The 57671-nt window shown below is 66.3% G+C and carries 52 protein-coding genes, 1 tRNA gene and 1 riboswitch (2 of these 54 cut by a window edge); of the genes, 37 read left to right on the top strand and 16 right to left on the bottom strand.

Translation table 11 applies throughout. The features are described 5' to 3' along the window. Window positions 1–1766, bottom strand: the 5' portion of a protein-coding gene (locus BLP88_RS13915) for an FkbM family methyltransferase (RefSeq protein WP_175453568.1). The gene continues 1348 nt to the left of window position 1, outside the view; the window shows 1766 of its 3114 coding nt (coding positions 1–1766); it begins with the start codon at window positions 1764–1766; its stop codon lies beyond the left edge, outside the window. A 319-nt stretch (window positions 1767–2085) separates the two neighbouring features. Between BLP88_RS13915 and BLP88_RS18795 the strand changes: the two genes are divergently transcribed. The 3 genes from BLP88_RS18795 to ftsY all read left to right on the top strand — a co-directional run bounded on the left by BLP88_RS18795 (window position 2086) and on the right by ftsY (window position 9246). Then, on the top strand, window positions 2086–3351 hold the full coding sequence (locus tag BLP88_RS18795; RefSeq protein ID WP_139163402.1) for a hypothetical protein: 1266 nt from the start codon (window positions 2086–2088) through the stop codon (window positions 3349–3351). Window positions 3352–4378: 1027 nt separating this feature from the next. Next, the gene (gene smc / locus BLP88_RS13925) at window positions 4379–7990 is read left to right on the top strand and encodes a chromosome segregation protein SMC (RefSeq protein WP_175453569.1); all 3612 of its coding nucleotides are present in this window, start codon (window positions 4379–4381) and stop codon (window positions 7988–7990) included. A gap of 44 nt (window positions 7991–8034) precedes the next feature. After that, complete coding sequence (ftsY, locus tag BLP88_RS13930) at window positions 8035–9246, top strand: signal recognition particle-docking protein FtsY (RefSeq protein ID WP_074590116.1); 1212 nt, start codon at window positions 8035–8037, stop codon at window positions 9244–9246. 86 nt (window positions 9247–9332) lie between these two features. Here the strand turns inward: ftsY and BLP88_RS13935 are convergent, their stop codons facing one another. After that, window positions 9333–10922 carry a glycoside hydrolase family 5 protein gene (locus tag BLP88_RS13935; RefSeq protein WP_245679874.1) on the bottom strand — a complete coding sequence of 530 codons (1590 nt, stop codon included), beginning with the start codon at window positions 10920–10922 and terminating at the stop codon, window positions 9333–9335. Window positions 10923–11119: 197 nt separating this feature from the next. Then, on the bottom strand, window positions 11120–12352 hold the full coding sequence (locus BLP88_RS13940) for an MFS transporter (RefSeq protein ID WP_074590118.1): 1233 nt from the start codon (window positions 12350–12352) through the stop codon (window positions 11120–11122). Window positions 12353–12625: 273 nt separating this feature from the next. Here BLP88_RS13940 and BLP88_RS13945 point away from each other — a divergent pair, with 273 nt between their 5' ends. Continuing rightward, window positions 12626–13972 carry an ammonium transporter gene (locus BLP88_RS13945; RefSeq protein ID WP_074590120.1) on the top strand — a complete coding sequence of 449 codons (1347 nt, stop codon included), beginning with the start codon at window positions 12626–12628 and terminating at the stop codon, window positions 13970–13972. Then, window positions 13969–14307: a P-II family nitrogen regulator gene (locus BLP88_RS13950; protein WP_070347556.1), complete on the top strand. Its 339-nt coding sequence runs from the start codon at window positions 13969–13971 to the stop codon at window positions 14305–14307. The genes BLP88_RS13945 and BLP88_RS13950 overlap by 4 nt, the downstream gene beginning before the upstream one ends. 122 nt (window positions 14308–14429) lie before the next feature. Here BLP88_RS13950 and BLP88_RS13955 read toward each other — a convergent pair whose 3' ends face one another. Continuing rightward, entirely contained in the window at window positions 14430–15830 is a 1401-nt protein-coding gene (locus tag BLP88_RS13955) for a glucose-6-phosphate dehydrogenase (RefSeq protein WP_074590122.1), read from the bottom strand. Between the two features lie 157 nt (window positions 15831–15987). Here BLP88_RS13955 and ffh point away from each other — a divergent pair, with 157 nt between their 5' ends. Together ffh and BLP88_RS13965 are read left to right on the top strand one after the other, a co-directional pair. Further along, complete coding sequence (gene ffh, locus BLP88_RS13960; RefSeq protein ID WP_074590124.1) at window positions 15988–17559, top strand: signal recognition particle protein; 1572 nt, start codon at window positions 15988–15990, stop codon at window positions 17557–17559. A 57-nt stretch (window positions 17560–17616) separates the two neighbouring features. Further along, window positions 17617–18360, top strand: a complete 744-nt coding sequence (locus BLP88_RS13965) for an alpha/beta fold hydrolase (RefSeq protein ID WP_074590220.1) — start codon at window positions 17617–17619, stop codon at window positions 18358–18360. Here the strand turns inward: BLP88_RS13965 and thiC are convergent. After that, a complete protein-coding gene (gene thiC / locus BLP88_RS13970) occupies window positions 18343–20151 on the bottom strand; it encodes a phosphomethylpyrimidine synthase ThiC (RefSeq protein ID WP_074590126.1) in 1809 nt (602 codons plus the stop codon). The genes BLP88_RS13965 and thiC overlap by 18 nt on opposite strands. Then, a riboswitch (TPP riboswitch) is annotated at window positions 20147–20254 on the bottom strand. Its footprint overlaps the gene before it by 5 nt. Before the next feature lie 68 nt (window positions 20255–20322). Here thiC and BLP88_RS13975 point away from each other — a divergent pair. From BLP88_RS13975 to BLP88_RS14055, 17 genes are all read left to right on the top strand, one after another. Beyond that, window positions 20323–21405, top strand: coding sequence for an amidohydrolase family protein (locus tag BLP88_RS13975; RefSeq protein WP_074590128.1), 1083 nt, complete (start codon window positions 20323–20325; stop codon window positions 21403–21405). 85 nt (window positions 21406–21490) lie between these two features. Beyond that, window positions 21491–22363, top strand: a complete 873-nt coding sequence (locus BLP88_RS13980; protein WP_074590130.1) for a VOC family protein — start codon at window positions 21491–21493, stop codon at window positions 22361–22363. Between the two features lie 98 nt (window positions 22364–22461). Further along, on the top strand, window positions 22462–22899 hold the full coding sequence (locus BLP88_RS13985) for a hypothetical protein (protein ID WP_175453570.1): 438 nt from the start codon (window positions 22462–22464) through the stop codon (window positions 22897–22899). Between the two features lie 231 nt (window positions 22900–23130). Next, the gene (gene rpsP, locus BLP88_RS13990) at window positions 23131–23553 is read left to right on the top strand and encodes a 30S ribosomal protein S16 (RefSeq protein WP_074590134.1); all 423 of its coding nucleotides are present in this window, start codon (window positions 23131–23133) and stop codon (window positions 23551–23553) included. 1 nt (window position 23554) lies between these two features. Then, entirely contained in the window at window positions 23555–23797 is a 243-nt protein-coding gene (locus tag BLP88_RS13995) for an RNA-binding protein (RefSeq protein WP_070347547.1), read from the top strand. Between the two features lie 139 nt (window positions 23798–23936). Then, window positions 23937–24518, top strand: a complete 582-nt coding sequence (gene rimM / locus BLP88_RS14000; protein ID WP_074590136.1) for a ribosome maturation factor RimM — start codon at window positions 23937–23939, stop codon at window positions 24516–24518. Then, the gene (trmD, locus tag BLP88_RS14005; protein WP_074590138.1) at window positions 24515–25330 is read left to right on the top strand and encodes a tRNA (guanosine(37)-N1)-methyltransferase TrmD; all 816 of its coding nucleotides are present in this window, start codon (window positions 24515–24517) and stop codon (window positions 25328–25330) included. The genes rimM and trmD overlap by 4 nt, the downstream gene beginning before the upstream one ends. A 251-nt stretch (window positions 25331–25581) precedes the next feature. After that, window positions 25582–25941, top strand: coding sequence for a 50S ribosomal protein L19 (gene rplS / locus BLP88_RS14010; RefSeq protein ID WP_074590139.1), 360 nt, complete (start codon window positions 25582–25584; stop codon window positions 25939–25941). A gap of 74 nt (window positions 25942–26015) precedes the next feature. Next, window positions 26016–26690, top strand: coding sequence for a signal peptidase I (gene lepB, locus BLP88_RS14015; protein WP_074590141.1), 675 nt, complete (start codon window positions 26016–26018; stop codon window positions 26688–26690). A 3-nt stretch (window positions 26691–26693) separates the two neighbouring features. Beyond that, window positions 26694–27455, top strand: coding sequence for a signal peptidase I (lepB, locus tag BLP88_RS14020; RefSeq protein WP_084111233.1), 762 nt, complete (start codon window positions 26694–26696; stop codon window positions 27453–27455). Then, window positions 27452–28243 carry a ribonuclease HII gene (locus BLP88_RS14025; protein ID WP_084111235.1) on the top strand — a complete coding sequence of 264 codons (792 nt, stop codon included), beginning with the start codon at window positions 27452–27454 and terminating at the stop codon, window positions 28241–28243. Before lepB (BLP88_RS14020) ends, BLP88_RS14025 begins: the two co-directional genes overlap by 4 nt. Window positions 28244–28313: 70 nt before the next feature. After that, on the top strand, window positions 28314–28646 hold the full coding sequence (locus tag BLP88_RS14030; protein WP_074590143.1) for a DUF2469 domain-containing protein: 333 nt from the start codon (window positions 28314–28316) through the stop codon (window positions 28644–28646). 166 nt (window positions 28647–28812) lie between these two features. Then, window positions 28813–29169, top strand: coding sequence for a YraN family protein (locus tag BLP88_RS14035; protein WP_074590224.1), 357 nt, complete (start codon window positions 28813–28815; stop codon window positions 29167–29169). Between the two features lies 1 nt (window position 29170). Continuing rightward, entirely contained in the window at window positions 29171–30712 is a 1542-nt protein-coding gene (locus BLP88_RS14040; RefSeq protein WP_074590145.1) for a YifB family Mg chelatase-like AAA ATPase, read from the top strand. An 11-nt stretch (window positions 30713–30723) separates the two neighbouring features. Next, window positions 30724–31953 carry a DNA-processing protein DprA gene (gene dprA / locus BLP88_RS14045; RefSeq protein WP_074590147.1) on the top strand — a complete coding sequence of 410 codons (1230 nt, stop codon included), beginning with the start codon at window positions 30724–30726 and terminating at the stop codon, window positions 31951–31953. Between the two features lie 166 nt (window positions 31954–32119). Continuing rightward, window positions 32120–33007 (top strand): tyrosine recombinase XerC, encoded by an 888-nt coding sequence (locus BLP88_RS14050; protein ID WP_139163404.1) that lies wholly within the window; start codon window positions 32120–32122, stop codon window positions 33005–33007. A 230-nt stretch (window positions 33008–33237) separates the two neighbouring features. Continuing rightward, window positions 33238–33741: a DUF3145 domain-containing protein gene (locus BLP88_RS14055; RefSeq protein WP_074590148.1), complete on the top strand. Its 504-nt coding sequence runs from the start codon at window positions 33238–33240 to the stop codon at window positions 33739–33741. A gap of 98 nt (window positions 33742–33839) precedes the next feature. On the opposite strand, the gene BLP88_RS14060 is transcribed toward BLP88_RS14055, so the two are convergent. From BLP88_RS14060 to aceE, 6 genes are all read right to left on the bottom strand, one after another. Further along, window positions 33840–35075 carry a beta-ketoacyl-[acyl-carrier-protein] synthase family protein gene (locus tag BLP88_RS14060; protein ID WP_074590150.1) on the bottom strand — a complete coding sequence of 412 codons (1236 nt, stop codon included), beginning with the start codon at window positions 35073–35075 and terminating at the stop codon, window positions 33840–33842. A 126-nt stretch (window positions 35076–35201) separates the two neighbouring features. Then, window positions 35202–35447: an acyl carrier protein gene (locus BLP88_RS14065; RefSeq protein ID WP_074590152.1), complete on the bottom strand. Its 246-nt coding sequence runs from the start codon at window positions 35445–35447 to the stop codon at window positions 35202–35204. A 106-nt stretch (window positions 35448–35553) separates the two neighbouring features. Continuing rightward, window positions 35554–36615 carry a beta-ketoacyl-ACP synthase III gene (locus BLP88_RS14070; protein WP_074590153.1) on the bottom strand — a complete coding sequence of 354 codons (1062 nt, stop codon included), beginning with the start codon at window positions 36613–36615 and terminating at the stop codon, window positions 35554–35556. Next, window positions 36612–37541: an ACP S-malonyltransferase gene (locus BLP88_RS14075; protein ID WP_175453571.1), complete on the bottom strand. Its 930-nt coding sequence runs from the start codon at window positions 37539–37541 to the stop codon at window positions 36612–36614. Before BLP88_RS14075 ends, BLP88_RS14070 begins: the two co-directional genes overlap by 4 nt. Before the next feature lie 88 nt (window positions 37542–37629). Next, window positions 37630–38874 carry a PucR family transcriptional regulator gene (locus BLP88_RS14080; RefSeq protein ID WP_074590156.1) on the bottom strand — a complete coding sequence of 415 codons (1245 nt, stop codon included), beginning with the start codon at window positions 38872–38874 and terminating at the stop codon, window positions 37630–37632. A 164-nt stretch (window positions 38875–39038) separates the two neighbouring features. Beyond that, on the bottom strand, window positions 39039–41789 hold the full coding sequence (gene aceE / locus BLP88_RS14085; RefSeq protein WP_074590228.1) for a pyruvate dehydrogenase (acetyl-transferring), homodimeric type: 2751 nt from the start codon (window positions 41787–41789) through the stop codon (window positions 39039–39041). A gap of 374 nt (window positions 41790–42163) precedes the next feature. On the opposite strand from aceE, the gene BLP88_RS14090 reads away from it, so the two are divergent. The 6 genes from BLP88_RS14090 (at window position 42164) to BLP88_RS14115 (ending at window position 46797) form a co-directional block, all read left to right on the top strand. Further along, window positions 42164–42586, top strand: a complete 423-nt coding sequence (locus BLP88_RS14090; protein WP_074590232.1) for a DUF3052 domain-containing protein — start codon at window positions 42164–42166, stop codon at window positions 42584–42586. A gap of 2 nt (window positions 42587–42588) precedes the next feature. After that, window positions 42589–43086, top strand: a complete 498-nt coding sequence (locus tag BLP88_RS14095; RefSeq protein ID WP_175453574.1) for a peroxiredoxin — start codon at window positions 42589–42591, stop codon at window positions 43084–43086. A 19-nt stretch (window positions 43087–43105) separates the two neighbouring features. Then, window positions 43106–44068, top strand: a complete 963-nt coding sequence (locus BLP88_RS14100) for an NAD-dependent protein deacetylase (protein ID WP_074590158.1) — start codon at window positions 43106–43108, stop codon at window positions 44066–44068. 49 nt (window positions 44069–44117) lie between these two features. Then, a tRNA-Val gene (locus tag BLP88_RS14105) sits at window positions 44118–44193 on the top strand. 322 nt (window positions 44194–44515) lie between these two features. Continuing rightward, the gene (locus BLP88_RS14110) at window positions 44516–45313 is read left to right on the top strand and encodes an IclR family transcriptional regulator (protein ID WP_074590160.1); all 798 of its coding nucleotides are present in this window, start codon (window positions 44516–44518) and stop codon (window positions 45311–45313) included. Window positions 45314–45441: 128 nt separating this feature from the next. After that, a complete protein-coding gene (locus tag BLP88_RS14115; protein ID WP_074590162.1) occupies window positions 45442–46797 on the top strand; it encodes an MFS transporter in 1356 nt (451 codons plus the stop codon). Window positions 46798–46964: 167 nt separating this feature from the next. Here BLP88_RS14115 and BLP88_RS14120 read toward each other — a convergent pair whose 3' ends face one another. Next, entirely contained in the window at window positions 46965–48032 is a 1068-nt protein-coding gene (locus BLP88_RS14120) for a D-2-hydroxyacid dehydrogenase (protein WP_074590164.1), read from the bottom strand. Between the two features lie 81 nt (window positions 48033–48113). On the opposite strand from BLP88_RS14120, the gene BLP88_RS14125 reads away from it, so the two are divergent. The 3 genes from BLP88_RS14125 to BLP88_RS14135 are packed head-to-tail and all read left to right on the top strand — an operon-like array spanning window position 48114 to window position 50895. Next, complete coding sequence (locus BLP88_RS14125; protein ID WP_074590166.1) at window positions 48114–49055, top strand: NAD(P)-dependent oxidoreductase; 942 nt, start codon at window positions 48114–48116, stop codon at window positions 49053–49055. Continuing rightward, on the top strand, window positions 49052–49822 hold the full coding sequence (locus tag BLP88_RS14130; RefSeq protein ID WP_074590167.1) for an SDR family oxidoreductase: 771 nt from the start codon (window positions 49052–49054) through the stop codon (window positions 49820–49822). Before BLP88_RS14125 ends, BLP88_RS14130 begins: the two co-directional genes overlap by 4 nt. Next, window positions 49822–50895, top strand: a complete 1074-nt coding sequence (locus BLP88_RS14135) for an L-idonate 5-dehydrogenase (RefSeq protein ID WP_074590169.1) — start codon at window positions 49822–49824, stop codon at window positions 50893–50895. Before BLP88_RS14130 ends, BLP88_RS14135 begins: the two co-directional genes overlap by 1 nt. A gap of 26 nt (window positions 50896–50921) precedes the next feature. On the opposite strand, the gene BLP88_RS14140 is transcribed toward BLP88_RS14135, so the two are convergent. Then, a complete protein-coding gene (locus BLP88_RS14140) occupies window positions 50922–51650 on the bottom strand; it encodes a FadR/GntR family transcriptional regulator (protein WP_074590170.1) in 729 nt (242 codons plus the stop codon). A 225-nt stretch (window positions 51651–51875) separates the two neighbouring features. Here BLP88_RS14140 and gndA point away from each other — a divergent pair, with 225 nt between their 5' ends. Together gndA and BLP88_RS14150 are read left to right on the top strand one after the other, a co-directional pair. Further along, complete coding sequence (gndA, locus tag BLP88_RS14145; protein ID WP_074590172.1) at window positions 51876–53312, top strand: NADP-dependent phosphogluconate dehydrogenase; 1437 nt, start codon at window positions 51876–51878, stop codon at window positions 53310–53312. A 123-nt stretch (window positions 53313–53435) separates the two neighbouring features. Continuing rightward, on the top strand, window positions 53436–54269 hold the full coding sequence (locus BLP88_RS14150) for an oxidoreductase (RefSeq protein WP_074590174.1): 834 nt from the start codon (window positions 53436–53438) through the stop codon (window positions 54267–54269). On the opposite strand, the gene epsC is transcribed toward BLP88_RS14150, so the two are convergent. From epsC to msrA, 3 genes are all read right to left on the bottom strand, one after another. Further along, window positions 54266–54850, bottom strand: coding sequence for a serine O-acetyltransferase EpsC (gene epsC / locus BLP88_RS14155; protein ID WP_074590176.1), 585 nt, complete (start codon window positions 54848–54850; stop codon window positions 54266–54268). The genes BLP88_RS14150 and epsC overlap by 4 nt on opposite strands. 29 nt (window positions 54851–54879) lie before the next feature. Then, window positions 54880–55815 carry a cysteine synthase A gene (gene cysK / locus BLP88_RS14160; protein WP_074590178.1) on the bottom strand — a complete coding sequence of 312 codons (936 nt, stop codon included), beginning with the start codon at window positions 55813–55815 and terminating at the stop codon, window positions 54880–54882. Between the two features lie 67 nt (window positions 55816–55882). Continuing rightward, window positions 55883–56407, bottom strand: coding sequence for a peptide-methionine (S)-S-oxide reductase MsrA (msrA, locus tag BLP88_RS14165; protein ID WP_074590180.1), 525 nt, complete (start codon window positions 56405–56407; stop codon window positions 55883–55885). 87 nt (window positions 56408–56494) lie between these two features. Here msrA and BLP88_RS14170 point away from each other — a divergent pair, with 87 nt between their 5' ends. Then, the gene (locus BLP88_RS14170; protein WP_074590182.1) at window positions 56495–57397 is read left to right on the top strand and encodes a Nif3-like dinuclear metal center hexameric protein; all 903 of its coding nucleotides are present in this window, start codon (window positions 56495–56497) and stop codon (window positions 57395–57397) included. Window positions 57398–57522: 125 nt separating this feature from the next. Further along, window positions 57523–57671, top strand: partial view of a zinc ribbon domain-containing protein gene (locus BLP88_RS14175; protein ID WP_074590233.1) — the 5' end (the start) only. 589 nt of this gene lie beyond the right edge of the window; only the first 149 of its 738 coding nucleotides appear in the window; the start codon lies at window positions 57523–57525; the stop codon falls past the right edge of the window.

Below are 57671 nucleotides of genomic sequence, written 5' to 3' on the forward strand. Positions count from 1 at the left end.
AAGGACAGGACTTGCCGATACTTGCTGTTGTAATAGTCTTCGAAGTCTTCGGTGAATATCGAGCCATGCCAGCCCACCACCGCCTTTCGGCCGTAGCGCTCGATGCCTTGGATTAGATAATCGACGTAAAAATCTGGGTACTCGATGTCATCGTCGCACGTCAGATAATAGCCCTCAAAATCTCGCAAGAATAGAAACTTGGCTCGATCACCGTAGTCGGGTCCTGTGAAATACTTAATATTCTTGAACTGCGGGAGAGCACCTGGAATTGCTTCCATCCCATTGAGGTAAACAAATATCTCGTCCGCTTGCGGGGAGAGGATACGGAGCACCGTACTGAGGCCGTCTTCACGTCCCCGCATGCTGGCGATCCCAATACGGACGCTGTCTTGACGCGACCCCGCTGGCTTCCTCAGCTCATGAACGGGCGTGCTGAGGCGGGTGTGGTTGAGTGGGTCCGCGCTTGTCTTGTGAGCCAACTGGCGAACCGTCTTGATAGCGGCGTCGGCAGAGATCCTCCCAGGTGCGCTCTCTTCCCACCGATTGGCGAGTTCGCTGTATGCGCTCTCCCAAACCGCTGAGCGGCGCTCAAAGTCAAATCGATCGTCGAGTGCTTTGTCGAGTTGCTCACCAACCGACTTAAGCTGAGACCTCAGGTCGGCTTCGACGAGCAATAACTCCTTTTCTGCGATTTCAACACTTCGGGTCTGGATCGACGCGGATAGGCTGTCCAAATTCCGCGAAAGGTCATCAAGTTTGTCCGAAACTTGACTACCTATTTTGCTCACATCGACGTTTATGCGCTCAGCGGAGGTGATAAGTTGCTCATTTCCTGCTTCCGCCTTAGCGCGAGCGGACTCAAAGGCTAGTGAGAGCCGTTCGACTGCATTTTCAAAAGCTGTGGGCAACTCAGGCAGCGTGTTCGCCGGATCTTCCCCTGGGGCTAAGACCTTTCCATTTTCGTTCTGCTGAACCTGGGCCGTCTGAATTCGGCGAGACAACGCGTCCAATTGCGTCGTGACCTGGCGGAATTGCCTGCGATTTTCGTTGATGAGGAGGCGATGGCTGCAGGCAGCGAGACTCTCACCAACAAGTGATTCTTCGTGCGCCCAAATGTAGTTAACGCTTCGGCCGCCTTCAGCGAGCACCTCGTACCCGATCGGAGACAGTAGCTCATTGAGAGCACGGAATGCTTCAGGCGTGTGAGACTCCGCAACGATCAGGGGCTTGTACTTAGTGATTAGGGGGAGTGCGCCTCTGATAACGGAATCCTCGGAGCCTTCGACATCGACTTTCATAAGGGCGATGTTCTGGTCACCGATGAGATTCTCGAGAGTGTCTCCCGGTACTGTTGCCTGCTCGTTTGTACTTTCCGTCGCCTTGAATGTGCCGAAATTAGACGGAATAGATTGAGACATGCTGAAGTTTGAGGAACTATCCCATGCCACAGCAAGAATGGGAGTAACTCGATCGCTTAGGCCGTTGTCAGCAATATTGGCCTCAAGTATCTGAAAATTGGCTTGTACCGGTTCGATTGAAAACACTTGGTTGCTGAAGAACTTGCCGAAGTATACGGTGTGGTTCCCGATGTTCGCGCCAACATCAATGATCGCACCGTCATCGCGCATCGGGATGGATGAAATCTTTTCCAAGAGGTCATGTTCATAGAATGCGTTCAGGCGTGAAATGAGGTTGAAGACGTACTCGCCTTCCATGCCACTGATCTGCACGTCTACGTCGTGGGCCTTAAAGCTGATGCTCTTCATGTGCATGTTCTGACAATCTCCAGTAACCGTTTCGTGGCTCGGTATCCAAGGTCAAGCCTGGGAAGCTTGGGCTGATCGGACCCGTGTAGATAGTAGCGGATGGGGCGACGAGTGGTCGTAACCGGTCGTGGCGGCTTCTTATTTACGGAGCTTGGGGCGCTGTCACGTCGGAACTTCCGCTCATACCCCACGCTGGAAAAGACGCTCTTGGGTGAGCCTGCAGGTGCTCGCCTGTTAGGTGATATTGTTATGCATCGCGTCCGCACGGTGCCTCAACAGGCGACGGTGTTTGCGGGCGCCTTCTCTTTTGGGGGCATGCTTGACGAGCATTACTGATATCGAGTTTGACTACTTGGCCGTGCTCGATCCTTACGGGTCCGTTCTGGATCGCTATATCGAGTCATTTCAGGTCGGGCATGTTGATATATCGGGTGAATTCTCTCGTTCGCCGGATAGGTTGAGCAATGCGCGTAGGTTGGCAGAAATCGTTCGGCTTCGCTACCCAGGGAAGAGAATCTTGTGCCTGACGACTGAGGAGTCCGTCAAGCTTCCCCTTGAAGAATTGGCCGATTCGGCCCTGACGTGTCTTCAGTATGTTGTATTTACCAGAAACTTTCGAAAACTGCCCGCATCGAACGTTTTTGTGCAGGGTATCCCAAGTGATCCGAGCGTCGACTTCGGCTCTAAGGTTGGTGGTCATCTTTCCAGGATCCTTCGGAGCCAGCCAATCGGATCGGCAGTTAATCCGATGTCGCTGCCGTTTCCCGATACGAATCGGGAATTTCTCGATATGGACGCCTATGAACCTTTGCTGGATAGCCGGCACCTGATGCGGATTCATGTTGACGGCGTTGCGTACGAATTTTTCTCGGATTTGCGCCGAGGATCCAAGAAACTCGTCGTTTTTGGTCAAAGTGCCCTGAGTCGCCGAACGGTTCGGCTGCCTTTTTTTCATCGCTGGAAATGGATGCAGGACCTCGAGGGGTCGGCGCTAGGTCTTAACGATCCAACTTTGTATCTTGATGAGGGACTTGACGCTGGCTGGTGGATTGGGACGAAAGAACGCGACTACGTGGAGGAAGCCGTGGGTATCATCGGTCGCGTGGCGACGTCATTAGGCCTGAAGTCGTCCGACGTGGTTTTCTATGGTGGCTCTGCTGGCGGATTCTCGTCTTTTCAGATGGCTGCATGTTTGCCTGGTTCCAGAGTAGTTGCTGATATACCCCAGATTGACCTCCGCAGATACCACCTTCCTGTCGCCGTCGACAGTGCGGTACAAGCAGGACTCGGATTCGATTCGGTAAGGGCTGTTCCACCTGAGTATCTGCACCGAATAGACGTTGTGGAGAGATTCGTCCGTAACCGGCACGTGCCCGACTTTCTGTACCTGCAGAATCTCAGAGATGCAGCCCATGTGGATGACCATTTTGGCGATTTTCGACGACGGCTGCACAGACTTTCCGAGGAACATGACTGGGCTCGATCTGATGGCAGATACGAGACCTATTCGGCGTGGAGTGTCGTGCGTGGGGGTCACTTCCCGCTGGGGCGCTTCGAAACTATGAGGTACTTGAACGGATACTGACCCTCTGTCGTCCCCATCTCGCAGCACAGTCGGCCGGCAGCCGGCACTGCCCGACCCCATGCTGCGTTTTACGTTACTGAAGGTTGATAGAGTTCGTGTCATCCGGCGCACGTCGTTACCATCGGCTGTGTCCTAGGTGAACTGTGGTCGCTTGTTTGGTTAGGGAAGAACTTGAAGAATAAATCGGTGCTCTTGGTAGTGCTCCTGTGCTTGCTAAGCGCCTCTAGCGTGGGTTTATTGGCGGTAGGCTCCGGGACCGTGTTCGTCCCTGCCCTTTACTTGGCATTGACCGCGCTGCTCCTGGTATGTTCTTATCTCCTGGCTCGGCGGATTAGAGGCCTGGCTCAACTGTTGCGGAGAAACTCCGAAGCCCAGGGGTCGCGATTTGTACTGCTGCGTTCAATGCTTGACGGAAGGTTTTCCGACGTGATGCGGGCTTTGCGTGACAGCGAGGCCGCTAGGGGGCGAGCCGCATCGACCGCTAATGCGAAGTTGAATGCTCTTGTCTTGCAGGATCGTAGGCTTCATGAAGGGCTTCAGGGCCTGGCGAGAAGCGTCTCGAGCAGTGAGGCAGCTCGCGCTAGGGCGGCATCAAGCGCTAATGCGAAGTTGAATGCTCTTGTCTTGCAGGATCGTAGGCTTCATGAAGGGCTTCAGAGCCTAGCGAAAGATGTCTCCAACAGCGAGGCAGCGCGCGCCAGGGCGGCGCTCTCGGATAATGCCAAGCTGAATTCCATTCTTGAAGGCTCCAGAACTGGAGAGGAATCATCCCGAGAAATTTCGCGGCATCTGGCGGACCTATTGGAAGGCATGAAGAGCCAACAGGTAGTTCTCGAGCGAGTGGTAGAGGCATTGACCGCATTGGAGATTAGGGTCGATGTTCAACATGGCGCGACCTTACCTTCGGAGGATAAGCACAAAGCTCGTGTCCTGAAGGAACTAGGCTTAGCTAGGACATAAGCCGAGGCCAAGGGAAGGCGATGCCGGAGTCTAAATTTGCGCGCCACTGGAGGAGTTCCGAACCACCTTGCATTTGAAAAGTCTGACTGTCCGGGGATTCAAGTCGTTCGCGTCGGCCACGACGTTCGACTTCGAACCCGGCGTCACCGCGGTGGTTGGCCCCAACGGGTCCGGGAAGTCCAATGTCGTCGACGCCCTTGCCTGGGTGATGGGTGAACAGGGCGCCAAGACCCTGCGCGGCGGCAAAATGGAAGACGTCATCTTCGCCGGAACGGCAGGGCGCCCGCCGCTCGGCCGGGCACACGTCTCGCTCACCATCGACAACGCCGACGGCGCGCTGCCCATCGAGTACAGCGAAGTCACCATTTCCCGCACGCTGTTCCGGGCCGGCGGCTCCGAATATGCCATCAACGGCGCGCCCTGCCGGCTCCTGGACATCCAGGAACTGCTCTCCGATTCCGGGCTGGGCCGCGAAATGCACGTGATCGTCGGCCAGGGCCAACTGGACCGCGTCCTGCACGCCACCCCGGAAGACCGCCGCGGCTTCATCGAAGAGGCCGCCGGGATCCTCAAGCACCGGCGACGCAAGGAAAAGACCGTCCGCAAACTCGAGGCCATGCAGTCCAACCTGCAGCGGCTGGGCGACCTCACCGCCGAAATCCGCCGGCAATTGACGCCCCTCGGCAAGCAGGCAGAGGTGGCCCGCCGGGCACAGACCGTGCAGTTCGAGGTCCGCGACGCCAAGGCCCGCCTCCTGGCCGACGAACTCGTCCGGCTGAGCGAGGCCCTGGAAGAGGACGTCGCCACCGAAGCCGCCCTCAAGGAACGCCGTGAAGTGGTGGAACAGGAAGTCGCCGCCGGCCGGCACCGGCAGGCCGAAGTCGAGCGGCTCGCCGCCGAAGCCACCCCCCGGCTCAACGCCGCCCGGGACTCCTGGTACCAGCTTTCCGCCTCCCGCGAGCGACTCCGTGCCCTCGGTGCCCTCGCCGCGGAGCGCCGCCGCCTCCTCGGCAGCTCCGACCCGCTGCCCGACTCCGGGCGCGACCCCGAGCAGCTGGAACGCCAGGCGGCCCGGGTCCGGCAGGAACAGGCCGCACTGGAGCAGGACATCGTGGCCCGCAGGGACGCGCTCGAACGCGCCGGCCAGGCACGGCAGGAAGCCGAAGAACTGGCCGCCGCAGAGGACAAGCGCCTCACCGCGGTGCTGCGTGCCGCGGCCGACCGCCGGGAAGGCATCGCCCGGCTCGTCGGGCAGCTCGCCGCGGCACGGTCCAAGGCCGAGGCCGCCGACGCCGAACGCGGACGCCTGCGCGAATCCATGGCCGCGGGCGAGGAGCGCCGCCGCCGCGCCCAGCAGGAATTCACGGCCCTCGAATCCCAGGTGGCCGGCGCCGAGGACGGCGAGGAAAGCCTCGACGCCGAGTACGAGGAAGCCACGGCACTCCTGGACGGCATCGTGGCCGAGATCGAGGCCCTGAAGACCGCCGAACGGGAGCAGCTCCGCGAACGGGATGCGCTCACCGCCCGCAGGGATGCCCTGCAACTCGGCCTGAACCGCAAGAACGGCTCGGGCCGGGTGCTCTCCTCCGGTGCCCCGGGCGTGCTCGGTGCCCTGTCCGAACTGCTCGCGGTCGAGCCCGGTTACGAGACGGCGGTGGCCGCCGCGCTGGGCAGCCACTCCGACGCCGTCGTCGTGCAGGGCACGGACGCCGCCAAGGCCGCGGTGCAGCTGTTGAAGGACGACGACGGCGGCCGGGTGTCCCTATTGCTCGCCGGCTGCGGAGCACCGGACGCCGCTGCGGGGGAGGTGCCTGAGTTGCCGGAGGGGGCCCGCTGGGCCGCCGGGCTGGTCCGCCGGAACGGCAGCAGCCCGGGCGGTGGCGGGGACGCGGGCGGTGAGGAGGCGGCGGCGCAGCTGCTGGCGCGCACCGCCGTCGTGGATGGCCTTGACGAGGCGGCGGAGCTGATCGCCCGCCATCCGGGGCTGACCGCGGTGACCCGCGCCGGCGACGTCTTCACCGCGCTCACCGTCAGCGGGGGATCGGCGGACGCGCCGTCGCTGCTTGAGGTGCAGGCCGCCGTCGACGACGCCGAAAGCCGCCTCGCCGTCCTGGTCTCCGGACTCGAACGCGGCCGCTTCTCCCTGGCCGCCGCCGAGGCCCGCCGGGAGGAGGCGCAGGAGCGCGCCGATGCCGCCTTGGAGAAACTGCACGATTCCGACGCCCGGCTCGCCGCCGTCGCCGAACGGCTGGGGCACCTGAACTCCCTGCTGCGCAGCGCCGTCGCCGAAAGCGAACGCCTCGCCGACTCGCTGGCGAAGGCCGATCTGAACATCGCCGTCGCCGAAGAAGCCCTCGAAGCCGCTGCCGAGCGGCTCGCCGCAGCCCAGGAAGCGCCGGAGGAAGACGAACCGTCCACCGAGCAGCGGGACGCACTCGCCGCCGCGGCCAGCCACGCCCGGGCACAGGAGATGGAAGTTCGCCTCGGGCTGCGCAGCGCCGAGGAACAACTCAACGCCACCTCCAACCGGGCAGCGTCCCTGGAACGCGCCGCCGCCACCGAGCGCCGCGCCCGCGAGGAAGCGGCACGCCGCGCCGAACGCCGCAAGGCCCAGGCTGCCCGCGCCGCCGCGGTGGCCCGCGCCGTGGAACAGGCCGTGCGGTTCATCGACGTCTCCGTGGAACTGGCCGCCACCGCACGTGACCACGCCGAAGCCGTCAAGGAACAGCGGGACAAGGAACTCGCCGGACTGCGGAGCAGCAACGACGAGCTCGCCCGCGAACTGGCAGGACTGACCGATTCAGTCCACCGCGACGAACTCGCCAGGGCCCAGCAGCGGCTGCGGATCGAGGCCCTCGAAGCCCGCTCCGTCGAAGAGCTCGGGTTGTCCCCCGAACAGCTCGTGGCGGACTACGGACCGGACCAGCCGGTGCCGCTGCCCGCGGACAGCCAGGACAAATGGGCTGAACTGCGCGCCGAGGTGGACGAGGACGGGAACCCGGTCCCGGCCGGGAAACCGTTCGTCCGGGAAGAGCAGGAAAAGCGGCTCCGCAAGGCCGAACGCGACCTCGCCGCCCTCGGCAAGGTGAATCCGCTGGCCCTGGAGGAATTCGCCGCCCTCGAGGAACGACACCAGTTCCTCAGCACCCAGCTCGAAGACCTCAAGGCCAGCCGCAAGGACCTGCTGGACATCATCAAGGAAGTCGATGCCCGGGTCCAGCAGGTTTTCACCGAAGCCTTCGCGGACACGTCCAAACAGTTCGACCATGTGTTTGCCCGGCTGTTTCCCGATGGCGAAGGGCGGCTGGTGCTGACCGACCCGGACGACATGCTCACCACCGGCATCGAGGTCGAGGCCCGGCCCGCCGGTAAGAAGATCAAGCGGCTCTCGCTGCTCTCGGGCGGAGAACGCTCCCTGACCGCCGTCGCGCTGCTGGTGGCGATCTTCAAGGCCAGGCCTTCGCCGTTCTACGTGATGGACGAAGTGGAGGCGGCCCTGGACGACACCAACCTGGGCCGGCTCATCACGATCTTCGAGGAACTGCGTGAATCCAGCCAACTGATCGTGATCACCCACCAGAAACGCACCATGGAAGTCGCGGACGCCTTGTACGGGGTGACCATGCGCGGCGACGGCGTCTCCACCGTCATCAGCCAGCGGCTCGACGCCGGGGTGTGACGGTCCCGCGACGGGAGGCCATCCGGCTGTGAGAAGCTAGGGGTGTGAACGAACTCCTCCCCATTATTGTGTCCATAGCCGCTGCCCTCGTGGTCATCGGCGGGCTGATTCCGGTGTTCCTGAAGGCGCGGAAGTCCGCCGGCAAGTACCCCGGAACGCGTGACGCCAACGATCCGGCAACCCCGGCCGCCGGCGGGACCCTGGTGGATGAGCGGGACGCTGTTGCCGACGAACGCAAGGCACCGGCCGGCGTCGTCGAATCCGCCGAGGCACCCGAAGTGGACCTCACGGAAGAGCCCGCAGGCCTCGAAACCGTGCAGGTGGAAACCCCCGCCCCGGTGGAGGGCCGGCTCCAGCGGCTCCGCGCCCGCCTCGTCAAATCCAACACCATCTTCGGCAAGGGCCTGCTCGCCCTGCTCGCCAGCGACAAGATCGACGAGAACGTCTGGGACGAGGTGGAGGAAACCCTGCTGCTGGCCGACCTCGGCACCGAACCCACGACGGAACTGGTGGACGCCCTCCGTGAACGCGTGAAGGTGCTGGGCAGCCGCAGCCCCGAGGACGTGAAGGCGCTGCTGCGGGAGGAACTCATCAAGCTCGTGGATCCCTCCATGGACCGCAGCCTGAAGGTGGAGCGCAAGAACGGCCACCCCGCCGTCGTGATCGTGGTGGGCGTCAACGGTGTCGGCAAGACCACCACGGTGGGCAAGCTGGCCCGCGTGCTGGTCGCCGAGGACAAGGACGTCATCCTGGGTGCGGCCGACACCTTCCGTGCCGCAGCCGCCGAGCAGCTGGCCACGTGGGGCCAGCGCGTGGGCGTGCCCACCGTGAAGTCCGACATCGATGGCGCTGACCCCGCCTCCGTCGCCTTCGAGTCCGTGAAGGCCGGGATCGAACAGGAAGTCGACGTGGTCATGGTCGACACCGCGGGCCGCCTGCAGAACAAGGTGGGCCTCATGGACGAACTCGGCAAGGTCAAGCGCGTCATCGAAAAGCTCGCCGAGGTGGACGAGGTCCTGCTGGTCCTGGACGCCACCACGGGCCAGAACGGCCTGAACCAGGCGAAGGTCTTCTCCGAGGTGGTCAACATCACCGGCATCGTCCTCACCAAGCTGGACGGCACCGCCAAGGGCGGCATCGTCGTCGCGATCCAGAAGGCGCTCGGTGTGCCGGTGAAGCTCGTGGGCCTGGGCGAAGGCCCCGACGACCTCGCACCCTTCGAAGCCGACACGTTTGTGGACGCGCTTCTCAACTAGGCGCATCAAACAGGACGCAGAAGCCCGGCGGCCAGCAGGATCATCCTGCGGGCCGCCGGGCTTCTGTATGCCGGGAGCCGGCTGTGTCAGTACGTAAAGTGCAGGACTGTGACGGTCCCGGAGGTCAGCGGGAATTTCTGCACATTGGACCCGGGGACGAAGTTCATGACCATGGGCCGCTGGCTGTTGGCCACCGGAAGGGCCTTCTTCCCGTCGATCACCGTGGCGCCCGTGGCGGTGTAGCCGGGACCGGCCATCTGCGTCATGGTTCCGGCCGTGGGCTTGCCGGGCAGGCTGAGCGTGACCGTGGCCTGGCCGTCCTTCTGCGGGTCGTTCTTGTTGGCGATGTAGACGCTGGTGCTGCCGTCCGCGTGCTTCACCGCATAGGCGTAGCTCAGCCCGCCGCCGGACTGCTCAAGCTTCAGGAACTTTCCGGTGCCCAGGTCCGAGACCATGGCCAGGCCGAAGTAGCTCGGGTTTTCCTGGATGGCACCGTCGGGCTGCAGGTACTTGCCGCCGGAGCAGATGGGGGACAGGGGCGGTCCGCCGACGCAGGTGATCAGGGAGCTGTGGAAGCCCAGCCGCTTGATGCCCTGCTGGAGCCCGTTGAGGGCGAATTCGCTGTACCACAGGGCCGAGGCGTGGTTCTTGGTGGTCGGGTTGGTCCCCGGGCAGGCCGACGGACCGGTCTCCGTGAGCCAGGTCGGCAGGCCGGCGGCGGTCGCGGGCTGCATCGCCCTGCGGTCGTAGTCCCGCACCCGCGGATGCATGTAGTCGCTCATCAGGTTCGCCATCGTGGGCTCGTCTCCGGGCTCGCTGCCGGAGCAGCTGGACAGCGGGTAGTAGTGGAATGACACGATGCGCTGCTGCGGCAGGGTCGTCCTGGCGAAGGCCTTCCACCAGGCTTCCGAGTACGTCCCGGGCCCGATGATGGGCACGCCGGGCGCGGCCTTGTTGATCGCCTCCGCGTAGGTCTTGAGCTCGTTGAGGTAGTCCTCGATGCCCCAGCTTCCGGGGCGAAGCCCGTTGTTCGGGTAGCCGTTCGGTTCGTTGCCGACCGTGAGGCCCACCAAGCGCTTGCCGAAGATCCGGGCCGCGTGCTTGCTCATGTCCGCCGCCCGGGCCGGATCGTAGTGGCCAAGGTCGACGGTGAGGTTGACGGTGCCGTCGACCGCGTCGGCGAGGGTTTTGACGCGTTCGAGGTCCGCCGGCGTCACGGTGCGGGCGGGGTGCGCCTTGTCGCCCTGGCGGTCGCCCGGCATGGGTTCCCCGGAGGAGGTCCAGAAGAAGCGCCGGTCCACGGCGTTGCCGCCGAAACGCAGGAGCGGCTTGCCGAGCCCCTTGAGGGTGGCCACGAGATCGGCGTTGGCCGAACTGAGGGCCGGATCGGCGAGGTCCGTGGCTTCGAGGGACAGGCCGACGGCACCCGGGTCGATGGAGGTTCCCTGCTCGGCGGACGAGACGTTGACCGCCATCGGGGCGACTGCCCGCGTGGCCGAGGCCTGCGGGCCGGGCTGGTTGTAGTACTTGGTTCCGGGCTGTTTGGTGAACGCGGGCGCAGGGCTCGGTACTGCGGCGGGTTCGCCCGGGGGAGAGGGCTGCTGGGCGTTCAATGCGAAGGGCACGGCCACCGCTGCGCCGGCAACCAGGACGCCCACGGCCGCCAGGGAAACCACCTTGCGCCTGCCTGCCCGTTTGCGTCGCGGTCGTCGGTCGGGACCGGCGGGATGTCCGCCGCCTGGCAGGTGGTCATGGGTGGCCACGGTGAAGTACCTCCGGGAACGGGTGGGATTGGTTCTTCAGCCAGCCTAAACGATGCGGTGTGGAAGCTTCGTCCGCGCGAAGACGCCTGCCGTTGCGCGCCCCCCGGGGGTTACGCGCTGCGGCGGCCGGGCAGGGTCTCCGGTGCTGTCAGCCACCAGGCGGCGGCGAGCAGCACCAGGCCCCCGGTGGCAGCGAACGCCCAACCATAACCGAAGGCATCGGCGAGCACGCCTGCCAGGACCGGGCCAACGATCGCGCCGGCGTCGGCTGCCATCTGGAAGGTGGCCAGCACCTTCCCGCCGGAGCGCCCCTGTCCGAGGATGTCGCCGACGGCGGCCTGCTGGGCCGGGCCGAGCACCCCGGACCCGAATCCGGCAACGGCCGAGACCAGCAGGAAAGCGGGCAGGTTATCCGTCAGCCCGATGGCCGCCGTCGCGAGGCCCGTCACGGCCAGGCCCGTAGTGATCAGCGGCTTGCGCCCGATGCGGTCCGCGAGGCGGCCGGAGAAACTGAGGGCCACGGCGTTGCCGCCGGCGAAGACCGCAAGGGCCCAGCCGGCGGATGCCGTGCCGGCGGCGAGGACGGCGACGGCGAACAACGGCACCGTGGCCATGCGCACCCCGAACACCGCCCAGCCGTTGCTGAAACCGGAGAAGAGGGACGCGCGGTACGCGGGGTCGGCCAAGGCCTCCCGCAACGGCATGGCCGGGGCAGCGGAACCGCCCGCAGCGCCAACGGAGGGCCCGGCTGCGAGCTGGAACCTCACCAGCAGGGCGGCCAGGACCAGCGCCGCGGCATACGCCAGGAAGGGCACCCGCAGCCCGAAACCGGCCAGGAGGCCACCCACCACCGGGCCGAGCACGCTGCCGAGCAGGAATGCCGAAGAATAGGCACCGGACACCCGGCCGCGGCTCTCGGGCGGTGCGAGCCTGATCAGCAGACCCATGGCAGCGACGGTGAACATCACCGAGCCGGCGCCGCCGAGCCCGCGGAACACAAGCAGCTGCCAGTAGTCCTGCGCGAAGGCACAGGCCGCCGTCGAGACCGCCACGATCAGGAGCCCGGACACGTAGACCGTGCGCTCGCCGAGCCGGCCGATCAGGGCGCCGCCGGCCGGGGCGAAGGCCAGGCGCATGAAAGCGAAGATGCTCACGATTACCGCCGCCGCGGTGGCGCCGACGTCGAAGGTGGTGGCGAACTGCGGCAGGACGGGAGCCACCAGGCCGAAGCCGAGGGCGATCAGGAATGCAGCGAGCAGCATCACCTTGATGTCGCGCGGCAGGGCCGGGCGCCGGAGCGGGCGGGAGGAGCCTGTGACGGGCTCCCGGGTTGTTTCACGCATGCGGCGGCTGACCTCAAAGTTGGCGGGTGGTTCGGTGCGGTGCTTCCAAAGGTAACAAAGCGCCGCGGATGTTGATTCCTTCCGCCGAGTGTGATCCACGAAACATCGCTGTAACGCGGGGGATATCCACCATTTACGTTTGGCAGGTTCTTGTAACAGGCGCGCAATCTAAAACCCGCGCGGGCGAAACACTGCGATCCGAGACTCTTATGTAGAACGCAAATGGCGTTGGTACAGGCGGCTCTGGCCGCATAAGCAGAGAGGACGCAGACCATGGAATTTACCGCCGGTCTCGTTTGGCTCCTGGTCGCAGCGGCACTCGTGCTGTTCATGACCCCGGGCCTGGCATTCTTCTACGGCGGCATGACCCGTGCCAAAGCCGCCCTGAACATGATGATGATGAGCTTCATCGCCATCGGCACCGTGGCTATTACCTGGGTCCTGTGGGGCGCCTCCATGGCCACCGCGAACGAAGAAAACTTCTTCCAGATCTTCGCCAACCCCTTCAGCCACTTCGGCCTGCACAACTTCACCGAACCGGCCGACCTGCTGAAGACCGGTTACGCCGCGACCTTCGCCATCATCACCGTGGCACTGATCTCCGGCGCCATTGCCGACCGTGCCAAGTTCTCCGCATGGACCCTCTTTACCCCCATCTGGGCCACCCTGGTCTACGCGCCCATGGCCTTCATGGTCTGGGGCGGCGGCCTGTTCTCCGCTGACGGCTGGTTCGGCCAGACCTTCGCCCCGGTGATCGACTTCGCCGGCGGCACCGTGGTCCACATCAACGCCGGTGTGGCCGGCCTGATCCTCGTGCTGATCATCGGCAACCGCAAGGGCTTCGGCAAGGACCCGAACCACCGCCCGCACAACGTGCCGCTGATCATGCTCGGCGCCGCCATCCTGTGGTTCGGCTGGTTCGGCTTCAACGCCGGTGCCGCCGCAACCGTTGAACAGGGCGGCCTGATCTGGATCAACACCCTTGTCGCACCCGCCGCCGCCATGCTCGGCTGGCTCGTGGTGGAGCGCATCCGCGACGGCCACCCGACCTCGCTCGGTGCAGCCTCCGGTGTGGTTGCCGGCCTCGTCGCCATCACCCCGGCCTGTGCGAACGTCTCCCCGCTGGGCGCCATCGCCCTCGGCGTGGTAGCCGGTGTGGCCTCCGCGCTCGCCGTCGGCCTGAAGTTCAAGCTCGGCTACGATGACTCGCTCGACGTCGTGGGCGTCCACCTGGTCTCCGGCCTCGTCGGTACCGTGGCCATCGGCTTCCTCGCCACCCCCACCCAGGGCGCGGCCGGCCTCTTCTACGGAGGCGGTGCCACGCAGCTTGTGGCACAGTCGCTCGCGGCCCTGATGTCGATCGCCTTCACCGCGGTCATGACCTTCGTCATCGCCTACCCGATCCACAAGATCATGGGCTTCCGCATCTCCGAGCACCAGGAAATCGCCGGCGCAGACGTCAGCCTGCACGCCGAAACCGCCTACGAGTTCGGCGTCACCGGACACGGCGGCAGCTTCCAGCCCCTGCACGATCTGATCACCGGCAAGAAGACGGCCCCTGCCGAGGCCATCGAAGCCACCGAAGCCACCACTGCAAGCAAGGAGAGTGTCCAGGCATGAAGCTCATCACCGCGATTGTCCGTCCGGAAAAGCTTGAGGCTGTCCGTGAAGGCCTTGAGGCCTACGGCGTCCAGGGACTGACGGTCAGCGCGGCCAGCGGATACGGCCGCCAGCGCGGCTACACCGAGGTGTACCGGGGTGCCGAGTACAACGTGGACCTTCTTCCGAAGATCCGCATCGAAGTACTGGCCACGGACGAGCAGGCGGACGACATCCTCGATGTCCTGATCGCCTCGTCCAACACCGGGCGCGCCGGTGACGGCAAGGTCTGGACCGTGGACGTCCACGAGGCAGTCCGAGTCCGCACCGGAGAACGCGGCGCAGCCGCCATCTAGTTAGGCCAGCGCAGCCGCCAGCTGAGCGATCAGCGGGCCATCCGCCGGAGGCATAGGACGGGCCGGGTACCAGAAGGTACCCGGCCCGTCCGTTTGCGTCCTCAGCTGCCGTATCCGCTGTGTCAGCCTCCGACGGCGGTGGGCCAGTCCGCGGGGCCGGTGCTGCCGGCGTCGTACTTCTCAAGCGGAACGGAATCCCGGGCCCACGCGGCGAGTACGGGTTCGACGATCCGCCAGCACTGTTCCGCGGTGTCACCGCGCACCGAGAGCAGTGGATCGCCGCTGATCACCCCTTCGAGGACTTCGCCGTAGGGGAGCAGTTCGGAGGCGTTGAGTTCGGCCAGGAGCGTGGCGCGGTCCAGGCTGAAGATGTCGCCTGGACCGTTGACGTCGACGTCCAGTTTCAGCGTGTCGGGGCCGAAGCCGATGCGCAGTTGGTTGGGGGCGTCCACCCCCTGGAAGCCGTCCGGCAGGTGCGGCACGGGGCGGAAGGTGACCACGGCTTCCTTGCGCTTCACGCCCAGGGCCTTGCCCGAGCGCAGGATGAACGGAACGCCCTTCCAACGCCAGGTGTCGATGCCCACCTGCACCTCGGCGAGGGTTTCGGTGTTGCGGGAGGGATCCACGCCCTCTTCGGCGGTGTAGTCGGGGACCTCGCGTCCGCCGATGCTGCCGGCGCCGTAGCGGGCCCGCCGGGTCGACTTTTTGTACGGCGCGGTGATGCTGCTGGCCCGCAGCACCGTGGAGATCGCGTCCCGCAGGTCGCGCTCGCCGATGGTGGCGGGGGCGTCAATGGCCAGCAACGCCATGATGTGCAGCAGGTGGCTCTGGATCATGTCGCGCAGGGCTCCGGCGCCGTCGTAGTAGCGGGCCCGGCCTTCCAGCGCGAGGTCTTCGTCGAAGATGATCTCCACTTTTTCGATGTGCTCGCGGTTCCACACCGGCTCCAGGAAACGGTTAGCGAAGCGCAGGCCCAGGATGTTCAGCACCGTGGCCTTGCCCAGGAAGTGGTCCACCCTGTGGATGTGGTCTTCCGGCACCAGGCCCGCCAGCGTCCGGTTCAGCTCCCGCGCTGACACGGTGCCTGAGCCGAAGGGCTTTTCCAGGACGAGGCGGGTGCCCGGCGGAAGCTGCGCCGGATCCAGGATTTCGCAGGCCTTCTGGCTGACGTGAGGGGGAAGCGCGAAGTACACGGCCACGGGCGCTTCCAGCCCGCCGATCAGTCCGGCCAAGGCCCCCTCCGCCGTAACGTCGAGGCCGTGGTAGCTGGTGTCCTTTTCCATCGCGGCGAGGGCGGCCTTGCCCCGGGCGTCGGCGGACGTCGCTGCGGCACTGAAGGAGTCATGGACGCGCTTGGCCCACTGCGCGGCAGTCCAGTCGTCGGAGCCGGCACCCACGAGTTTCAGGTCCCCGGCCCGTGTGGCTGCGACCAGCCGCGCCAGGCCCGGCAGCAGCAGCCGTCCCGTGAGGTCTCCCGAAGCGCCAAGGATGAGCAGTGTTTTCACGGTGTTTTCGCTGGTCACTGTGCCAGCATGCCATCCTGGAGGTGCAACTTGGTACCCTAGATAGTCGAGTCCCGCAGCCGGGTTGAATCAGTGTTGTCCGGGACAATGATCGGCAATGATGCAGGCGTGCCGCTTCGGCCGCCATCCGTAGACCATTGAAAGAAGTGCACGGCGCGTGTTCAATTCACTCTCTGACCGGTTGACAGCAACCTTCAAGAATCTCCGTGGCAAGGGCCGCCTCTCCGAGGCCGACGTCGATGCCACAGTCCGGGAGATCCGCCGCGCCCTCCTGGATGCGGATGTTGCCGTTCCCGTGGTCCGTGAATTCGCCGGACGCATCCGCGAACGTGCCCTGGGCGCCGAGGTTTCGGCCGCACTGAATCCGAGCCAGCAGATCGTCAAGATCGTCAATGAGGAACTCGTGGAGATCCTCGGCGGCGAGACCCGCCGCATCCGGCTGGCGAAGACCGGGCCCACCATCATCATGCTCGCCGGCCTCCAGGGCGCCGGCAAGACCACCCTCGCCGGCAAGCTTGCCAAGTGGATGAAGGCCCAGGGCCACAGCCCCATCCTCGTCGCCGCCGACCTCCAGCGCCCCAACGCCGTGACCCAGTTGCAGGTGGTGGGCGGCCGCGCCGGTGTTCCGGTGTTCGCTCCCCACCCCGGCACCACCTCCGACCTCGAGACCCCCACCGGTGACCCGGTCGCCGTCGCGAAGTCCGGCGTCGAGGAAGCCCGCCAGAAACTGCACGACGTCGTGATCGTGGACACCGCCGGCCGCCTTGGCGTCGACGCCGAGATGATGGACCAGGCGCGCCGCATCCGGCAGGCGATTATCCCCAACGAAGTGCTGTTCGTCATCGACTCGATGATCGGCCAGGACGCCGTCAACACCGCGCTCGCCTTTGACGAGGGCGTCAACTTCACCGGCATCGTGCTGTCCAAGCTCGACGGCGACGCCCGGGGCGGTGCCGCGCTTTCGGTCTCGTCCGTGACCGGCAAGCCCGTCATGTTCGCCTCCACCGGTGAAAACCTGGACGACTTCGAACTGTTCCACCCGGACCGCATGGCCTCGCGCATCCTGGACATGGGCGACGTCCTGTCGCTCATCGAGCAGGCGGAGAAGAACTGGGACAAGGACGAAGCCGCCCGGATGGCGAAGAAGTTCGCCGACCAGGAAGACTTCACCCTGGACGACTTCCTGGCCCAGATGCAGCAGATCCGCAAGATGGGCTCCATGAAGAAGATGCTCATGATGATGCCGGGTGCGCAGAACATCCGCCAGCAGCTTGAGCAGTTCGACGAGCGCGAGATCGACCGCGTCGAGGCCATCGTGCGTTCCATGACCCCGCACGAGCGCGTGGCCCCGAAGATTATCAACGGCTCCCGCCGTGCACGCATCGCCCGCGGTTCCGGCGTGCACGTCTCCGAGGTCAATGGCCTGCTGGAGCGTTTCGCCCAGGCGCAGAAAATGATGAAGAAGCTGGCCCAGGGTGGCGGCATGCCGGGGATGCCCGGAATGCCCGGCATGGGCGGCGGCGCACGCAAGGGTGCGAAGAACGCGCCCAAGAAGAAGGCACGTTCGGGCAACCCGGCCAAGGCAGCCCAGCAACTGCGTGAGGCCGAGGCCAAGCGCAACGCCGCATCCTCCGCGGCCAGCGGTGCCGCCTTCGGCCAGGGGGCTGCCGATTTCGATCCCTCGCAGCTGAACCTGCCCAAGGGCTTCGACAAGTTCCTCGGCAAGTAGGCCCCTGCCCAACTGCGACCTGCTTGGATTGTCAGGGCCATGGAATACGGTGAAACCATGGAAAAGCAACGTGTTGTCTTCGTCCACGGCGGCGGCTCATTCGGAGCCGCTGCCTGGCCGAAGCAGCACGGCTTCGCGCTGGACTATGATGCCCTCTTCCTCCGCCGCCATGGCTTTGACCCCGTGGCCGAACCGGAGGAAGCAGATCTGGCCGCCGATGTCGCGATCATCCTGGGCGCCCTGGAAAGCGGTGGAGGGCCCGGCGGGCATTTGGTGGCGCATTCCCAGGGGGCCATCCCGGCGATGCTGGCCGCTGTCACCCGTCCGGAGCTGGTGCGCTCCCTCGTGCTGGTGGAACCGGCCTGCCTGTCCCTGACTGCGGAGCTTCCCGCCACCATGGCCTACCGGGCGCTCATGGAGCCTCTGTTTGAGGCCAGACACGCGATGGGCGACGCGGAATACTTGGAGGAGTTCCAGCGCCGCACGGCCTCGGCGGCCGCCGGTCCGCCGTCGAACGAAGACCCCCAGCGCGCCGCGCGGCGGCTGAGGCTGCAGGCCCCGCCCTGGGAAGCGCCTCTGCATATCGTTCCGGGCGTCCCCACCCTGGTGCTCACCGGCGGCTGGGAACCCCTCTACGAAGAGATCGCCGGCTACCTGCGCGAAACCGGTGCCCTCCACCGCACCGCGGCAGGAGGACACCGGCCCCATGATTCGCCCGAAGGAGCCCGGATCATCCGGTCCTTCATCGCCCAATCCGGCCGGCCGCAGCCGGCGCGCGGAACGTCAGCCGCGGCTTCCTGAGGTTTCCGGAACGGTCAACTCGGGAAGGTAGACCTTTCCGCCCGCCGCCAGGAACTCCTCGCTCTTCTCACGCATGCCGGCGTACATTTCCGCGATCGCGGCCTGGGAATCGGCCGAGCCGTACTCGTTGCGGATGTCCTGGCTGATGCGCATGGAGCAGAACTTCGGCCCGCACATGGAGCAGAAGTGCGCCGTCTTCGCCGGCTCGGCGGGCAGCGTTTCGTCGTGGAAGGATTCTGCGGTGACCGGGTCCAGGGACAGTGCGAACTGGTCGCGCCAGCGGAACTCGAAGCGTGCCTTGGACAGCGCGTCGTCGCGTTCGTTGGCGCCCGGGTGACCCTTGGCCAGGTCAGCGGCGTGCGCGGCGATCTTGTAGGTGATCACGCCGGTCTTGACGTCGTCCTTGTTCGGCAGGCCGAGGTGTTCTTTCGGGGTCACGTAGCAAAGCATCGCAGTGCCGTAGCGGGCGATTTCCGTGGCACCGATGGCCGAGGTGATGTGGTCGTAGCCGGGTGCGACGTCGGTGACCAGCGGGCCGAGGGTGTAGAACGGTGCGCCCTTGCAGAGTTCCTGCTGGCGCTCCACATTCTCGCGGACCAGGTGGAACGGAATGTGGCCGGGCCCTTCGACCATTACCTGCACGCCGTACTCCCAGGCGCGCTGGGTCAGCTCGGCCAGGGTGTCCAGTTCGGCGAACTGGGCGGCGTCGTTGGCGTCGGCCGTCGCGCCGGGACGCAGACCGTCGCCGAGGGAGAACGCGACGTCGTACTTGGCGAAGATTTCGCACAGTTCGTCGAAGTGGGTGTAGAGGAAGTTTTCCTCGTGGTGCGCCAGGCACCAGCCGGCCATGATGGACCCGCCGCGCGACACGATGCCCGTCACCCGGTTGGCGGTGAGCGGGACGTAGCGCAGCAGCACGCCGGCGTGGATTGTCATGTAGTCCACGCCCTGCTCGCACTGTTCGATCACGGTGTCGCGGAAGATCTCCCAGGTCAGCTTGTTGGCCTCGCCGTTGACTTTCTCCAGCGCCTGGTAGATCGGTACGGTGCCGATCGGTACGGGGGAGTTGCGGATGATCCACTCGCGGGTGGTGTGGATGTCATCACCGGTGGAGAGGTCCATGACGGTGTCCGCGCCCCATTGCGTGGCCCACTGCAGCTTGTCGACCTCTTCGGCGATGGAGCTGGTGACGGCGGAGTTGCCGATGTTGGCGTTGATCTTCACCAGGAAGGCCTTGCCGATGATCATCGGTTCGGACTCGGGGTGGTTGATGTTGTTCGGAATGATCGCCCGGCCGGCAGCCACTTCGCTGCGGACCAGTTCCACATCGCAGTTCTCGCGCAGCGCCACAAAGCGCATTTCAGGGGTGATGATGCCCTGCTTCGCATAGTGCATCTGGGTCACCGTTTTGCCTTCGACGGCGCGGCGCGGCACCGGCCGGGCGCCCTTCCACTCGGCGGAGGCGGCGCCGCGGCGCAGGGCCGACTTGCCGTCGTCGAGCAGGTTCCGTTCCCTGCCGCTGTAGGTTTCGGTGTCGCCGCGCTCTTCGATCCATGCCGCACGGAACGGTTCCAGCCCCACCACCGGATCGCTGCCAGGCCCCGCGGTGCGGTAGACCCGAAGCGGGGCGTTGGCCTCACCGTTGGGGGAGGGTTCCAGCGCGATCTCCGTGACGGGCACGCGGATGCCGGCGCCGTCCTCGATGTACGCGAGGGAATGCGACTTCAGGGACTGGGTCACGTCGGCGGAGCCGTTTTGGGCAGGGCTCTGCTGTGCATTTGAGGTACTCAAAGGATTACTCACTTCCTTCGCCGGCATTACCCGGACAGGTTCAACGGTCGCAGGCTGCGCCAGCCTGATCTCAGCCCATGCATGGGCCCCCGTGTGGTCGTAGACGAAGCTACCACAGCCCGCGGCCGGCACCCCAGTCATCGCCGAACATGTCCCGCGTAGGCTTTTTCCATGCAGAACATCATCGAATTCAGCGGCACCGTGCTGTGCGGTCCTTCGGACGAACGCCGCAGGCTGTGGTCGGTGGACGGCCGCCTCACGTTTGTCCGGCCGGAGCGGACGCCGGACGTGGTCCTGGACGGCTGGGTGCTTCCCGGGTTCGTTGATGCGCACTGCCACATCGGCCTGGGTCCCGGTGGCGCCGTGGACGAGGACACTGCCCGGGCGCAGGCCTCCGCGGACCGCGACGCCGGGACACTGCTGGTGCGCGACGCGGGCGTCCCGGCCGATACCCGCTGGCTGCAGGGCAGCCCGGACCTGCCCCGGATCGTCCGTTCCGGTCGGCATATCGCCCGCAGCCGGCGCTACCTTCCCGGCCTTGCGGTGGAAGTCGAGCCGGAGCAGCTCGTGGAAGAGGCCCGGAAGCAGGCCCGGGCCGGCGACGGCTGGGTGAAACTGGTGGGGGACTGGATCGACCGCTCCGCGGGCGACCTCGGGCCCTCGTTTCCCGCCGCGGTGGTCAAGGACGCCGTCGCCGCTGCCCACGACGAAGGGGCGCGCGTCACCACCCATTGCTTCGCCGAGGACACCATCGATGACATGCTCGACGCCGGCATCGACTGCATCGAGCACGCCACCGGCCTGCTGCCCCGGCACATCCCGCGGCTGGTGGAGCAGGACGTGCCGATTGTCCCCACCCTGGTCAACATCGCCACCTTCCCGCACATCGCCGCGCGGGCCGAAGCAAAGTTCCCCCGCTACGCTGCGCACATGCTCGCGCTGTGGGAGCGCCGCTACGAACGGATCGGCGAAGCGCACGACGCCGGTGTCCGGGTTTTCGCGGGGACCGACGCCGGAAGTGTCATCAAGCACGGCCGCATCGCCGAAGAGATCCTCGAACTGCACCGTGCCGGGCTCCCCGCGGCCGCGGCCCTCGACGCCGCCTGCTGGAGCGCCCGCTCGTGGCTGGGAGGCGAGGGGATCAGCGAAGGCGCCCCGGCCGACGTCGTGCTCTGCGCTGAGGATCCGCGCCGGACGCTTGGCAGCGTCGCCCGGCTGAAGCACGTGGTGCTTGACGGCAAAGTTGTCAGGTAGCTCTTGGAATAAATTGAAGCTTCAAGTAATTTATTAAGAGTAGAAGCGCCGATCGGCGGCGCCGAACACTTTCCCGGGAGTTTCAATGACCGCAGCATCCAACCAGGACCTGCTTCCTGCCGAACTGACCATGGGCACCGTCATGCTCAAGGTCGGCGACATGAAGCTGATGAGCGACTATTACCAGAACGCCCTGGGACTGGACGTCGTGGCCGAGCAGGACGGCGGCCTGTACTACGGGCGCCTCGGAAAGCCCCTGGTGCACCTTGCCCCGGGCGGCGGCCTGCAGATTCCCGGACGCGGCGAGGCCGGCCTCTTCCACACCGCCCTGCTGTTCCAAGACCGTGCCGCGCTCGCGGCCACCATTGCGACCGCCGCGCAGTACGAGCCGCGCGCCTTCGTAGGAAGTGCGGACCACCTGGTCAGCGAGGCCTTCTACTTCACCGACCCCGAGGGCAACGGCATCGAGCTCTATTACGACAAGCCCCGCGAAGGCTGGGAATGGAACGGCAGCTCCGTTGTCATGGACAGCCTTCCGCTGCCGCCGCAGCGCTACCTCCAGGAACACCTGAGCGAGGAAGCGGTGAGCGGCCAGCGCGCGGCAGGTGCCGGCGTCGGGCATGTCCACCTGCAGGTGGGCGACGTGCAGACCGCGCAGGACTTCTACGTCGACACCCTCGGCTTCGAGCGGACCGCCGGGTGGCACGGCCAGGCCTTGTTCGTCTCCGCCGGAGGCTACCACCACCACATGGCCATGAATGTCTGGAACAGCCGCGGCGCCGGGCCGCGCCGCGACACGCTGGGGCTGGGCGAAGTGGTGATCGAGGTGCCGTCCGGTGACGACGTCGGCGCGCTCGCCGACCGCCTCAGGGTCGCCGGAATCGGATCCCACCACACCGGCCGGGAACTGCGCTTCGAAGACCCGTGGCGCAACCGGCTCCGGGTGGCCGTCCGTTAAGCTGTGCCGTCCGTTAGGCTGATCGGGACGGCGCGATTCCCGGACCACCCGGGCCGCCGCCACCCTTGCGTTGGAACGGATGAATGAGAGTGGTTTCCATGGGTTTTGCCGAGATTTTTGTTGCCACCCACGATGAAGCCCTCAAGCGGGCCGCAGCCTTGGAAAGCGGAAGCGATGTGGCCGGCTCGGCCGTGCGCATCCCGGGCATCAGTGATTTCGAAGTCGAGCAGTTGGGGGACCTCGCCGGCGCCGCAGTGCACGCGGCCGGTGCGGACTATGAGCTCGCCCTGGTCGACGTCACCAGCGACGCGCTGCTGGGCGTGCCCGAGGCCATGGTCCGGGCGCTCTCCGAACTGCTCAGCTACGAAAGCGAGGGCGACGGCAACGTCCTGGACGACGTCGCCGAGGGCTGGGCGGCGCAGGAAGACATGCCGTTCGGCGTGGCGGAATCCCGGGGCTACGTCCAGCAGTTGGCATCCCTGGCAGCCGAGGTCGAAAAGTCCGACCGGGCCGGCCTCTACGTCTGGTCCGTCTGACTCTTTGCGTCCCGGCCTTGCGTCCACGGCACCCGGGCCCGCGGAAGCGTGACACTCCGGCGGCCCGGTTCGAATTACCGTCCGCCATCTGGCACAATGGACAGGTACTCGATCCGTGCGGCCCCTCTCTCCGTGCGCGCATCCTGTCCTTCGAACCCCCAAGTATGGCCCGCCCCACGGGTGCAGAACGGCGGGTTCACCCTCGTTTCAGAAACAGGAGTGACCACAAAAGTGGCCGTTAAGATTCGCCTCAAGCGCTTCGGTAAGATGCGCGCACCGTACTACCGCATCGTCGTCATGGACTCCCGCGCTAAGCGCGATGGCCGTGCGATCGAAGAAATCGGCAAGTACCACCCCACCGAGGAGCCCTCGTACATCGAGGTCGCTTCCGAGCGTGCCCAGTACTGGCTGTCCGTCGGCGCACAGCCGACCGAGCAGGTTGCCGCGATCCTGAAGATCACCGGTGACTGGCAGAAGTTCAAGGGCCTCCCGGGCCAGGAAGGCACCCTGAAGACGAAGGCTCCGAAGGAAGCTTTCGTTGCTCCGGAAAAGGGTTCCGTGATCATCCCCGAAGCCATCACCAAGAAGGCCAAGAAGGAAGAGGCCGCCGAGGAAGCAGCAGCTCCCGAAGCAGAAGCCACCGAGGCCGAGTAAATTGCTGGCCGAAGCGCTCGAACACCTGGTCCGCGGCATTGTCGACAGCCCTGAGGATGTCAAGGTCAGTGCCAGGAACAACCGCCGCGGTGAATCGCTCGAGGTCCGCGTCCACCAGGACGACCTCGGACGTGTCATCGGCCGCCAGGGACGCACCGCCCGCGCACTGCGCACGGTGATCGCAGCCTTGGCCGGTGGCGAGCAGGTCCGGGTCGACGTCGTCGACACCGACCGCCGCCGGTAACGCGCTCAGCAATAGCTGGACTTTGGATCCGGTCCCGCCACCAGATAATGGTGGAGGGGCCGGATTCCTTTTTTCGCCCCATTGGATTTTCCGGCCGCCACCGGCGCGGCACGGCACAGCGTAGGAAAACAGAGGAAACATGCAGCTTCAGGTGGCCAGAATCGGCAAGCCCCACGGGATCCGCGGCGAGGTGACGGTCCAGGTGCTCACCGACGCGCCCGAGGCCCGCTTCGTTCCCGGCACCGAATTCCTGGTGGAGCCGGCCAGGCTTGGCCCGCTGACCGTGAGCAGCGCCCGCTGGAACAAGGACATCCTGCTGCTGGGCTTCGAGCAGGTGGCCGACCGCAACCGTGCGGAGGAAATCCGGGGCGCCAAGTTGTTCGTCGAAACCGAAGAGCTCCAGGATGACGGCGAGGAAGGCTGGTACGAGCACGAGCTTGTGGGCCTCGAAGCCCGTGTGGGCAGCCAGGTGGTCGGCAAAGTCACCGCGCTGAACACCATGCCCGCCCAGGACCTCCTGGTCATCGAAGGCGCGGACGGCAAGGAAATCCTGGTGCCTTTCGTCGAAGAAATCGTGCCGGAGGTCAATCCCGACGGCGGCTACGTGCTCCTGGTCCCGCCGCCCGGGCTGTTCGAACTCAACAGCGACGAACCCAAGTCCGACGAGCCCAAGTCCGACGATGGCGGCGCCGGGCGTGACGGCGACGGGGCCCGCGCGTGAGAATCGACGTCGTCAGCATCTTCCCTGATTACCTGGCCCCGCTGGACCTTTCCCTGATCGGCAAGGCCCGGCAGGACGGCCTCCTGGAACTCAACGTCCACGATCTCCGCAGCTTCACCACGGACAAGCACCGCACCGTCGATGACACGCCGTACGGCGGCGGGGCCGGCATGGTAATGAAGGCTGAGCCCTGGGCGCAGGCACTGGAATCCGTGGCGGCAGCGGCCCCCGGCGAACGCCGCCCGGTGCTGGTGGTCCCGTCGCCGGCAGGGGAGCGCTTTACGCAGGCTACGGCCTACGAACTCGCTGAGGAAGATCAGCTTGTTTTTGCCTGTGGACGCTACGAAGGCATTGATGAACGCGTCATCGAATGGGCGGCAGAGCATTTCACCGTCCGCCCGATGAGCCTGGGCGACTACGTCCTCAATGGCGGGGAAGTGGCGGTGCTGGCCATGGTGGAAGCCATTGGCAGGCTGCTGCCGGGTGTGGTCGGCAATCCCGAATCCCTCGTGGAGGAATCCCACTCCGACGGCCTCCTCGAGTACCCCGTGTACACCAAGCCCTCCAGTTGGCGTGACCGCGAGGTCCCGGACATCCTGCTCAGCGGCAACCACGGCAAGATCGCCCGCTGGCGCCGCCACGAGCAGTTCCGGCGCACCGCCGAACGCCGCCCGGACCTCCTGGACGCGTTCGACGCCGGCAGCCTGGACCGTGCCGACCGCGCGGCTTTCGCCGAACTCGGGTACGACGTCGTCGACGGCCGGCTGAGCCGCCGCGGAGGCGATAGCTCCGGCAGCGACGCCGGAGCCTGATCCCGCAGGAGCCGCGCGCATCCCGGTGCCCCCGGGAATTGGCCCAGTGCCCGGTGGTATGGCAAAATTAATCTTTGTGTCTGCTGGGTCCGCACCTGCCACAGGGGGAGCGCAACCAACAGCGGGACACGCGGCACCGCCGATCAGTGGTGGAGCCGCTCTTTTGAACTTCGGCGGCAATTTCCGGACAATCGGGCCTGGCCGCCGTGACCCAAAGTGGATGACCTGTGGCGTCCACCAGGAGTGGATCAATGCATATCCTCGATAGCGTAGATGCAGCTTCGCTGCGCAACGATGTTCCCGAGTTCCGCGCCGGTGACACCCTCAAGGTGCACGTGAACATCATCGAAGGCAAGAACTCCCGTGTCCAGGTCTTCCAGGGCTTCGTCCTGGGCCGCCAGGGTGACGGCGTGCGCGAAACCTTCACGGTCCGCAAGGTTTCCTTCGGTGTCGGCGTCGAGCGTACCTTCCCGGTGCACTCCCCGATCATCGAAAAGATCGAGGTCGTCACCAAGGGTGACGTCCGCCGCGCCAAGCTCTACTACATGCGCGCACTGCGCGGTAAGGCTGCGAAGATCAAGGAAAAGCGCGACTTCACCGCCGCAAAGTAAGTCTTCCGACTTCACGCAGCGGGTCCTGTGATCGTCCCGGCCGCGCAATCCGCAACGCAACAGGGATACGACTCATGGACCGCACAGAACGCCAGCCCCGGAAACTGGGCTGGCGTTTTGTTTTGCTCGGAGTGGTCCTCGCCGTGGCCATCAGCGGCTTGGTCCGCTCCCTCTGGATCGACGTCTACTTCATCCCCTCCGAATCGATGGAACCCCTCCTCGGCAGCGGGGACCGGATCCTCGTCTCGCGCACGGACTTCGTTGCCGAACCGATCCGGCGCGGCGACGTCGTCGTCTTCGACGGGCGTGGAACATTCGCGCCGCTCAGCAGCGGCAAGGGTCCGCTGGCAGACGCTGCGGCCGCCGTCGGACACTGGCTCGGCCTGACCGGCAACGACACCACCTACGTCAAACGGGTCATCGGTGTTCCGGGCGACCATGTCCGCTGCTGCGGGACGGACGGCAGGCTCACAGTCAACGGTCAGGCAATTGAGGAATCCTACGTCTATCCGGGCGATGTCCCCAGCACGCAGAAGTTCGACGTCGTGGTCCCCGAGGGCCGGCTCTGGCTCATGGGTGACCACCGCTCGCGCTCCGCGGATTCCCGCAGCCTGCTGGGAGCACCCGGCGGCGGACTGGTCCCTGTGGAACGGGTGATCGGCAGACCCGTCCGGATCATCTGGCCACTTGATAGATTGGCAGAACTGCCACGGCCCGCACCGGCCGCAACAACTTCGAAGAACGGATAGTAGATGCCGGAGAACCCCGAACAGGACGCCGCGACGCCGGACGAGGACGGCAAGAAGGGCAATCCGTTCCTGCTCTGGCTCAAGGAGATCGGCACGGTTATCGGGATCGCCGTCGTCCTGTCCTTCCTCATCAAGACCTTCCTGTTCAAGGCGTTCTTCATTCCGTCCGAGTCCATGGTGGCCACCTTGGAAAAGGACGACCGGATCTTCGTGAACCTCCTGGTGCCGGAACCCTTCGCGCTCCAGCGCGGCGACATCGTGGTGTTCAAGGACACCCAGGGCTGGCTCCCGGCCACGCAGCCGGAAACCCCGGGACCCTTCACCTGGCTGCAGGACAGCCTGGCCTTCGTGGGCCTGCTGCCGGATGAGACCGAACAGCATCTCGTCAAGCGCGTCATCGGGCTGCCCGGCGACCACGTGGTCTGTTGCGACTCGCAGGCCCGTGTCAGCGTGAACGGCACAGTCCTGGACGAGGACTACCTCAACCCGGCCGAAACGCCGATTGCGCAGCCCTTTGATGTGGTGGTCCCGGCTGGGAAAATCTGGGTTATGGGTGACAACCGGAACAACTCGGCGGACTCCCGCGAACACCGTGAAGTCAACGGCGGTTTCATCAACCTTCCCGACGTCGAAGGCAAGGCCGCGGTGATCGCGTGGCCCGTGGGCCGCTGGCAGGTCCTTGACAACCATGCCGAAGTCTTCCGGAGCGTGCCGGCGCCGTCCCCTGAAGACACCAATTCCAGCACGGCGCCAACAGGCAAATGAGCACCCCGGCAACACACAGCACGGCCGGCAAGCCGGCGGGCGGCCGCAAAGGCGCGGTGTCGAAGGGCGCGGCGTCGAAGGGCGCGGCAGCCAAGGCCGCTGCGCCCAAGGCGTCCACGGCCCCGACGCTGGACTTTGAACGGAGCTTCCTGGCGCCGGGTGTGCGGCTGCTCGCCGGCGTCGACGAAGTGGGCCGCGGCGCCTTTGCCGGTCCCGTCTCGGTGGGGATCGCCGTCGTCGACCTCCAGGACCAGAACCTGCTCGACGGAGTCCGCGACTCCAAGCTGCTTAAGGCCGAGGACCGCGAACGGCTCGAACCCCTGGTGCGGAGCTGGGCTGTCGCCGCCGCGGTGGGGCACGCCAGTGCCGCCGAAATCGACTCGCTGGGCATCATCGCGGCTCTGAGGCTCGCCGGCAACAGGGCCTGGGCCGAACTCCTGGCCGCCGGCACGCGCCCCGATGTGGTCCTGCTGGACGGCAGCCACGACTGGCTTTCACTGCCGGCGCAGGCCTCCCTTTTCGACACCGAAGCCCTGCCCGAACCCGGCGTGACGGTGTGTGACGCGCCGGTGCACACCCGGGTCAAGGCGGACATGTCCTGCCTCAGCGTCGCCGCCGCCAGCGTCCTCGCCAAGGTGGCACGGGACCGCATGATGCTTGACCTGCACCTGGAGTACCCGGGCTTCGCCTGGAACGAAAACAAGGGCTACGGCACCTCCGCCCACCGCGAAGCGCTGCGCGCCGCTGGGCCGAGCAGCTACCACCGGAGCAGCTGGAACCTTCTCTAGGCAGGCGGGGTGGCCGCGCGCGGGGACGCCGCTGGCTGTCTGCACCCCTGCGATGGTGCAAGATGGATCTATGAGTGCCGAAGATCTTGAGAACTACGAAACCGACATGGAGCTCCAGCTCTACCGCGAGTACCGCGATGTGGTCGGATTGTTCAGCTACGTTGTCGAGACCGAGCGGCGCTTCTACCTTGCCAACCACGTCGACCTGCAGGCCCGCAGCGCCGACGGTGAGGTCTACTTCGACCTTACCCTCCAGGACGCGTGGGTCTGGGATGTCTACCGCTCCGCCCGTTTCGTGAAGAACGTCCGCGTCATCACCTTCAAGGACGTCAATGTCGAGGAACTTCCGCGCAACGAGCTCTCCCTGCCCAAGGACGGCGAACTCGGAGATCTCGGCAACTAGCGCCGCGCGTCGGCCCGGCCAGTAGCCGGTCTGCTGCCGCCGGGCATCGGAGCTTCCGGGGTCCGGCTTCTCCTCCACAGCCGCTTTTGCGGCAGGTTTCCCACATAGCCCACCTTCGCGGTGTCCTAACCCTACGTCTGCCAGCACGCTGGAAGCGGAGGTGGACATGAAAGAGAAGGACATTCTCGGCAGGCAGGGAGAAACACTGGCCGCCGGGTACCTGGAGACCCTCGGGATGCGGATCATCGACCGCAACTGGCGGTGCCCCTCAGGTGAGATCGACATCGTCGCGCTGGACGGCGACACCCTGGTCATCGCGGAGGTCAAGACCCGCCGCAGCCTGGACTACGGGCATCCCTTCGAAGCCGTCGGAGCGGCGAAACTCGCACGCCTCCACCGGCTGGCCTCGTCCTGGTGCCGTGCCCACGAACTGCGGACAGCCGGACGGCGGGTGGACGTCGTGGCCGTGATCGACGACGGCGTCGGCTCACCCAGTCTGGAGCACCTGAAGGGCGTGGGCTGAGATGGGCGTCGCACGAAGCTACTGTGTCGCGCTGCTGGGCCTCAACGGCTACATTGTCGAAGTCGAGGCGGATATCGGCCAGACCCTGCCGAACTTCCTGATCCTGGGCCTGCCCGACGCCGCGCTCAACGAAGCCCGGGAACGCATCCGCTCCGCAGCACAGAATTCCGGCATTCCGCTGAGCCGGCGCAAGATCACGGCCAACCTCATTCCGGCGTCGCTTCCCAAACGCGGCTCGGGTTTCGACCTCGCCATCTGCATGGCGGTCCTGGGTGCCGCGGGGGATATCCGCTCCACGGAAAACACCGTCTTCATTGCCGAGCTCGGACTCGATGGCCGGCTGCGCCCGGTCCGCGGGATCCTGCCGGCGGTGATGGCGGCCGTGCATGCCGGGCACTGCGACATCGTGGTCGCCCAGGCCAATGCCGCCGAAGCCATGCTGGTGCCGGGCGCCCGTGTCCGTGGTTACAAGACGCTTGCCCGGCTCGCCTTCGATTTCGGGGCGGATCCGCAGGATCTCGCCCTCGACTACGACCCCGGTGAGGAACAGGACCCGGACGGCGGCGGCGCGTTGCCGGCGGCTGTGCCCGACCTTTGTGACGTTTCGGGGCAGGGCGACGCGCGCCGGGCGCTCGAAGTCGCTGCTGCCGGCGCACACCACGTGCTGCTGTGCGGTCCTCCGGGCGCGGGCAAGACCATGCTCGCGGAGCGCCTGCCAGGACTCCTGCCGGACCTTGGGGACAAGGAATCCATGGAAGTCACGGCCATCCATTCGCTGTCCGCCGTGCACATTGAGAAGATCTCCCTGCTGCGCCGGCCGCCGTTTGAAAACCCGCACCACAGTGCCACCGCAGCGGCGATCATCGGGGGCGGTTCGGGCCTACCGCGCCCGGGCGCTGCGTCCAGGGCGCACCGGGGGGTGCTGTTCCTGGACGAGGCCCCCGAGTACGAGCGGCGCGTGCTGGACGCCCTCCGCCAGCCCCTGGAAAGCGGTGAGCTGGTGATCCACCGTTCCGCCGGAACCGCCGCCTATCCGGCCCGGTTCCAACTCGTCCTGGCGGCCAACCCCTGCCCGTGCGGAAAGGCCAGCGGCAAGGGCGTGGACTGCACCTGCACCGCGGTCATGCGGCGGCGCTACTTCGGCAGAATGTCGGGCCCGCTGCTCGACCGGGTCGACATCCAGCTCCAGGTCGAACGGGTGTCCCTGGCCGACTTCGGCCAGGCAGGCGGCGAGGAAGACTCCCGCACAGTGGCCCGGCGGGTGGCAGCAGCGCGGAACCGGCAGCGGGAACGGCTGGGAAACTACGGCTTGGAGACCAACTCCCAGGTCCCGGGGCGGCTGCTGCGGGGCGTGCTGAAGCTTCCGCCAGCCACCACACGCATCCTGGACAGCTCACTCGAACGGGGAGTCCTGACCGCCCGGGGCTACGACCGCGTCCTGCGCTTGGCCTGGACCCTGGCCGACCTCGGGCACCGGGAGCAGCCCGGCCTTGACGACATCGGGCAGGCCCTCGGCCTGCGGCAGGCGGTGGCAGCCGCATGAAAGGAACATCCATGATGAGCAACGCCCCGTCCGGTCCCGCCCGCGCCGGCCACATCGCGCCGGACGACGAGCGGATCGCCCGTGCCGCGCTCTCCCGGCTCATGGAGCCGCAGGACACCGCAGGGCTGGCTCTCGTGCGGCTCACGGGGGCCGTGGACGCCCTGCGGATCGCCACCGGGCAGCTCGCCGCCGGCCCGTCCCTCGAACAGGAAATGACCGCGTTGCTCCTTGACGGCGGCAGCGGGTCCTGGCCGGGCCTCCCCGCGTCCCTGAAGCGCTGGATGCCCCGGGTCCCGGACCTCGCGCCGGAACGCGACCTTGCCACGCTCCAGCGGCTGGGAGGCCGGATCATCATTCCGGGCGATGCGCTGTGGCCTGTCCAGTTGGCGGACCTTGGACTCCAGGAACCGCTCTGCCTGTGGTGGCGCGGGCACGAACTGGAATTCCCTCCGCTGCGCCGCACCGTTGCGCTGGTTGGTTCCCGCGACAGCACCGGCTACGGTGGTGCCGTCGCCGGGGAATTCGCCTACGGGCTGGGCCAGCGCGGGTACACCGTGGTTTCCGGCGGCGCCTACGGCATCGACGCCCACGCGCACCGCGGCGCGCTGGCGGGCGGCAGCAGCGACGTTCCCACCATCGCCGTCATGGCCGGCGGCGTGGACCGCTACTACCCGTCGGGAAACGAGGAACTCCTGCGTGCAGTTGCCAACCAAGGAGCCGTCATCGCCGAGGTGCCTCCCGGTTCGGCCCCCACCCGGTACCGCTTCCTTCAAAGGAACAGGCTCATCGCGGCATTCGCCGCAGTCACCGTTGTAGTCGAGGCCCGCTGGCGTTCCGGCGCCCTCAACACCGCGCATCACGCGGAAGCCATCGGCCGCATGGTGGCCGCAGTGCCTGGTTCAATCCACAGCGCCAACTCGGCAGGATGCCACCGGCTCCTGCGCGAGGGCGGCGCCGTGTGCGTCACCGACGTCGGTGAAATCGCCGAACTTGCCGGCGGAAGCGGCGAGGAGCTGGTGGGGGAGAAGGAAGCATCCGGATCCGAGCACGACGGATTGACCCTGGAAGACCTGGTGCTCCTGGATGCCTTGCCGCTGCGGACCATCACCTCCGTGGAGAAACTTGGCGTGGTGGCGGGCCTGGGCCCGGAAGCCGTCCGGGCAGGGCTCGGCCGGCTGGGCCTGCTTGGCCTGGCCGTTTCCGAGCGCGGAGGCTGGAAACGGGCCAGGAAAAACGCATGAACGGCTCGACGTGGCGGTCCCGCCATGCTCCCGCCCGGGCTGGCAGAGTTGGAGGGTGAGCAATGGCCCGGACGCAGACAGCTTCTCCCGCACGGACAGCGCCGCAAGCATGGACAGCGCCGACGCCGGCCAGCCCCGTCCGCTGCCTTCAGCCTTTACCGAGGTCATGGCACAGTTCCGTCGCTACCTGGAGGGCGAACGCGCGAGGTCAGGGCACACTGTGCGCGCCTATCTGGCCGGCCTGGAGAGCCTTTTCACGTTCGCCGCACGCGAAGGAATCGAAACCCCCGCCCAGCTGGAACTGGGCACGCTGCGCCGTTGGCTCGGCGGGCAGAGCGAGGCGGGACGGTCCCGGGCAACCCTGGCCCGGCACACCGCCACGGTCCGGACGTTCACCTCCTGGGCGCTGCGCGAGGAGCTGATCGCCACAGACCCCGCCGTCCGGCTGCAGGCGCCCAAGCGGGAACGGACACTTCCCGGTGTGCTCCGGCAAGGACAGCTGGGCCGCATCTTCGAGCGCCTCTCCGAGGCCGCAGCCGACGGCGCACCCCTTCCGCTGCGCGACCGGGCCATGGTGGAACTGCTGTATGCCACGGGGATCCGCGTGGGCGAACTCGCGGGACTGGACATCGATGACCTGGACACGGACCGCCGCACTCTCCGTGTCCTCGGCAAAGGCAACAAGGAACGGACGGTGCCGTACGGGCTGCCTGCCGCGACCGCCGTCGACGACTGGCTCCGCCGCGGACGGCCGAAGCTCGCCGCCGGGCATAGCGGACCGGCGCTCTTCCTCGGGGCACGCGGCGGCCGGATTGACCAGCGGCAGGCACGCAGCGTGGTGAAGGAACTGCTGGAGGGGCTCGGCGACACTTCGGCCACCGGCCCGCACGCCCTCCGTCACTCGGCCGCCACCCACCTGCTCGACGGCGGGGCAGACCTGAGGGCGGTCCAGGAAATCCTGGGCCACAGCAGCCTGGCGACCACCCAGATCTATACCCATGTTTCCGTGGAGCGGCTCCGCGCGAGTTACCGGCAGGCCCATCCGCGGGCCTGACCCGAACATTTGGTCAACGAGGAAAACCGCGCTGGCGCAAACGCGGTGCTTACGGCAAAATGAAAGCAATGTCCCGGAACTCTCAAGCATTGCTTGAAGCTTTCAAGTCCCGGGCAACAATTTCATAGTCTGGCGAATACAGTCCGGCAGGGGAGAACCCGGTCACCGGCTCGGCAACCATCCAGGCAGAGGTCGTTGGGGAAGACGTACCTACAGCTATGGAGGATGGAATGTCTGTTGCAATGACCCGCGGTGTCCTTTTTGTGCACTCGGCCCCGACGGCACTGTGCCCGCATGTGGAGTGGGCCATCGGATCGGTCGTGGACAAGCGCACTGATCTGGACTGGACCCCCCAGCCTGCCGCGCCCGGAATGTTCCGGGCCGAATTGTCGTGGCTCGGTGCCCCCGGAACCGGTGCCCAGCTGGCGTCGACGCTCCGCGGCTGGGCCCACCTGCGCTACGAAGTGACCGAGGAACCAAGCCAGGGCGTGGACGGCGGCCGGTGGTCGCATACCCCCGAACTGGGCATCTTCCACGCCGTCACCGATGTGCACGGCAACATCATGGTCAGCGAAGACCGCATCCGTTACGCCTATGAATCCGGTGCCGGGGACCCCGCCGCCGTCTACCATGAGCTTTCCCTGGCGCTTGGCGAGGCGTGGGACGAGGAGCTTGAGCCGTTCCGCCATGCTGCCGAAGGCGCGCCCGTGCGCTGGCTGCACCAGGTCGGCTGAGCAGCGCGGTCGACGAGCCGCGGCAGCGGACACTCCATAGCAACGGAAGAGGGCCCCACCAATTGGTGGGGCCCTCTTCCTGCCTCAGTGCGGAGCTGCTAGACACTCCGCACGGCGATGACGGCATTGTGGCCGCCGAAGCCGAAGGAGTTGCTCAGAGCCACGATGTCGCCGCCCGGCAGGGTGCGGGCGGAGGTGACGACGTCGAGCGGGATCTCCGGGTCCTGGTTCTCCAGGTTGATGGTCAGCGGGGCCTGGCGCTCGTACACGGCCAGGACCGTCAGCACAGCTTCCACCGCGCCCGAGGCGCCCAGAAGGTGGCCCATCTGGGACTTCGTCGCGGAGACGGCCACGTTGTCCACGTGGGCACCGAGTGCGGCGCGGAGTGCGGTGTACTCGGGCTTGTCGCCGACCGGGGTGGAGGTGGCGTGGGCGTTGACGTGTACAACGTCTTCGGCCTGTATCCGGCCATCGAACATGGCGGCCTTCAGGGCACGGGTGGCACCAAGGCCCTCGGGGTCCGGGGCGGTGATGTGGTAGGCATCGGCCGTGACCGACGTGCCGGCCAGTTCGCCATAGATGCGGGCACCGCGGGCGAGTGCGTGTTCCTCGGCCTCCAGCACCAGTGCGCCGGCGCCTTCACCCATGACGAAGCCGTCACGGTCGAGGTCGTAGGGGCGCGAGGCGTGCTCGGGATCGTCGTTGCGGCGGGAGAGGGCCTGCATCGAGGAGAACGCGGCGAGCGGCATCGGGTGGATGGCTGCTTCCGCGCCGCCGCACATGACCACGTCGGCCTTGCCGGAGCGGATCAGGTCCAGGCCCAGGTGCAGGGCTTCGGTGCCGGAAGCACAGGCCGAGACCGGGGTGTGCGCACCGGCGCGGGCCCCGAGGTCGAGGCTGACGGCGGCAGCCACGCCGTTGGGCATGAGCATCGGAACCGTCATCGGAAGGACGCGGCGCGGTCCTTTTTCCTTCAGGGTGTCCCAGGCGTCAAGAAGGGTCCACACGCCGCCGATGCCCGTGGCGAAGGCGACGGCAAGGCGGTCGTGGTCGATATCCGTGATGCCGGCGTCGGCCCAAGCTTCACGGGCCGCGATCACACCGAACTGCGTGGACGGGTCCATGCGCTTGGCTTCGACACGGGTGAGCACATCCAGGGCCGGCGTCGAGCACCGTGCGGCAAAGTGGACGGGAAGGTCGTACTTGGCCACCCACTCGTCGTCGAGCGTGTGGGCCCCGGAGACCCCTTTAAGCGCGTTCTTCCACATTGTGGGAACGTCGCCACCGATGGGAGTGGTGGCCCCCAGACCGGTAATGACTACTTTGCGTGCCATGCGATCACTCTCTGTCGGATATCAGCCTGCTCGACTGCGGTTCCTCGCAGGGCAGGAAAACTTGGGTAATGCGGCTGTGCCGGGCGCGGGAGGCGTGCACCCGGGCCCGGCACAGCTGGGCCAGGACTAGGCCTGGGCGCTTGCGATGAAGTTGACGGCGTCGCCGACGGTCTTCAGGTTCTTGACCTCTTCGTCCGGGATGCGGACGCCGAACTTCTCTTCGGCGTTGACGACGATGGTCATCATGGAAATGGAGTCGATGTCGAGGTCCTCGGTGAAGGACTTGTCCAGCTCGACGGCGTCTGCTGCCAGGCCGGTCTCTTCGTTGACGATTTCAGCCAGGCCGGCCAGGATTTCTTCGTTGCTAGCCATTGTTGGCTCCTTTTCTTGTTGTGCCGGCTACGCCGGAAACGGGGGCAAACCGCGGATACGGTTTGGTTTTCAAGGTCATGTTCACTGCATGCCTGCCGCAGTCAGGTTACGGCAGGACCACCACCTGGGCGCCGAAAACGAGGCCGGCACCGAAGCCGATCTGCAGGGAAAGCCCGCCGCTGAGCTGCGGGTTCTCCTGCAGGAGCCGGTGCGTGGCCAGCGGAATCGATGCCGCGGAGGTGTTGCCCGATTCGGCGATGTCGCGGGCGACAACCACCGTTTCGGGAAGCTTGAGCTTCTTGACCATCTCGTCGATGATCCGCATGTTCGCCTGGTGCGGCACGAACGCCGCAAGGTCCGAGGCTTCGATGCCGGCCGCGTCCAGGGCCTGCTGGGCCACCTTCGCCATTTCCCAAACGGCCCAACGGAAGACGGTCTGCCCGTCCTGGCGGAGCGTGGGCCAGATGTCCTGGGTGGCCGAGATGATGGCGAGGTCGTCCGTTTCGTCCGAGTGCCGGGCGGACTCGCCAAGCTTGCGGACTTCGTCAAGGGAGTGGGTCATGCCGATGGCGTTCCACTTGCTGCCGTCCGAACCCCAGACCGACTGGCCGATGCCCGGCGTTTCCGAGGGGCCGATGACGACCGCACCGGCGCCGTCGCCGAGCAGGAAGGAGATGGTGCGTTCGTGGTTGTCGATGACGTCCGAGAGCTTCTCGGCGCCGACCACCAGGACGTACTGTGCCGCGCCGGAACGGACCAGCGCGTCGCCCTGGGCGATGCCATAGCAGTAGCCGGCGCACGCCGCCGAGATGTCAAAGGCCGCGGCCGGCGTCGCGCCGAGCCGGTCGGTCAGTGCCGCGGCGGCGGATGGTGTGGCGTAGGGGTGCGTGACGGTGGAGACGATCACGGCGCCCAGCTGGGCGGCGTCGATGCCTGCCTGTTCCAGGGCTTCGCGGGCCGCGCCTTCGGCCATGTCAATCACGCTGGTCTCCGCGGGTGCGCGGTGCCGGGTGACGATGCCCGTGCGCTGGCGGATCCATTCGTCGGAGGAATCGATCCACTGGCAGACGTCGTCGTTGGTGACGATCACGTCGGGCCGGTGGGCGCCGATGCCAAGGATCCGGGAGAACTCGTTGACCGGAGCCTGCTTGAGAGCCGGTGCGCTCATGCGGGGGCCTCCAGTTCAGCGAAGAGTGCCAGTGCCGCGGACAGGTCGTCCGGCGTCTTCACGGCGACGGTCTTGACGCCGGGCATGCCGCGCTTGGCCAGGCCGGCGAGGGTGCCTGCCGGGGCCAGTTCGATCAGGCCGGTGACGCCGCGCTGCACGAGGTTTTCCATGCACAGGTCCCATCGGACCGGACGGGATACTTGGGCGATCAGGCTCGCGACGGCGGCATCGCCGTCGGTGACCTCGCCGCCGTCGAAGTTCGACAGCAGCGGAACGGTTGGCGCCTGCGGTTTCAGGGACGGGCGGAGCGTCTCGAGGGCGTCCACTGCCGGTGCCATGTGGGCGGTGTGGAAGGCGCCTGCCACCTTGAGCGGGATGACCCGGGCCTTCGCCGGCGGGTTGTCCGCGAGGGCCTGGAGCTGCTCGAACGTACCCGCGGCCACGGTCTGGCCCGCGCCGTTCACGTTGGCCGGCGCTGCGCCGGAAGCCTCAATTGCCGCCAGGACTTCGGCCGGGTCGCCTCCCACCACGGCGCTCATGCCGGTGGGGGTAACGGCCGCGGCGGCAGCCATGTTGTTTGCGCGTTCGCGCACAAAGGTCATGGCGTCATCTTCGCTGAGCACCCCGGCGAGGGCGGATGCGGTGATCTCACCGACCGAGTGCCCGGCGAGAACCACCGGGAGGGTGCTGAGTTCGACGTCGAACAGCGACTTCGCGGCGACCAGCCCGGCGGCGACGATCAAGGGCTGCGCGACGGCGGTGTCCTTGATCGTTTCCTCGTCCGAGGTGGTGCCGTGGGCCTTGAGGTCGATCCCGGCAATTTCGCTCAGGGCAGCCAGGTGGCCTTCGACGGAAGGCAGCTCCAGCCACGGGGCCAGGAATCCAGGGGTTTGCGAGCCCTGTCCAGGGCAGACGATTGCAAGCACGTAACCAGCTTTCCAAATTGCCGCGTGATCCAACGGTGTTTTCGTACACCAAGCTCACTGGGACGGTTTGTAGGAAGTCTACAACGACTCAGTTGCCGTTCCGGGAACCATGACGCTCCGCAGACGCCTTGGGCGGGCTGGAAAGCCGCCCCACGACGAGGGCTGTTTGAAGCACGAAGGCCTCCCGGGGAAGCAGCGGATCCCAGCCCGTCACATCGCAGACGCGCTTGAGCCGGTACCGCACCGTGTTGGCATGGACGAACAGTTCGCGGGCAGTGGCTTCCAGGGAATGGCCCAGCTCAAGGTAGGTTCCGAGCGTCTCGACCAGGCCGTTGGAGGCGGCGATGAGCGGCCGGTAGATGTTCTTGATCAGGGAGCGGCGGGCGGCGTCGTCGCCGGACACCACGCGTTCGGGAAGCAGATCTTCGGCGGCGACCGGACGCGGGGCCGACGGCCAGGCGCGGGCCGCGGTCAGCCCGGCAAAGGCGGCTTGCGCCGAGCTGCTGGCCTCCAGCAGCGAACCCGCTTCGGGGCCGTAAACGACTGGCCCGGGGGCGAACAGTTCGCTCAGCTTCAAGTAGGCGTTGTCCCGGTCGTGGACCCCGCCGAGGATCAGGATCAGCCGGTCTCCCTGGATGCCCACCAGGGCGTCCTCCGCGAAGCGCCCGGCCGTGCGGCGCAGTTCGCTGACGTAGCTGGCGCTCGGCTCGGAGGGGGAATTGCCCACCATGACGGTGAACCGTTCCTGCGCCTTCCAGCCCAGCGCCGCGATGCGGGAGCGCAGGGCATCGGTGTTCTCGCCGCGTAGGATCGCATCGACAATCAGGGCCTCGAGCCGGGTGTCCCAGGACCCGCGGGATTCCGCGGCGCGCGCATAGACGTCGGCTGCCGCGAAGGCCACCTCGCGCGAGTAGCGCAGCACCGCTTCGCGCAGGGACGGCTGGTCCGGTTCAGGGGCGATCACCGGGACCTGGTTTTCCACGACTTCCACCACGATCCGGATCAGCTGCAGGGCCTTCTGCAGGCTGATGGAGCGCGTGAGCTCGGTGGGAGCGTTGCCGAACACGTCGGTGAGGATCCACGAGGGCGAGCTGGGCCGCTCGTACCACGTGACGAACGCGGCGATGCCGTTCTGGGCCACCAATCCCAGTGCCGAGCGTTCATCGGCGCTCAGCCTGGTGTACCAGGGGAGGGACTTCTCCAACTGCCGCATGGTGGTGGTGGACAACTGGCCAACATTCGCGCGGAGCCGTTTGAGGGTTTCGGCTTTCTCGGGGGAGACCGCACGCGATGGCGCCTTGCGTTTCGCGGAGGTAGGGGTGGGCTCTGCCATGCCATGAGCATACGGCGCGCGCCACGCAAGCTCCATTTGTGCGAAGGCTACAAGCCGGGCGGCCGCTCTGGCCCGGGTTGCCGGCCCCGGCGCCTGGGACCGCTTAAACGCCCGACGGCGGCCCCCGCCTTTCGGTGGGACCGCCGCCCGGTGTTGCCGGTTGGTTAGCTGTCGCCGCCGGCGCCGCCGGTGGTTCCCGCGTTGACGTCGAGCAGACGGTACTTCTCGATCGCCAGGCCCGGGGCCGAGGAGTCGACCTTGCCCTGCTGCGCCAGCAGCTGGAGGGTCTTGGCGACGATCGAGTGGGTGTCGTTCTTGAAGAAGCGACGGGCCGCGGCACGGGTGTCCGAGAAGCCGAAACCGTCGGCGCCCAGGGCCGCGAAGTCGTTCGGGATGAACTGGCGGATCTGGTCCGGCACGGCCTTCATGTAGTCCGACACGGCAACCACGGGGCCCTCGGCCCCGGCGAGCTGCTGGGTGACGAAAGGCACCTGGGCTGCTTCACCCGGGTTCAGGAAGGCCTGCTCCTCCGCGGCGAGGCCGTCGCGGCGCAGTTCGTTCCAGGAGGTGACGGACCAGACGTCGGCTGCCACGTTCCATTCCTCGTCGAGGATGCGCTGGGCTTCCAACGCCCACGGCACGGACACGCCGGAGGCGAGGATCTGGGCCTTCGGACGGTCCGCGGAGCCGTTGGCGGCCGCCGCGAGCCGGTAGATGCCCTTGAGGAGGCCATTGACATCGAGATCTTCGGGCTCGGCGGGCTGCACGATCGGCTCGTTGTACACGGTCAGGTAGTACATGAGGTTGCGGTCGGCCGACTCCGGACCGTACATCCGCTCCAGGCCGTCGCGGATGATGTGCCCGATTTCGTAACCGTAGGCGGGGTCGTAGGTGACCACGGCCGGGTTTGTGGAGGCCAGGATCGGGGAGTGGCCGTCGGCGTGCTGCAGGCCTTCACCGGTCAGGGTGGTGCGTCCTGCGGTGGCGCCGATGATGAAGCCACGCGTCATCTGGTCCGCGGCCGCCCAGAAGGAGTCGCCCGTGCGCTGGAAACCGAACATCGAGTAGAACACGTAGATCGGAACCAGGGGCTCGCCGTGGGTGGCGTAGGAGGTGCCGGCAGCAGTGAACGCCGCGACGGCGCCGGCCTCGTTGATGCCAGGGTGGATCAGCTGCCCGGCCGGGGACTCCTTGTATGCGAGCACGAGGTCGCGGTCCACGGACAGGTAGTTCTGGCCCTTCGGGTTGTAGATCTTCGCCGTCGGGAAGAAGGCGTCCATGCCGAAGGTGCGGGATTCGTCCGGAACAACCGGGACGAAGCGCGCGCCGAAGTTCTTGTCCCGCATGAGGTCCTTGAGCAGGCGCACGAAGGCCATGGTGGTGGCCGCCTGCTGCTTGCCCGAACCGCGTTTGGCGACGTCGTAGGACTTTGCCTCCGGCAGCGCCACCTCGCTGTGCTTGGTGCGCCGCTCCGGCAGGAAGCCGCCGAGGTCCGCACGGCGTTCCATCAGGTACTTGATCTCCGGGGCGTCCATGCCCGGGTGGTAGTACGGGGGACGGTAAGGATCGGCTTCGAGCTGTTCGTCAGTGATCGGGATGCGCAGGTAGTCGCGGAACGCCTTCAGGTCCTCGAGGGTCAGCTTCTTCATCTGGTGGGTCGCGTTGCGGCCCTCGAAATGCGGGCCCAGGCCGTAACCCTTGACGGTCTTGGCGAGGATGACGGTGGGCTTGCCCTTGAATTCCGTGGCTGCCTTGTAGGCGGCGTAAACCTTGCGGTAGTCGTGGCCGCCTCGCTTGAGCTGCCAGATCTGCTCGTCCGAGAAGTCGGCAACCATGTCCTTCGTGGCCGGGGTCTTGCCGAAGAAGTGCTCGCGCACGAATCCGCCGGACTCGGCCTTGTAGGTCTGGTAGTCGCCGTCGAGGGTCTCGTTCATGATGTTCACGAGGGAACCGTCGGAGTCCTTGGCGAGCAGGTCGTCCCACTCGCGGCCCCAGACGACCTTGATGACGTTCCAGCCGGCACCGCGGAAGAACGCTTCGAGTTCCTGCATGATCTTGCCGTTGCCGCGGACCGGCCCGTCCAGGCGCTGGAGGTTGCAGTTGACGACGAAGTTCAGGTTGTCCAGGTTCTCGTTCGCGGCGAGCTGGAGCAGGCCGCGGGATTCCGGCTCGTCCATTTCACCGTCGCCGAGGAAGGCCCAGACTTGCTGCTCGGAGGTGTCCTTGATGCCCCGGCCCTGCAGGTAGCGGTTCGCCTGGGCCTGGTAGATCGCGTTCATCGGGCCGATGCCCATGGAGACCGTGGGGAATTCCCAGAAGGCCGGCATCAGGCGCGGGTGCGGGTAGGAGGACAGCGCGTGGCCCTCCTTGGACTTCTCCTGGCGGAAACCGTCGAGGTCTTCCTCGCTCAGGCGTCCTTCCATGAAGGCGCGGGCGTACATGCCGGGGGAGGCGTGTCCCTGGAAGAACACCTGGTCTCCGCCGGAGGGGTGGTCCTTGCCGCGGAAGAAGTGGTTGAAGCCGACTTCGTAAAGGGTGGCGGCGCCGGCGTAGGTGGAGATGTGTCCGCCCACTCCGATGTCCGAACGCTGCGCGCGGTGCACCATCACTGCCGCGTTCCAACGCATGTATGCCCGGTACCGGCGTTCGAATTCTTCGTTGCCCGGGAACTGTGCTTCCTGGTCCGCCGGGATGGTGTTTACATAGTCCGTCGTCGTGACCATGGGGACTCCCACGGACTGCGCGCCGGCGCGCTGCAACAGACTGCGCATGATGTACTGTGCGCGTTCGGTTCCCTGCTCCTTGATCAAGGTGTCCAGGGACTCAATCCATTCCGCGGTCTCTTCCGGATCACGATCAGGCAGCTGGGCAGTCAACCCGCTGAGGATGTGTGAGGTCTCTTCTCCTGCAGCCACGTCCAACCTCTCTTTTGGCGCACGTAGCGGCGCCTCAAGTCCGGCAGGGTAGCTGCCTGTCATGAACGCGTCGTGTGCGACATCTCGGTTACAACAGCCCGGTCAGGTATGCCGGGCAGGTTCTCAAAAGCCACGGCTGCGCATACTTGGGGCGGTTGCCCTGCAGCCGAAGTGCTTACTGGCCACTGTAGCTTTGTCGATGCTGGGATGCGTAGCCGCGCAGGCCCTTTTCGCGTGATGTGACTGACGGTCCGCGCTGCTTTTGCTGCGGTGGCGCTGACACGGAAACGGGCCCGTCGGGCGATAATGGCTTGAAGCAAGCACCCAAAGGGTGTTGGCTGGTAGTAATGGAAATCACTTCAAAGGAGGAAAACGTGAGCGAGGCCGACGCCGCCACATCGGTAAATGTGGCGGAAAGATTGGGTTTCAAGGACGGGGATCTGATTCAAGAGTTCGGTTACGACGATGACGTCGACTTCGACTTGCGTGACGACATAGAGGAGCTGACAGGCTCCGATCTCCTCGACGAGGACGACCATGAAGTCGTGGACGCCGTCATTTTCTGGTGGCGCGACGGCGACGGGGACCTCGTGGACGCTTTGGTGGATTCCCAGACGACACTGAGCGAGGGCGGCGTGGTGTGGGTCCTGACCCCCAAGTCCGGCCGCCCGAACCATGTTTCCCCTTCTGACATCCAGGACGCCGCACCCACGGCCGGCCTGCACTGCACTACCTCCGCCGGGGTTTCCAAGGACTGGAGCGCCACGCGCCTGGTCGCACGGAAGAAGAACAAGTGACGATCTCCCGGGCCGGCCGGGCAGACCTGCTGCAGGGTGTCCCGGCGGTCGGTGACGAAGCTCCCGACTTCGAACTTGTTAACCAGTACGGCGAACCCGTCCGGCTTTCGGCGCTCAGGGGCCGCAACGTCGTCGTGGTCTTCTTTCCCTTCGCCTTTTCCGGCATCTGTACCGGAGAGCTCTGCGAGATCCGGGACAACCTTGCGGTGTTCGAGGACGTCAACGCCACGGTCCTCGGCGTCTCCGTGGACAGCAAGTTTGCGCAGCGCGCCTACGCCGAAAAAGAAGGCTACAGCTTTGAGCTGCTCGCCGATTTCTGGCCGCACGGCGAGGTCGCGCGGCAGTACGGGGTGTTCGACGCCGGCACCGGCATGGCGCTGCGCGGCACCTTCATCATCGATGCGGCAGGGATCGTCCGGTATGTCGTGGTGAATCCGCGGGGGCAGGCCCGGGACCTGGCCGAGTACCGCAAGGCACTCGCGGGCCTCGGCGCGGCCTGAGAACCCGCGGCGCCCAAGAATGGATGGACGACGGCCCGGGATCGGAACCACCGGACTGGCCAGCGCTGCCCCGGCCGGGACGGCGCCGCTGGACGTGGAAGACCTTCCGCTGATGCGGCGGGCCGCCGCCCTGCTTGGCGGGAAGCGCCTTGCCGTGCTCACCGGGGCGGGCCTCAGCACGGATTCGGGCATCCCGGACTACCGCGGGCCCGGGCCCGGGGCCGCACCGCGCAAGCCCATGACCTATCAGGAGTTCGTCGGGAGCGCGGACAACCGCCGCCGCTACTGGGCGCGCAACCACATCGGCTGGTCCAAGCTGCGGCACGCCGACCCGAACGCCGGCCACTTCGCCGTCGCCCGGTTGGAAGGTCGCGGCCTCATGACCGGTCTCATCACCCAGAATGTGGACCGGCTCCATGAAGACGCCGGAAGCATGAACGTTGTGGATCTCCACGGCCGCTATGACCGCGTGCTGTGCCTCGACGGCGGGCACGGTTTCAGCAGGAAGCTTCTCGGCGGCATCCTCGAGGAGATCAATCCGGGGTTCCTGGAAGCGGCCGAGGCCGAAGGTGTGATCGAGATGGCGCCGGACGCCGACGCCGTTGTGGAAGATCCGGAACTCATCCGCCGCTTTGTCGTTGCGGTGTGCCCGGTGTGCGGCGGGGTGTTGAAACCCGACTTCGTCTACTTCGGCGAGAACGTGCCCAGGGACCGGGTTGAACGTGCCTACGCCATGGTCGACGATGCCGGGGCCCTGCTCGTGGCAGGTTCATCGCTGACCGTGATGAGCGGGCTGCGCTTCGTGCGCCATGCGGCCAAGGCCGGCAAGACCGTCGTGATCATCAACAGGGGAGCGACGCGGGGGGACAGCTTCGCCGAGCTGAAGATAGACGCCGGCACCAGCGCCGCCCTGTCGTGGCTGGCCGACGAACTCCCGGATCTGGACAGCGGCGATTCGCTTTCGGGCGGCCGGATCGGGTAGAGTCTATGTTCGTTGGTTCGGCCGGGACGCCCCGGTGGAAGCACGTTTTGGGTCTTTAGCTCAGCTGGTAGAGCGCCACGTTTACACCGTGGATGTCATCGGTTCGATCCCGGTAGGACCCACCACCGAAGCCCGTCATTCCGCCTTCCAGGCAGCAATGGCGGGCTTCTTTCATGCCCGGACCTGCCAAGCTGAACAGCCCGGGAAATGGATGAGCTCTCCACCGCGACTATTGGGGGATGCCGCGGTGGAGAGCTCGAAAATGAATATACAGTGAATTCCGGGGATTGGGAAGCGTAGGCTTTCCCGGCGCCCGCCGGGGCGGATCGGCAAGTAAGCCATTATGATGGGACTTGTTCACTGGACTGAACAGATTCGTTACGGGTACGGAGTTGAGCCTGTCTTCACGGCTTGTTCAGTCCGGACCAGCCACCGCCAAGGAGAGTCATGGCCGATTCCCGCACTTCCCGTTCCGCAGAGAGTCCGGGCGGATCGTCGCCGGCGCCCGCGGTGACCAGGGCGGCGGCCGTACTGGACGCCTTGGCTGCGGCGCCGTCGGGCCGGCTGACCCTCAGTGACTTGGCACGGGAACTGGGCATCCCGAAGTCTTCCACCTCGAACCTCCTGTTGGCCCTCGAAGAGGCCCGCCTCATCACCCGCGAAGGCGCCGACTTCTCCCTCGGCCGCAAGCTCGTGGAATTGGGCGCAGCCTACCTGAGCCGGCTCGACGAGGTGCAGGAGTTCTACAAGTACTGTGAGCAGGCGCCGACGCTCTCCGGCGAAACAGTGCGCATCGCCATGCGCGACGGCGACCATGTCATCTACCTTGCCCGCTACGAAGGCCACCCTGCCGTGAGGCTGACCTCCAACATCGGCGACAAGATGCCGCTCTCCCTGTGCGCCGTAGGCAAGGCTCTGCTCGCCCAGCTGCACGACCATGACATCGAGGCAATGTTCCCGGACGACCTTGAGCTTCCGGTCATGACGCCCAAATCCCTGCGCTCGGCAGCCGAACTCAAGGCCCAGGTGGCCGAGATCCGGCGGCGCGGCTTCGCCTTCGAGGACGAGGAATCCACCCTCGGCGTCGTCTGCCTCGCCGTGCCGGTGCCGACCCATGGCGCGCACGGACCGAGCCTGGGCCTGTCCGTGACATCCCTCAAGGCGACATATTCCGAGGAGCAGGGTGACCTGATGGTGAAGGAACTCAAGGAGCTTGCGCACTCCTTGGGCAATCCGATGGGCTGATCCGGAAATAAATCAGATTACTCCCTTGAACATTGTTCAACTTGTTGTACGCTGTTCACTATAGTGATTCACGCCACGGCGGCTGACGCTATGCCCAGGCCAACGGGGGCCTGGATGTTCCTGAGGGAGTGCTTGTGACCATTCGTACTAACACTAAGCTCGCCGGTCCGGATGACGCGGTCGTCGATCCGGGCCAGTTGCGGAAAGCCACGCTTGCCAGTTCCGTGGGCTCCGCCCTGGAGTACTACGACTTCTACATCTATGGCCTGGCTTCGGCCTTGATCTTCGGGCCGCTGTTCTTCAAGCCGCTGGGCGACACCGGTGCGCTGATCGCTTCCTTCGCCACCTACGGCGTCGGCTTCGCGGCCCGGCCGTTTGGCGGCATCATCTTCGGCTACATCGGCGACCGTTTCGGCCGCAAGATGGTTCTGCTGCTGACCATCGGCATGATGGGTCTGGCCAGCTTCGCCATCGGCCTGCTGCCCACCTTCGAGCAGGCGGGCATGCTCGGTGCCGTCCTGCTGGTGACCCTGCGGATCGTCCAGGGCCTCGGTGCGGGCGCGGAGCAGGCCGGCGCAACCACGCTCATCTCGGAAGTGGCCCCGCGCCGCCGTCGTGGATTCTTTGCCTCCCTGCCGTTCGTCGGCATCCAGTTGGGCACCCTGCTCGGCGCGGGAACGTTCGCACTGATCGCCCTTGCTGACAAAGCCGTCCTGGAGAGCTGGCTGTGGCGGGTGCCTTTCCTTGCCAGCGTCATCCTGATTGTGGTGGCCGTCTTCATCCGGCTCAAGCTCAAGGAGACCCCGGTCTTCCAGGAACTGGAAAAGCACAAGAACGTGGTCAAGAACCCCGTCGGCGAGCTCTGGAAGCACTCCAAGAAGAACGTGCTGGTCGGCATCGGCCTGCGCATGGGCGAGAACGGAAACTCGTCGATCTACTCGGCCCTCCTCATTGCGTTCCTGTCGGCCAAGGAGGGCATCTTCCCTGGCGACAAGTTCATCGGACCGGTAGGCCTGCTCATCGCCGCCGGATTCGCCGCCGTCATGGTCATCACCTTCGGCGCCCTGTCCGATCGGTTCGGCCGCGTGCCTGTCTACCGCTACGGCGCCCTGTTCCAGGCGCTTATCGCCCTGCCTGCCTTCTACCTGGTGACCCTCGGCAACCCGACGCTCGTCTGGGTCGTCATGGTGGTCGGCATCGCCCTGGGCGTGCAGTCCATGCTCGGCCCGCAGTGTCCGCTGCTGCCCGAACTCTTCGGAGCCCGTTACCGCTTCACCGGAGTTGCCATGAGCCGCGAGATCTCCGCCGTCATTGCAGGTGGCCTGGTGCCGCTGATCGGCGCATCGCTTCTCGCGGCCACCGGATTCTCCTGGCTGGTCCTGGCGGTCTATTCGCTGGTCCTGGCCCTGATCTCCTTCGCCGCGACCTTCTTCACGCCCGAAACGGCGGGGCGGGACCTCCTCGCCATGGAGGACGCGCGCTAAAGGCGGCGTCCAGCACGACGGCGAAGCGGCGGCCCCTTCCGGGGGCCGCCGCTTCGCCGTGTGCGGGCTGATCTCGAGGTCAGTTTTCGAGGTTCCGCGCCGAGCGTGACCGGCAAACAAACGGCCCCGGCGGATACCCGCCGGGGCCGTGCTGTATGGAGGCCGGTTTAGTAGAAGTGCACCGTGTCCACAAGGTGCGGCATTTCCCCGCCCTCCAGGAAGATCCGCAGGTTGCTGCAGAACCGCTCTGCGATCAGGCGGTTCTCGGCGGCGCTCAGGGCCGAGGTGTGCGGGGAGACCATCACCTTCGGGTGGTTCCAGAGCGGGCTGTCCTGGGGAAGGGGCTCCACCGCGAAGACGTCCAGGCAGGCGTAGGAGACCTGGCCGTTCTCCAGCGCCTCGAGCAGGGCTTCTTCGTCAACCACCGTTCCGCGGCCCACGTTCACGAACACGGTGCCCGGTTTCATGGCCGCGAAGACTTCACGGCTGAAGAGCTTCTCGGTGTACGGGGTGCCCGGGAGGGTGTTGACGACGGCGTCGGCGGTGGCGAGCAGTCCGGCGAGCCCGTCGTTCGTGGCAACTTCCTCGATGCCGTCGATCGCCTCAACGTTCCGCTTGGTTCCGCTGACGCGCATGCCCAGTGCCCGGGCAACGCGCGCCGTCTCCATCCCGATTTCGCCCAGGCCGGTTACGACCAGCTTGGAGCCGTTCACCAGCTTGGTCGGGACGCGCAGCTCGGGCCAGACCTTCGCTGCCTGGTCCTGGGCCAGCTCGGCGCTGCGCTTGAAGCCGTTGAGGATGCCGAGGGCGGCGAACTCGGCCAGCGGCAGGGAATGCACGCCCGCCGAAGTGGTGACCTTGAACTTGTCCAGGGTCGCCGTGTCCAGTCCGGAGGCCTTCACGGCTCCGCCGGCGCCGGCGGCCATGGCGTGGATCCATTGCAGGCGCGGGTTGCTCCCTGCGATCCGGGCCAGTCCGGCCGGGCTTTCGTTGGGGAAGCCGTAGAGGACCTCCGCCTTGTTGAGCATGGCCCAGTACCGCTCTTCCTGTTCCGGAGTGCGCTTGAATGCGGGGTCTCCGGAGTGGTCCGCCGGGAATCTCTCCGGGGGGAGGAGGTCTGGTTCGTAGAGAACCGTGATGGCGGGATCGATTGCGCGGATCTGCTCCACATACTCAGCTTCGAGCGGGACGGCGATCGCGATGGTGAGTTCATCAGTCGTCATGCTGTTCATCATACTGAATTGAGGCTAGGATATTGAACAGTTTTTACGAAGAAGTGCAGCTGGAACGACACAAAGAAGTGAGGTAGAGCGAGTATGACCGCCGGAAAAGCAGGCTTCGTGGGCCTGGGGCTCATGGGCTTCCCTATGGCCGCCAATCTCCTTGCCGCCGGCTGGGAGGTGACGGGATGGAACCGCTCGGAGGCGGCCGTGGCGAGGCTGACCGCTCTCGGCGGCCGCAGGGCCGCAACAGTGGCGGCGCTGCGCGACGAGCCGGTCATCGTCTTTATGCTCCCGGACCTGCAGTACATCCAGGATGCTGCGGCCCCCTTGCTCGAGTCCTGGCGTGCCGAACCGCCGGCCCCCGGGACCGCCGTCGTTGTCATGAGCAGCGTGTCGCCGACGGCGGTGCGCGGTTTCGGTGCACTGGTGCAGGAAGCGAGCGGCGGAAACGCCGTGGTGCTCGATGCCCCGGTCAGCGGCGGCACCAAGGGCGCCGAGGACGGCACGCTCGCCATCATGGTGGGCGCCGGCGAAGCCGACTTTGAACGCCTGCTGCCGCTGTTTACCGCCATGGGCACCACCGTCCGCCGAATGGGCGGGCTCGGTGCCGGTTCGCTCGCCAAGGCATGCAACCAACTGATCGTCGGAACCACGACGGCGGCGCTCGCCGAAGCCGCCGAACTCGCCGAACGTTCGGGCATGGACACAGCCGCCCTTTTCGAGGTGCTCTCCGGCGGCCTCGCCGGGAGCCGGGTCCTGGAGCTCGTCGGACCACGGCTCGCGGCAAAGGATTACGTGCCCACCGGCCCCGCCAAGTTCATGCATAAGGACCTCAATTTCGTCCTCGAGAGCGCCGCTGCCACCGGGGCCGCCGTGCCGATGGCGACGGCCGGCGTCGGGCTCTACGGCGAGCTCATCGACCAGGGCCTCGGCGACCAGGACCTCGCCGTGGTCCGCCAGGCCATCTCAAACCTCAGCGACTCGCACGCAACCATCACCACAAAAGCCACCACCACAAAAGAAGGACAGCAATGAGTGGACTCTTCGACCTCACCGGGCGCGTAGCCCTGGTGACGGGCTCCAGCCGCGGAATCGGCAACGCCCTGGCCCGGGGCCTGGCGGACGCCGGCGCCACCGTGGTGCTCAACGGCATCAACCCCGACCGCCTTAAGGCTGCCGAAGCTGCCCTCGCGGCGGACTTCGCCCCCGGCCGCATCCACAGCTGCGCGTTCGATGTCACCAGCGACGTCGAAGCGGCACGAGGCGTGGCCTGGGTGGAGGAAAACGTCGGCCCGCTGGACATCCTGGTCAACAACGCCGGCATCCAGCACCGGGTTCCGATGCTCGAGCTCGACGTCAAGGACTGGGAACGGGTCCTCACTACCGATCTCACCAGTGCCTTCCTGGTGGGCCGCGAGGCCGCCCGGCACATGGTTCCCCGCGGGCGCGGCAAGATCATCAACATCTGCTCCGTCCAGACGGACCTGGCCCGTCCCACCATCGCCCCCTATGTCGCGGCCAAGGGCGGCCTGCGGAACCTGACCCGCGCCATGACCGCCGAGTGGGCGTCCTCCGGCCTGCAGATCAACGGCATCGCGCCCGGCTACATCCACACTGAGATGACCCAGAACCTGGTGGACGACCCCGACTTCAACTCCTGGATCCTGGGCCGGACCCCTGCGCATCGCTGGGGAACCGTGGCCGACCTCGCCGGACCGGCCGTGTGGCTCGCGTCCGATGCGTCGAATTTCGTCAACGGCCAGACGATCTTTGTAGACGGCGGAATGACGGTGGTGGTCTGATGTCCGGCTTCAACCTGCATGGTGTCCAGTTGCCCGAGTCTGGCCTCGCCGTCGTCGCCCACGCTGCCGGCGACCTCCGCATCGAAGACGTGCCCCTGAAGGTGCCGGCGGCGGACGAGGCCGTCGTCGAAATCGCCTTCGGTGGCATCTGCGGTTCGGACCTGCACTACTGGCTGCACGGCGCGGCCGGCGAATCCATCCTCAAGGCCCCCATGGTGCTCGGCCACGAAATCGTCGGCACCGTGGTGCGCCAGGCCGCCGACGGCAGTGGTCCCGCCGCCGGGACCCCGGTCGCCGTGCACCCCGCGACCCCCGGTCCGGGCGGGGCAAAGTACCCGGAGGACCGGCCGAACCTTTCCCCCGGCTGCACCTACCTCGGGAGCGCCGCCCGCTTCCCGCACACGGACGGCGCCTTCAGCCGCTTCGCCACGCTGCCTTCGCGGATGCTGCGCGAACTGCCGGGCAGCCTCTCCCTTCGCACGGCTGCCCTGGTGGAACCGGCCAGTGTGGCCTGGCACGCCGTCGCCCGGGCCGGTGACGTGGCGGGCAAGACGGCGATGGTGATCGGATCCGGTCCGATCGGTGCCTTGGCGGTGGCCGTGCTCAAGCGGGCCGGCGCCTCCCGGATCGTGGCCGTCGACATGCACGACAAACCCCTGGAGATCGCCCGCGCCGTGGGCGCCGACGAGGTCCTCAAGGGGGACGATGCCGAGGCGATCGCCGCCGTGGAGGCCGACGTCGTCATCGAATCCTCGGGCAGCCACTTCGGGCTGGCATCTGCGATCAAGGGCGCCGTGCGCGGCGGCAAGGTGGTCATGGTGGGGCTGCTGCCCACCGGGCCGCAGCCGGTGTTCATCTCTCTGGCGATCACCCGCGAACTGGAACTCCTGGGCTCCTTCCGCTTCAACGACGAAATCGACGAAGTCATCGCGGCTCTTGCGGACGGTTCGCTGCAGGTGGATCCGGTTGTCACCCATGAATTCACCCTGGACCGGGGGCTGGAAGCCTTCGAAGTGGCGAAAAACTCGGCACAGTCCGGGAAGGTCCTGCTGGACTTCGCTCCGGTCTCCTAGGTCCGGGGGGAGCGCCGGACCGGTGGTCAGCCCCGGTCCACGGGGATAAACACCCGCGGCTGGTCCTCCCAGCTCGGCGAAAGGTCCGCGATGGTCTCGCGCATGATGTTCGAGGCCGCCTCGCGGGCCTTTTCGCCGTCTCCGTCCGCGATGGCCCGGGCAACGTCCATGTGCCACTGCAGGGCCGCTTCCTCCGGGTGCGTGGGCATCAGGCCGTGGACCGTGCGCCCGGTCAGGGTCTCGGTGACCTGTCCGATCAGGTTCGCGAACATCTCGTTGCCGGAACCGGAGAGCACCAGCGCGTGGAAACGGATGTCCAGTTCAAGGAAGCCGGCCATGTCTCCGGCGTGTCCGGCGTCGCGCATCGCCAGCGAAATGTCGACCAGTTCGCGCCGGAGCTTCTCCGGGGCGTTCTGTGCCGCGAGTTCGGCGGCGGCAGGCTCGACGGCGGAACGCAGCTCCGCGAGCGAGCGCAGCTGCGCGCCGCGGCCCTCGCCGGCCAGCCGCCAGCGGATGACCAGCGGATCGAAGGGATTCCAGCGGTGTGCCGGGAGCACCCGGATGCCCACCCGTTTGATCGTCTCCACCAGCCCCAGTGACTGAAGCACGCGGACGGCTTCGCGGACCACCGACCGCGAGACTTTCAGTTCGTCCTCAAGCTGCTCGGCCAGCATGACGTGGCCGGTGGGCAGCGCCCCGCCGACAATCCGGGCGCCCAGATGCTCAACGGCGCGGTGGTGGAGACTGGTTGACATAGTCGTAAGCATAGTGGCGACGCCCACGGCCCCTTTGTTACCTGCCCCGGGAGACAGCCCGGACGGGCGGATCATAGACTCTTTTGTGACGCGGACGTTTCCGGAAGCTCTGCGGAAACTTTCGCGAAGGCCATCAAATACGTATGGTTTATTGCAGCGATTGCGCTAGAAAACGTTTCCTGCGTCCCCGGGCGGGACTCATGCACACGAAGAATTGGAGTTTTGATGTCAGCACACATCGGTGTCACCGGCCTTGCGGTGATGGGCGCCAATCTGGCCCGCAACCTGGCCCGCAACGGCTTCACCGTTGCCCTCCACAACCGCTCCGTAGAGAAGACCGACGCCCTCCTTGCAAAGCACGGCTCCGAGGGCGAGTTCGTCCGCACCGAGACCCTGCAGGAACTCGTTGACTCCCTCGAGAAGCCGCGCCGCGTACTCATCATGGTGAAGGCCGGCAAGCCCGTGGACGCCGTCATCGACCAGCTTGTGCCGCTGCTTGAAGAAGGCGACATTGTCATCGACGCCGGCAACTCGCACTACGAGGACACCCGCCGCCGCGAAGCCGCCCTGTCCGAGAAGGGCCTGCACTTCGTGGGCGTCGGCGTGTCCGGCGGTGAGGAAGGTGCCCTGAACGGCCCGTCGATCATGCCCGGCGGTTCCAAGGAGTCCTATAAGGCCCTGGGCCCGCTCCTGGAAAAGATCTCCGCAAAGGTCGACGGCGAGCCTTGCTGCGCCTGGATCGGCACCGACGGCGCCGGTCACTTCGTCAAGATGGTCCACAACGGCATCGAATACGCCGACATGCAGGTCATCGGCGAGGCCTTCGACCTGCTGCGCTCCGGTGCTGGCATCGAGCCGGCCGAGCAGTCCAAGATTTTCGCCGACTGGAACCAGGGCGAGCTGTCCTCCTTCCTGATCGAAATCTCCGCCGAGGTCCTGGGCCACGTCGACGCCAAGACCGGCAAGCCGTTCGTCGACGTCGTGGTTGACGCAGCAGGCCAGAAGGGCACCGGCCGTTGGACGGTCATTTCCGCCCTCGAGCTCGGCTCCCCGATCTCCGGCATCGCCGAATCCGTCTTCGCACGCGGCCTCTCCTCCCAGAGCGAGCAGCGCAAACTCGGCCAGGAACTGCTGGCCGGCGAGGAAGCCTCCATCGAGGTCCCGGCGACCTTCGTGGAGGACGTCCGCCAGGCGCTGTACGCTTCCAAGCTGGTGTCCTACGCCCAGGGCCTGGACATGCTGACCTCCGCCGCGAAGGAGTACGGCTGGGACCTCAAGCTGGACGAGATCGCCTCCCTGTGGCGCGCCGGCTGCATCATCCGTGCAGAACTGCTCAAGGACATCACCAAGGCCTACGCGGCCGAGGAGAAGCCGGCCAACCTGCTGTTCGCCCCGGCGTTCACTAAGGCCATCGCCGATGCCCTTCCGGCATGGCGCCGCGTGGTCGCCACGGCCGTGCAGCTGGGCATCCCGGTTCCGGTCTTCTCGTCCTCCCTGGCCTACTACGACGGCCTGCGCCGCAAGCGCGTAGCAGCCGCCCTGATTCAGGGCCAGCGTGACCTTTTCGGCGCCCACACCTACGGCCGCGTCGACGCCGAGGGCACCTTCCACACCCTGTGGGGCGAGGACAAGTCCGAGATCTCCGCGGTCGACACCCACTAAGGTCCGGCCCAGGACCTGCCGCCGCTACGAAAACGGCCGGCGCTTTCCGGATACTCTGGAAGGCGCCGGCCGTTTTTGTGCCTCTGTTGTTTGCCGGGCCGGCCGGACTCTAGGAGCACAGTCATGACCCAGCCGGTCGCGTTTGTCACAGGTGCCTCCACCGGCATCGGATTTGAAGCCGCCAAACAGCTCAGCGGGCATGGCTTCACCGTCTACGCCGGGGCGCGGCGCGTTGACCGGATGGAGCCGCTCAAGGCCTTCGGGGTGACCCCCGTGGCCCTGGATGTCACGGATGAAGCCTCCATGGCCTCAACGGTGGAAGCCGTTCTCGCCGCCCACAGCAGGATCGATGTCCTCGTCAACAACGCAGGCTACGGGTCCTACGGTTCCCTGGAGGAAGTGGACCTGGAAGAGGGCCGCCGGCAGTTCGAGGTGAATGTCTTTGGTCTGGCCCGCATGACCCAGCTGGTGCTGCCGGCCATGCGCGCCGCAGGCCGGGGGCGGATCATCAATGTGTCCTCCATCGGCGGCAAGATGTACGAGCCACTCGGCGCCTGGTACCACGCCACCAAGTTCGCTGTGGAAGGGCTCAGCGATTCGCTCAGACTGGAGCTGAAACCGCACGGCATCAGGGTGTCCATTATTGAACCGGCCGGCACACAGACGGAATGGGGCGGCATCTCGGGGCAGAGTCTGCTGGCCACCTCCGGTCATGGGCCATACAGCAAGCAGGCTCACGTTGTGGCCGCCGCGCTGTCGACCACCGCCGGGTCGGCCCTGTCGACCCATCCGGACGTGATCGCCCGAAGCATCGTACATGCGGCGGCGTCGGCCCGGCCGAAAACCCGCTACCCGGCCGGGAGGGGCGCCGGCACCATCCTGGCGCTGCGGCGGCTGCTTCCCGACCGGGTGTTCGACGTGCTGCTCTGGCAGCTTTACAAGCGGTTTGCCCGTTAGATCCGGTACTCGATGTAGTACTCGGCAGGATCTACCGCTGGCTTGGTTTCGGACTTCGCGTCACGGTGCCGCCAGGTGGCGGGAATGCCCGTGATTATCGATTCGGGCGGCGCGTCCTTCACGACGACTGCGTTCGCGCCCACCGCGCTGTCCGCACCGATGGTGATGGGGCCGAGGACCTTCGCGCCGGCGCCGATGGTGACGCGGTCACCGATGGTCGGGTGGCGCTTGACCTTGGCCAGGGACCGGCCACCCAGCGTCACGCCGTGGTAGATCATGACGTCTTCGCCGATCTCCGCGGTCTCGCCGATCACCACGCCCATGCCGTGGTCGATGAAGAACCTGCGCCCGATGGTCGCACCAGGGTGGATCTCGATGCCCGTGAGGAACCGTGCCAGCTGCGAAATCAGCCGGGCAGGGAAGCGGAGCCCCGGGTTCTGCCACAGCTTGTGCGTCAGCCGGTGCGCCCAGATGGCGTGCAGGCCCGAATATGCAAAAAAGTTCTCGAAAGAGCCTCGGGCCGCCGGGTCGTGTGACCGGGCGGCCTCGAGGTCTTCCTTCAGCCTTGCGAAGAAGCTCACAAAGACCTTTCTACCGGAAGGGTGGCGAATCAGCCGCGGATGTCGTCAAAGAGCACGGTGGAGATGTAACGCTCGCCGAAGTCGGGAACGACAGCGACGATCAGCTTGCCCTTGTTCTCCGGGCGCTTGGCCAGTTCCAGCGCACCCCAGACAGCGGCGCCGGCGGAGATGCCGCCGAGGATGCCTTCCTGGGTGCCGAGCGAGCGGGCCGTGGCAACGGCGTCTTCGAGGGAGGCGTCCAGGACCTCGTCGTAGACGTTGGTGTCCAGCACCTCGGGCACGAAGTTGGCGCCCAGGCCCTGGATCTTGTGCGGGCCCGGGGCGCCGCCGTTGAGGATGGGGGAATCCTTGGGCTCGACGGCCACGATCTGGACTTCCGGCTTGCGCTCCTTCAGAACCTGGCCGACGCCGGTGATGGTGCCGCCGGTGCCCACGCCGCCGACGAAGATGTCCACCTGGCCGTCGGTGTCCGCCCAGATTTCCTCGGCGGTGGTGCTGCGGTGGATCTCCGGGTTGGCTTCGTTGGCGAACTGCTGGGCCCAGATGGAGTTCTCCGTGTTTGCCACGATCTCCTGGGCCTTCTCGACAGCACCACGCATGCCCTCGGAACCCGGGGTCAGGACGATTTCGGCACCGTAGGCACGCAGCATCACGCGGCGTTCGGTGGACATGGTCTCAGGCATGGTCAGGATGACCTTGTAGCCGCGGGCGGCGCCGACCAGGGCCAGGGCGATGCCGGTGTTGCCGGAGGTGCCCTCGACGATCGTTCCACCGGGCTTCAGGGCGCCGGACTTCTCGGCGGCGTCGATGATTGCGACACCGATGCGGTCCTTGACACTGTTGGCGGGGTTGTAGAACTCCAGCTTCACCGCCACCGTGGCCTCAAGGTCCTTGCTGAGCCGGTTGAGGCGGACCAGGGGGGTGCCGCCGATCAGCTGGGTGACGTCGTCGTAGATCCGTGCCATGTATTCATGCCTGTTCTCTGAAGAGGGGAAATGCTTTGGCCAGCCTAACCAGCGTTACGAAGCCCTGCTACGCACGGAGCCACGAAGAGTAATATTTCCGGGCCTTCGCGAGCTTCGGGTTAATGATGACCTGGCAGTAGCCCTGTTCGGGGAACTTGGCGTAGTAGTTCTGGTGGATCGATTCGGCCTCGTGGAACTCCGGAAGCCGGCTGACTTCCGTGACAATTTCCTTGGACCACAGCGGCTGGTTCCGGGCGATCGCCTTTTCGAACAGGTCCTTCTCTTCCTGCGTCGCATAGAACATGACCGAGCGGTACTGGGTGCCGACGTCGTACCCCTGCCGGTTCAAGGTTGTGGGGTCATGGAGGGCGAAGAACATGTCCAGGATGATTTCCTCCGGGATCACGTTCTCGTCGAAGGTCACCGCCACCACCTCCGCATGGCCCGTGGTCCCGGAGCAGACCTCGTAATAACCCGGGTTCCGGACGTGGCCGCCCGCATAGCCGGAGACAACCGATGAGACACCCTGGGTCTTCTGGTAGACGGCATCCAGGCACCAGAAGCAGCCGCCGCCAAGTACGAAAGTTTTCATGCCCTGTTCAATGGCCGGAAGCCGCGGAAGATTCCCGGAGAAGCCTTACGGAAGTGTGACGGCGCCCGATGCGCAAGAATATTGCCCATGGAAGCTGTGAACACCGCTGTTGCAGAAGACGTTGTGGCGGAGAAGGAATCCGACGATGGCCCGGGAACCCCTACGCTCGGCGAACTGCTGCTCGCGGTCGAAGAACTCTGGCCCGAGTCCCTGGCCGAGAACTGGGACGAGGTGGGCCTGGTGGCCGGCCGCCCGGAGGCGCCGGTCGGCAAGGTGATGCTGGCGGTGGACCCCACCCTGGAAACCATCGAGGAAGCGATCGCCTGGGGCGCCCAGTTGCTGGTCACCCATCACCCACTGCTGCTCAAGGGTGTCAATTCCGTCGCCGCGACCACGGCCAAGGGCCTTGCCGTCCACCGGCTGATTGAGTCAGGCACCGCACTGCTGACCGTGCACACCAACGGCGACTCCGCCGTCGGCGGTGTCTCTGACGTGCTCGCCGACGCCTTCGGCCTGGACAACGTGGTGCCGCTGACCCCCGCCTCACAGGGCCTGCCCGAGGAAGGGATCGGCCGCGTCGGCGAACTTCCCGAACTGATGACACTGGGCGACTTCGCCGCACGCGTGTTCGAGGTCCTTCCCGCCGTCGCCGGCGGGGTCAGGGTTTCCGGTGAACGCGACGCGCTCATCCGGCGGGTGGCCGTCTGCGGCGGCGCCGGTGACAGCCTCTTCGACGCCGTCCGGGCCAGCCACGCGGACGTGTACGTGACGGCCGACCTCCGGCACCACCCGGCGTCGGAAGCACGGGAGTCCGCCGTCAACGGCCGGCCCTACCTGATCGATGTTTCGCATTTTGCCAGCGAATGGCTGTGGCTCCCGGCAGCGGCCGAGGCCCTGGGCAACGTGCTCTCCGACCAGGGCTACGACGTCGAGATCCGGGTGGCCGGCACGAACAGTGACCCCTGGGACTTCATCCTCACCCCCGGCTGAGCCCGGCCCGGTGTTGGGGATGGCCGGGCCGGGAAGCGGTTTAGGCGCTAGAGTCGGTTGCAGGATGGGCCCCGTGGGCCCGGCCGGATCCTTAAGGGATGCGGCATGATCAAGCGGAGGTGGACGTGGCCAAGGCAGCGCCGGCGGAACAGATGAAGTTGCTCGACTTGCAGGCGCTGGACGCCAAGCTCAAGGCCCTGGCCAAGCGGCGCCGCATCCTGGAGAACGATCCCCGCATCACCGATCTCCAGGAGGCGCTGGCTGTGGCAAACGG

The sequence above is a fragment of the Arthrobacter cupressi genome (assembly GCF_900099975.1).
In the GTDB taxonomy this organism is placed as follows: Bacteria; Actinomycetota; Actinomycetes; order Actinomycetales; family Micrococcaceae; genus Arthrobacter; species Arthrobacter cupressi.

Coding starts and splice junctions, on each gene's coding strand:
- rimM (WP_074590136.1), top strand. CDS start 23,937: ATGCAGCTTCAGGTGGCCAGAATCGGCAAGCCCCACGGGATCCGCGGC.
- BLP88_RS13945 (WP_074590120.1), top strand. CDS start 12,626: ATGGAATTTACCGCCGGTCTCGTTTGGCTCCTGGTCGCAGCGGCACTC.
- BLP88_RS14135 (WP_074590169.1), top strand. CDS start 49,822: ATGTCCGGCTTCAACCTGCATGGTGTCCAGTTGCCCGAGTCTGGCCTC.
- BLP88_RS13965 (WP_074590220.1), top strand. CDS start 17,617: ATGGAAAAGCAACGTGTTGTCTTCGTCCACGGCGGCGGCTCATTCGGA.
- BLP88_RS14150 (WP_074590174.1), top strand. CDS start 53,436: ATGACCCAGCCGGTCGCGTTTGTCACAGGTGCCTCCACCGGCATCGGA.
- BLP88_RS14100 (WP_074590158.1), top strand. CDS start 43,106: ATGGATGGACGACGGCCCGGGATCGGAACCACCGGACTGGCCAGCGCT.
- BLP88_RS14035 (WP_074590224.1), top strand. CDS start 28,813: ATGAAAGAGAAGGACATTCTCGGCAGGCAGGGAGAAACACTGGCCGCC.
- BLP88_RS14120 (WP_074590164.1), bottom strand. CDS start 48,032: ATGATGAACAGCATGACGACTGATGAACTCACCATCGCGATCGCCGTC.
- BLP88_RS14025 (WP_084111235.1), top strand. CDS start 27,452: ATGAGCACCCCGGCAACACACAGCACGGCCGGCAAGCCGGCGGGCGGC.
- BLP88_RS14065 (WP_074590152.1), bottom strand. CDS start 35,447: ATGGCTAGCAACGAAGAAATCCTGGCCGGCCTGGCTGAAATCGTCAAC.
- BLP88_RS14130 (WP_074590167.1), top strand. CDS start 49,052: ATGAGTGGACTCTTCGACCTCACCGGGCGCGTAGCCCTGGTGACGGGC.
- BLP88_RS13980 (WP_074590130.1), top strand. CDS start 21,491: ATGACCGCAGCATCCAACCAGGACCTGCTTCCTGCCGAACTGACCATG.
- BLP88_RS13975 (WP_074590128.1), top strand. CDS start 20,323: ATGCAGAACATCATCGAATTCAGCGGCACCGTGCTGTGCGGTCCTTCG.
- gndA (WP_074590172.1), top strand. CDS start 51,876: ATGTCAGCACACATCGGTGTCACCGGCCTTGCGGTGATGGGCGCCAAT.
- lepB (WP_074590141.1), top strand. CDS start 26,016: ATGGACCGCACAGAACGCCAGCCCCGGAAACTGGGCTGGCGTTTTGTT.
- BLP88_RS14070 (WP_074590153.1), bottom strand. CDS start 36,615: ATGAGCGCACCGGCTCTCAAGCAGGCTCCGGTCAACGAGTTCTCCCGG.
- BLP88_RS14170 (WP_074590182.1), top strand. CDS start 56,495: ATGGAAGCTGTGAACACCGCTGTTGCAGAAGACGTTGTGGCGGAGAAG.
- BLP88_RS14140 (WP_074590170.1), bottom strand. CDS start 51,650: ATGTCAACCAGTCTCCACCACCGCGCCGTTGAGCATCTGGGCGCCCGG.
- rplS (WP_074590139.1), top strand. CDS start 25,582: ATGCATATCCTCGATAGCGTAGATGCAGCTTCGCTGCGCAACGATGTT.
- dprA (WP_074590147.1), top strand. CDS start 30,724: ATGATGAGCAACGCCCCGTCCGGTCCCGCCCGCGCCGGCCACATCGCG.
- BLP88_RS14030 (WP_074590143.1), top strand. CDS start 28,314: ATGAGTGCCGAAGATCTTGAGAACTACGAAACCGACATGGAGCTCCAG.
- BLP88_RS13940 (WP_074590118.1), bottom strand. CDS start 12,352: ATGCGTGAAACAACCCGGGAGCCCGTCACAGGCTCCTCCCGCCCGCTC.
- BLP88_RS14080 (WP_074590156.1), bottom strand. CDS start 38,874: ATGGCAGAGCCCACCCCTACCTCCGCGAAACGCAAGGCGCCATCGCGT.
- cysK (WP_074590178.1), bottom strand. CDS start 55,815: ATGGCACGGATCTACGACGACGTCACCCAGCTGATCGGCGGCACCCCC.
- BLP88_RS14110 (WP_074590160.1), top strand. CDS start 44,516: ATGGCCGATTCCCGCACTTCCCGTTCCGCAGAGAGTCCGGGCGGATCG.
- BLP88_RS14055 (WP_074590148.1), top strand. CDS start 33,238: ATGTCTGTTGCAATGACCCGCGGTGTCCTTTTTGTGCACTCGGCCCCG.
- BLP88_RS13985 (WP_175453570.1), top strand. CDS start 22,462: ATGGGTTTTGCCGAGATTTTTGTTGCCACCCACGATGAAGCCCTCAAG.
- msrA (WP_074590180.1), bottom strand. CDS start 56,407: ATGAAAACTTTCGTACTTGGCGGCGGCTGCTTCTGGTGCCTGGATGCC.
- lepB (WP_084111233.1), top strand. CDS start 26,694: ATGCCGGAGAACCCCGAACAGGACGCCGCGACGCCGGACGAGGACGGC.
- BLP88_RS14040 (WP_074590145.1), top strand. CDS start 29,171: ATGGGCGTCGCACGAAGCTACTGTGTCGCGCTGCTGGGCCTCAACGGC.
- BLP88_RS13950 (WP_070347556.1), top strand. CDS start 13,969: ATGAAGCTCATCACCGCGATTGTCCGTCCGGAAAAGCTTGAGGCTGTC.
- BLP88_RS14125 (WP_074590166.1), top strand. CDS start 48,114: ATGACCGCCGGAAAAGCAGGCTTCGTGGGCCTGGGGCTCATGGGCTTC.
- BLP88_RS14050 (WP_139163404.1), top strand. CDS start 32,120: ATGGCACAGTTCCGTCGCTACCTGGAGGGCGAACGCGCGAGGTCAGGG.
- BLP88_RS14060 (WP_074590150.1), bottom strand. CDS start 35,075: ATGGCACGCAAAGTAGTCATTACCGGTCTGGGGGCCACCACTCCCATC.